This is a genomic window from Acinetobacter sp. ANC_7511, from assembly GCF_056779975.1.
This window is the reverse complement of record NZ_JBWYIY010000022.1, coordinates 1-46,970: the sequence shown is the minus strand read 5'-3', so window position 1 is coordinate 46,970 and position 46,970 is coordinate 1. Positions and strand designations below refer to the sequence as shown.

Sequence of the window (46,970 nt, the reverse complement as noted above, 5' to 3'; positions counted from 1 at the left end):
TCAATGCTAGAAGCTGGACTCGAAACACTTAACAACTCAGCAACCTGCTTCGCTCGTTTCCGTGTATCTCGTCGGTATGGGGTGCATTCTAGAGCATTTCGAAATCATTGCAAGTGCTTTTAACCTCATGTTTTATTGAGTGTTCTATTTTTATGCACCATTATGATTCATTAATAATCACATTTACACTTAACCCTATAATATTGAAGCAAAAATATTAATTTAATATTTCTGCTTCTTTTTTTAATCACTATTTCGCTTTTGAAGGTTTTATATTCACACTTAAAATTTTAATAGGATTTTTTGGCACATCTTGATGCATACCAAATCTACCAGTAGGCACTTTTGCAATTTTATCGACAACATCCATGCCTTTAGTTACCTGACCAAACACAGCATAACCAGGATTCATTGGCGCTTTATTTAGAAAATCATTATCCGCAATATTGATAAAAAATTGGCTTGTTGCTGAATCAGGCTGGTTTGTACGTGCCATGGCTAAAGTGCCACGGTTATTCTTTAAGCCATTATAAGACTCGTTCTTGATTGGAGGTCGATTCGCTTTTTCTTTCATCGATACATCTAATCCTCCACCTTGGATCATGAACCCTGGAATAACCCGATGGAAGATTGTGCCGTTATAAAAATTAGCTTTCGCATAAGTTTCAAAGTTCTTTACTGAAATCGGAGCTTTATCATTAAACAACTCGATTTCGATATCTCCTGCTGATGTTTTGATTTGCATATGCGTATTTGCTGCCAAAGACAAAGTACTCATTGCCGCAACAGAAGCACCTAACATCATTTTTTTTAACATACGCTATCCTCTTATTGATGTTTTATCTTATCTATTATTCACGAATCAATCGCCAGAAAAGATTCAATTTTTTGTTAAGCATCAAAGTATTTTTATTCGATTACTGTATATAAAGAAAAAATCCTGAGTTTCGTTTGAATCTCAGGATTTGAAAGTAAGCATCTATTAACTATTTTTATCCCAAAATCTTCTAAACTCTTTACTCATTTCAATCAACAATTTTTTAGAACGCCCTGAGACTAGCGTTAGATTAATAAATCCGTGTGTTTGGTCTTCAAAATCTTGATACAACACTTTAGTGCCATTTTGACGTAATTTGTGGGCGTAAATTTTGCCTTCATCATGCAATACATCATGTCCCGCTGTAACAACATAGGCTGGTGCCAATTTTTTTAGATTACCGTATGTTGGAGAGATTAGTGGATTATCCAAAGCAACTTTATGTCTTGTCGCGTAGTATTCTGTCACATAGTCAATATCGCTGTTGGTTAATACTAAACCATCTTTATACGCAAAGAATGATGGATGACGACTTTTGAAATCTACCGCAGGATATATTAAAAATTGAGCTTGAGGCGCATAACTGGCATTTAATGCACGTTGAGCAACGACAGCACTAATATTACCGCCAGCACTATCTCCTGCTATAGCAATACGGTTTTTTAAGATTTTAAAGTGACGGCGATTTTGATATACCCATGCCAATGCATCTTCACATGATTGAATCAATGATTGTGGAGAAACTTCTGGTGCTAAAGGATAATCAATACTGATTACTTGTGCTTTTGCATAATTCGCAATGATTCGGCACGCTTCATCATGTGTATTCACACTTCCGACAACAAACCCACCACCATGATAAAATACAATCATTGGTAGTTTTTTATTCGGAGCAGGATGATAATGTCTGGCAAATACAGTACCACTTTGTAAAGGAAGACGAATATCTTCTACATATTGAACATGAGATGATTTATGTGTGATGGATTGGATTTGATTTTCAAATTCTTTTCTTGATTTATCAATATCAGCGCCAATAAAGCCTGATTTTCCTTGTTTCAACTGTGCAGCCATCAAGCATTTTGTAAAGCTATCGAGTTGAGGATAGTCATAGGGATAGCCAAGTAACTTCACTAGAGATTCTTGAACGATCTTCGGGAGTCGATCTAATGCACGTCCTGCAGAACCCTGACCATTTTCAAGTAATTGTTGTATTTTTTGATTCACGATTCCGATCCTTTTAAAAATCTGTATTCTTCATAATTTCTACACGATCAGCCATTTCATGACTATTTTGTTAACTAAGTCTACTGATCAATATACAAACTTCAATTCCATTTACGCTAATCTGACTATAGCAGTCTTGTCATTGACTATTTAATCCAACATCAGGAATTTTTTGGTTGTCCTAATTCAACATATAAAGGTGAAAGCTATGGCAATAAAAGTAATGATAATGTCATTGGCCACAGCAGTTCTTGCAGTCGGTTGTGTGGCCTTCCCTGACGATGGCCCTTATTATAATGGTAATTATGACCATCGTTATGATCGTGATTATGATCGCAACTATGACCGTCAACGTTGGGAGAGAGAACGCGCACAACGTTTACATCAACAGCGCCTTGAACAAGAAAAGCGCAAACGTGAATATGAACGTCAACGCCAACAACGTGAATTAGCAGATCGACGTAATAAAGAACGTGCTGAGCATGATCGTCGTAAACAGATTGAACAACGTCAAAAGGAAATTCTAAAACAACGTCAAGCTGAACGTAATCGTTGGAATCAAGATAATCGTAAAAAAGCGATTGAAGAACAACGTAAGCGCTTAGAACAGGACCGCAAGAAGCGAGAACAGGAACGTCAACACGATCGCCGAGATCGTTAAGCTTTCTTGGACTCAAGACAATTGATTTAAAGTTACCTCACAAACCTAACATTCACATTTGAATGTTAGGTTTTTTTAAGTGCTGTGATTCTAAAAATAGACAGTAAAGGCATCCTGTTTACTCTCTATTCTCTGCTTTTTCATAAAATTTAATCCATTATAAGCAGTTTAAATGAATTAAATTTCATTGCATTTTACTCAACAACTTGAGGGGCTTCTGCACCTTCAGCTGGGACAGCTTGAATCGGTTCAGCAGACTCTACACTTGGGTCAGCTTGTACAGCCACACCATTTTGGGTATCCATTTCAGTAGTTGCCGCTTGCGCTATTGAAGCATCTGTTTGTGTGGTCGCTTGAGCAGTTTCAGCAGATTGGTTTGAAGTACAACCTACAGTAGCAAAACCAATAGCTGCAAATGCCAGGGAAATGAGACCTAATTTTTTCATTGTTTAATTCCTTACTTGAAACATTCAAAGTCAGAGTTAACTTTGAAGGCTTATCATTCCTGACTTTTTTATTTCATGCGTCAGTTCTTGGTTCAAGTTTCGATGACTTCAGGTTGAACTTATGAAAAAAGTGTAAAGAAAATGCAATTCAACTTTTATAGTTGAATATATCTCCTAAGCCATTTATTTAATTTATTTTTTAGTGAATATGTGGTGCGATATAAACCCTTTTTGAAGGTGACTGAATCACAGTGTGGCTACACGGTATATCGGTTGCTTAACATTGTTACTCAGATCTCGACAAGCAAAAAAAAACTCATCCAAGGAGGTTGGATGAGCTATTAAAAAGCAAAAACAAAATAAATAGAAACTACAGCGTTAGTATCTGGTTAAAGATAATACAGATTTGATTCTTTAAAAGGAAAGACTTGTTTTATCTGAATCTATATTTTTTATATATAAAATATACACTAAATCATATTTTTATAATCTTTCTCCAGTTCATCTCCTCGTCTTATTCTAGACTTTAGATTTCTCTAAATGAATCGAAAAATTTTCATTCCTTGTTCTAAAGATGAATTTAGTAGAAATAAACATCGTTTAAGCTTGAATTATTTATAGTCGCCCACATTACCTTTGTATTGATGAATTACACACGCATGGCAGTTCAGATTAACGCAGTTAACACTGATGCCAAAGGACTGTACATGTTTAAAAACCCATTTAAGCGGAGATCTTCCATGGCAAATGAGCAAAACGAACAAACTCAGGACGTTCAAACGGAACAAACTGAACAGCAAGTTGAAAATCAACAAGCTGAAGTTGAAGTTTCTGTAGAAGACCTTCAAGCGCAAATCGCAACGCTGACTGAAAACTTAAAATATGAAAAAGCAGTTGCTGCAAATGCGAAGTATGAAGCAGAAAAAACCAAAGAACGTTTAGAGCGTGAAGCGGATACTGCGAAAAAATTTGCTTTAGAGAAATTTGCAAAAGAATTATTGGATTCAGTTGACAACCTTGAACGTGCAATTGCTGCTGCAGGTGATGAAAAAACTCCTTTATCAGAAGGTGTAGAACTCACACTGAAGTCATTATTAGCAACATTAGAAAAATTTGGTGTTGTGGCAGTTGACACTGAAAATGGTTTTAATGCTGATTTGCATCAAGCAGTAGGTATTGCTCCAGATGCAAAAGCGGGTGAGATTGGTACGGTACTTCAAAAAGGTTACACCCTTTCTGGCCGTTTACTTCGTCCTGCAATGGTCATGGTAGGCCAATAAGTCAAGAAATACGGGAGTTTGTAAAAATTTTTTAAGTTTTTAACTTGAAAAATAATGAATGGCTCTCATATCGGATAACAAGTGAAAGATCACAACAAAATTTTCGAGGAACACATCAATGGCTAAAATTATTGGTATTGACTTAGGTACTACAAACTCATGTGTTGCAGTACTTGAAGGCGATAAAGTTAAAGTAATCGACAACGCTGAAGGCGCTCGTACAACTCCGTCTATTATTGCGTATAAAGATGGCGAGATCCTTGTTGGTCAATCAGCTAAACGTCAAGCGGTAACAAACCCGAAAAATACATTATTTGCGATCAAACGTTTGATCGGTCGTCGTTACGAAGATCAAGCAGTTCAAAAAGATATTGGTCTTGTACCTTACAAAATCATCAAAGCTGACAATGGCGATGCTTGGGTTGATGTAAACGACAAGAAACTAGCACCACAACAAATCTCTGCAGAAGTTCTTAAGAAAATGAAGAAAACTGCGGAAGATTACTTAGGTGAAACAGTTACTGAAGCGGTAGTTACTGTTCCTGCATACTTCAACGATGCTCAACGTCAAGCAACGAAAGATGCTGGTAAAATTGCTGGTTTAGATGTTAAACGTATCATCAACGAACCAACAGCTGCAGCGCTTGCGTTCGGTATGGACAAGAAAGAAGGCGACCGTAAAATCGCGGTTTACGACTTAGGTGGTGGTACTTTCGACGTATCAATCATTGAAATCGCTGACCTTGATGGCGACCAACAAATCGAAGTGTTGTCTACCAACGGTGATACATTCTTAGGTGGTGAAGACTTTGATAACGCGTTAATCGATTACTTGGTTGAAGAGTTTAAGAAAGAACAAAATGTGAATCTGAAAAATGATCCACTTGCGTTACAACGTTTGAAAGAAGCTGCTGAGAAAGCGAAGATTGAATTGTCTTCTTCGAATGCAACTGAAATTAACCTTCCATATATCACTGCTGATGCGACTGGTCCTAAACACTTAGTGATCAACGTAACACGTGCGAAATTAGAAGGTCTTGTTGCTGACTTAGTTGCTCGTACAATCGAGCCATGTAAGATTGCACTTAAAGATGCTGGTTTATCAACTTCTGATATCTCTGACGTGATCTTGGTTGGTGGTCAGTCTCGTATGCCGCTTGTACAACAAAAAGTACAAGAGTTCTTCGGTAAAGAGCCACGTAAAGACGTGAACCCTGACGAAGCTGTAGCAATGGGTGCTGCGATCCAAGGTGCTGTACTTTCAGGTGATAAAAACGACGTTCTATTACTTGACGTTACACCATTGACACTTGGTATTGAAACAATGGGTGGCGTGTTAACTCCAATCATCGAGAAAAACACAACAATCCCTGCGAAAAAATCACAAGTGTTCTCTACAGCTGCTGATAACCAGCCTGCAGTAGACATTTCGGTTTACCAAGGTGAACGTAAAATGGCTCAACAAAACAAATTGTTGGGTAACTTCCAATTGGGCGATATCCCACCTGCTCCACGTGGCGTGCCGCAAATTGAAGTATCGTTCGACATCAACGCTGATGGTATCTTGAAAGTATCTGCTAAAGATAAGAGCACTGGTAAAGAGCAATCAATTCAAATTAAAGCAAACTCAGGTTTGAGCGATGCTGAAATTGAAGCGATGATCAAAGATGCTGAAGCGAATGCTGAAGAAGATCGTAAGTTTGAAGAACTTGCTAAAGCACGTAACGAAGCTGATGCATTAGTTTCTTCTGCTCAAAAAGCAGTAAAAGACCTTGGTGAACAAGTGACTGCTGATGAAAAAACTGCGGTTGAAACTGCTGTTTCAGAACTTGAAGCTGCAACAAAAGAAAATGATGTTGACGCGATCAAAGCGAAAACTGAAGCACTTCAAAACATCATCATGCCGATCACTCAACGTGCTTATGAAGCTGCGCAGGGTGCTCAAGGTGGTGCGCAAGGTTTTGATCCAAATGCATTCCAAGGTGATGCTGCTGGTCAGCAACAAAAAGCGGACGACGGCGTTGTAGATGCTGAGTTCACTGAAGTGAAAGATGACAAAAAATAATTTGTCTCTTTAAATAAAAGACCGCGCGAAAGCGCGGTTTTTTTATTTAGTAGATAATGATTCTTGGATTTTCTGATCTGCTAGAAGGAAGTTAAAGATTGAAGTTAACCAAATGATTAGAATGAAACATCTTTCTTTGGTAAAGCGATCTAAAATATTTCCATGAAGTATTTCATTTCGATCATTATTAATTTTTAATTCACTATCTATCTTATAAGCATCTAATTCCTCGAAATATATATTTGTATTTTTAGCTATTATAATTTTATGATATATACCAGTGATAGATTTATTATTTTTTATTATCTCTTCTTCATTTCTTTGATTTGTATATCTAATTTCTTCTCCACAATATTTATAAGATGTACCATTCCTGAGAAGAACATTTTGATAAACTAAATAATCAGTCAATATCCCCTCAAGTTGTCCATACAAAAGAGCTAAGCAACCGGCATAAAAATCTAACTCATAAAGCTTAAATGCTTCTTGGATTATATTTTTTCTCAGTTTAAAATTTTCTCCTAAATTTATTTCATCAAATTTCGAGAAAAACATTTCATCAAAATAGTTAGTTTTTATGACATCAAACAGATGTAAATTATCAAGATTATCTTCATTTTCAAAAATTAATTGAATGAAACAAGCCAGAGAAAGTGTTTCATTTACATGTGATAAATTTGTATTGTCTTCAAGCGAACCTAATAAATTATCTAGATATGGCTCATATTGTTGGAATTTATAAATTCCCTCAATGAAGTTTTTTAATTTTTCTTGGTCAATGCTGTTTATTATATTTTGTAAAGCTTCAGCCATAGGAATTAAAGCTTTACCAATTTCATTTACAAATACATATGTTCCTTCGGCAAATTTTTGAAGCCCTTTATAGAATTCAGTATCTGTATTTAATTTTATTTTTTCTAGAGCCATTAATTCTTTTTCTTAACATAAACATAAGATTTCAATCATATACATTTAAATAAAAAAAGCCCAATCTAAATTGGGCTTTTTTATCACTCATTATTCATCAAACGAACTTTCCAACTCTTCAAGTTCCATCATCAGTTCAAGCATTTTTTCTTCTGCTTGTGCTAATTTTCCTTTTAGTTCCGTTTGTTCATTCATCAATTTTAAAAGATCATCTTTCCGAGACGCATCATAAAGTGATGCATCCCCTAAAGCATCCTCAATTTGAACTAAACGTGGTTGAATCTTTGCAATCTCAGCTTCCAATTTTTCGATATTTTTACGAATTGGGCGGCTCATTTCACGGCGACGCGCAGCTTCTTTACGCTGTGCTTCTTTATCTACTTTAGAAACTACAGGCTTATCTATCACTTGAGATTTTACTGGCTCAGGTGCTTGCTGCCCTTGCTTCATCAACTCTGCACGTGCTTGACGTAACCAGTCTGCATAAGCGACCAGATCACCTTCAAACTCACGACATTTACCGTTATGCACTAGGAGTAATTCATCACAGACACTTGCAATTAATTGGCGTTCATGTGAGACCAACACCACTGCCCCTTCAAAGTCTTGTAGTGCCATAGTTAATGCATGACGCATATCCAAGTCTAAATGATTGGTCGGTTCATCTAAAATTAAAACATTTGGACGCTGCCAGACAATCAAAGCCAATGCTAAACGTGCACGCTCACCCCCAGAGAAGCTTTCACACGGCGTATCCATACGCTCACCAGAGAAACCAAAACTCCCTAAGAAGGCGCGTAAAGTCGCTTCACTAATCTTTTTATCTGCAATACGAGATAACTGCAACATTGGACTCGCATTACCATCTAATGCATCCATTTGATGTTGGGCGAAATAACCAATATTAAGTAATTCGGATGCTTTGCGTTGACCTTGAATTAAAGGTAAATCACCCACCAATGATTTAATTAATGTGGACTTACCTGCACCATTCATTCCCAGTAAACCGATACGGCTGGTTGGCGTGATTTGTAGTTTCACATTGGTCACAATCAGTTTGTCGCCATAACCAATATCAGCACTATCCAGTTGTAACAACGGAGAACTCATTTTGGTGGGTTCACGGAAGCTAAAGGTAAAAGGCGTATCGACATGCGCAGCAGAAAGCTCTTGCATTCGTTCGAGCTGTTTAATACGGCTTTGTGCCTGTTTTGCTTTGGTTGCCTTAGCTTTAAAACGATCAATATATTTTTGCAGATGTGCACGTAGCTCAAGCTGTTTCTCATAGGCTTGTTGTTGCTGAGCTAAACGTTCACTTCGGGTACGTTCAAAGGTTGAATAGTTGCCGGTATAAAGCGTTAGTTCTTGGTTTTCAATATGCAAAATATGGTCGGTAATGGCATCCAAGAAATCACGGTCATGCGAAATCAGTACCAATGTGCCTTCATATGCTTTTAACCAATCTTCTAACCATAAAATAGCGTCTAAATCTAAATGGTTCGTCGGTTCATCAAGTAAGAGTAAATCTGAACGACTCATCAAAGTACGTGCAAGATTTAAACGCATACGCCATCCACCAGAGAAACTTTTTACACTAAGTTCTGACTGATGTTCAAAGAAGCCTAGCCCAGCCATCAGTTGTGATGCTTTAGACGGCGCTGAGTAGCCACTAATTTCATCAAAACGACCATATAGATTTGCCAAATCTTGATCAGATAATCCCTCAGGATGCTCAAGTTTGTGTTGGATATCCCAATACTCTTCATCACCGGATAGAACGAAATCAATCGCTTTCATATCCAGCGCTTTAATCTCTTGCGCCATATGCGCCACTGTCCAAACCGATGGTCGTGTTAATGAGCCACCATCTGATTCCATGCCTCCAAGTAATGCTGAAAACAACGTCGATTTTCCTGCACCATTGACACCTGTTAAACCAATCTTCCAACCAGGGTGAAGTTGCATAGACGCTTTTTCAAATAAAATGCGACCGCCGCGGCGAATGGTAAGTTGGTCTAACTGAATCATAGATATTCAAACAAATAAGTATTGGATGGCGCATTTTAATGGATTTCAACCAGAACAACCAAAAATTAATCCATCTTTCATCTTCATTTCATTCTTGACATAAAAAAGCCATCACTTAGGATGGCTTTTGAATCATTCAAAACTTTATGATTTAGTCAGTAAAAGTTACTTTAGCAATGGCCTTTTTACCTGCTTGAACAATCACTGTTTTATTTTCGTTAATTGAGAATGATGCATCCACCACCTCCCAATCGACTTTAACGGCTCCACGTGAAACAGCATCTTTGGCTTGCGCTGCATTTTTGGTTAAGCCCGCTGCACGAACAATAGAAGCAATAAACATTTCACCACCGAATTCACCACGTGAAATCGTCACTTCTGGCGTTCCTTCAGGAAGCTCACCTTCTGTGATGATATTCCCTGCACCTTTATGTGCATTCGCAGCAGCTTCGCTTCCATGGAAACGCTCCACTAACTCGAGCGCTAAGATACGTTTAATTTCTTGAGGGTTACGACCTTCAGCCATTTCTTTCAATAAGCCTTCGATCTCTTCCATTGACTTGAAGCTCAGCAGTTCGAAATATCGCTCAATTAAGCTGTCTGGCATTGAAAGTACTTTTTGGTACATCGCACCAGGTGCATCAAATACACCAATGTAGTTACCTAAAGATTTAGACATTTTGTTGACGCCATCTAAACCTTCAAGAATTGGTACAGTGATACACACTTGTGGCTCTTGATTATAACGACCTTGTAAAGTACGCCCCATCAACAAGTTAAAGGTCTGATCCGTACCACCTAACTCAACATCTGCCTCGAGCGCGATAGAGTCATAGCCTTGCACCAATGGATATAAAAACTCGTGAATCGCAATCGGCTGTTGGTTGTTATAGCGTTTAGTAAAGTCATCACGTTCAAGCATACGTGCAACTGTTTGCTGTGAAGCCAATTGAATCAGGTCAGCAGCAGTTTTTTGAGCAAACCATTCTGAGTTAAACACCACCTTAGTTTTATTTGGATCAAGAATTTTGAACACTTGTTCCTGATAGGTTTTCGCGTTTTCTAAGACTTGCTCACGTGACAATGGTGGACGAGTTGCACTTTTACCTGTTGGGTCACCAATCATCGCAGTGTAATCACCAATCAAGAAGAATACTTCATGACCTAAGTCTTGGAACACTTTAAGCTTGTTAATTAATACCGTATGACCTAAGTGTAAGTCTGGTGCTGTAGGATCAAAACCCGCCTTAATTTTCAAAGGACGATTCAATTTTAATTTCTTCAGAAGATCTTCTTCTGAAATAATTTCATGTGTGCCTCGTTGAATGAGGGCAAGTTGTTCTTCAGCAGGCAGGAAATTTGACATCACAAAACCCAAATACATCTGTTGTTCAATTTGTGCGATATACTAACACTTTTTCAGCACAATGCAGGCTTAAGAATAATCATGACCACAATCTACATTGGTGTAATGACTGGCACGAGTATGGACGGCGTCGATTTTGTAGCCGCTTCTTTTGATCCATTACAGATCCATGCAACGCTGACATTAGCCTTTGATCCAGATTTACGTGATGAACTGATGGCACTTACTTTGCCAGACGATAATGAAATTGACCGCATGGGTAAAGCTGATGTCGCTTTAGCACAGATGATCGGTCATGGAATCAATCAACTTATACAAGAAAATAATCTCGATAGAACTCAAATAAAAGCCATTGGATCTCATGGTCAAACGATTCGTCATCGTCCCGAACATGGATTTACCCTGCAAATTGGTGATCCCAACATTATTACTGAAATCACTCAAATTCCTGTGGTATCAGATTTTAGACGCCGTGATATGGCTGCTGGTGGTCAAGGTGCACCTCTAGTGCCAGCATTCCATCAAGCCTTATTTCAGCATCCGACGATACACCGTGTGATCTTAAATCTCGGTGGAATTGCCAATGTCAGTATGTTACCTGCGGGTGATCCTAAAGGCGTATATGGTTTTGATACTGGACCAGCCAATATTTTGATGGATGCTTGGTGTGAACGTTACACAGGGCAGCCTTATGATGAAAATGGCAATTGGGCTGCTTATGGTACGCCTATTCGTGCTTTGCTTGATCGTTTGCAATCACATGACTTTTTCTCGAAAGAGCCGCCAAAAAGTACTGGTCGTGAAGACTTTAATTTGGAATGGTTGGATGAACAAATTGCGGATTGGCGTAGCGATGTTGAATACGATGAGCTTGAAGATACGCCTGAAAATGTTCAAGCAACGCTGATGAAACTCACGACACGTGCCATTAAGAAAGCCATTTATCGTTCCCCTATGGACACAGGTGAAGTTTATGTCTGTGGGGGTGGTGCATACAACTCACAATTATTAGAACAATTACGTTGGCGTTTACGTAAACATGAGTGGAGTGTTCAAACCACAGCAGATTTGGGATTAGCACCGACTTGGGTGGAGGCGACCGCTTTTGCGTGGTTGGCTATGCGATTTGTAAACCAACTTGCTGGTAATTTACCTGAAGTGACAGGAGCTCAAGGAGATCGAGTTTTAGGAACGATCACTGCGGTTTAAATGAAGAATCGATGTATCCACTATCCTGAGTTGATACATCGATTTACTTAAACAGGTGCAAAATTCAATTTTGAAAGTGGCAAGTTTACAGCAAAAATTCGATGTCTACATTCAGTAAAGCCATTTTCCCTTAAACGCTGAAGATGCATATTTAGATAATCCTCTGCATCTGCTTGGCTTTCAAATAAGTAAATTCCACTGCTTCTTTGGACGCTTCATTTTCAGTCCAAATTTTCCAAATCAAGCCTTTCTCATTTGCTATTGAATCCGCGAGTGTTTTGAAACTTTCAAACATTTCATGACCCCACGGTCCATCATAGGGGAAATCAATTTGTAGAATAATTGCCATTCAACTTTTCCTTATATACGCGCATCTTTGATTAAGTCATCAATAGCTTGTGTTAATTTTTCCAATGCCACATGACCAGAGCCTATGATTTTGACATTGTCTCCATGACGTATCACAAAACTTGGGAACCCTTTTATGCCCCAACTTCTGTTAAGCTTGAACTCTTCATAGGTCGCTGTTTGGGTCTCAGGTAATTCAAACAACGTTGAGAATACGTCAAAATCTAGCTCAAATGTTTCACATATACTTCGATAATATTCAAGCTCGTTCGGATCTTCACCATCCACATAAAATTTATATTGGATTTCTGAAAAAAATGCCAAAAGTTTTTCATCATGATGATCATGGTCTTGCCAAAGTTGTCGAGCAACGTAAACAGCACGTGCTGAAGGCTCGGTATCATAGTTAAAATGTGCTCTTTCTAACAATTTTTCAGTGAAAGGTTGTTTAGTCAGTCTCTGAATATTTTTCCATTCGGTGCGTAAAAAATTCTTGAAAGTATCGGTCCAAGCATCACCTCCACCAGGTCTTAAACCACCGCTAATCACTTGAAAGCCAACACCATGCTGGATTGCATATTCACGCGCTTGTTTAATGACATTTGAACTTCCCCAACACCATGAGCACATTGGGTCACCCACATAAATCAGGCTGAGGTCAGATGCTACATTGACCACTGCATTTTGGCCTTTTTCCAATTCGGCTACTGAACAAGTACCGGTTTCTAAATCACAATTCATTGTCATTGCTATGTCCTCAATTTGCTAAATCAGATCATTTGCTACATCTGATCGATTGACTTAACTTAGCGGTTCTATAATGATGTGAATAGACAATAAAAATGAAAGGTGGTGTTCGATTTTATGAACAGCTTACCCTACTCAATCGATGACCTATATTGGTTCGTACTGATTGCAGATGCTGGAAGTTTATCCGCGGCAGCAAGACGTTATGATATTGCTAAATCCACGTTATCCAATCGACTTTCAAGACTTGAAAAATCCTTAAATATTAGATTATTAAATCGAAATACTAATTCAAGCTCAGTAACTGATGCTGGTAAGATTTTCTTAAAAGAAATCTCCCCCCTATTTCATCAAATTGAATCGCTGACGAACGATCTCACACAATTAGAAATACAACCCAAAGGTCGAATTCGAATAGCTGCTTCGGGAACTTTTGGAAAATTGGTGGTATTGCCTTTAATCTCTCAATTTTTAATTGAATACCCACACATTGATATTGAAATTGATTTGAATGACAGCAAAGTTGATTTAATTTCTGGAGGATATGACTTAGCCATCAGACTTGGTGATTTAGCAGACTCTACACTCCATGCTCAAAAGGTTGGACAAGTTCGAAGAATTTTATGTGCCAGTCCGACCTATCAAATGCATTGTGGCATTCCTGAACACCCAGAGCAACTGTGTGATCATCATTTTATCTCGCATAACCGCGAGCTGTCCAAAATCACACTTTTCAAAAACGGTACGATAAAAAAATTTAAAATTTATACCCATTTGATGGTGACACCATCCGAACATGCACTTGCTGCTGTAGAAGCACATTTAGGTATTGCCGCCGTTGCAGAAATCCAAGTGGCCCATCAATTAGTCAACTCAACGTTAATTCATATTTTACCTGAATGGTCTCTAATCCCTGAAGATGTCCACTTGGTTACTCCGAGCTTAAGCTATCGGACCTTAGCTTTGAGACTTTGCTTAACGTTCTTACAAAAACAAATCCCAATACAAATACACCGTTTAATCAACCCATAATATTGTCAGACAATGAACGACCTTCTTTCACCTAGAACTGACCCGTTCAGCCCTAGTTCTATCATCCAAATTTGATAAAGATATGTAAAGGAAAGAGGGTATTGATTATGGAAAAACAACAACGAATCACTGAGTTTCAAAAAGGTAATCTTATTTTTGATGTAATAGACAGCGGTCCAATCGATGGCAGTCCAATTGTGCTATTACATGGTTTTCCTGAAACATCAAAAATTTGGCAGCATAGTGCCGAAATACTAAACCAACATGGTTTTCGCACCTATGCGTTAAACCAACGTGGATATAGCTTAAGGGCTCAACCGAAAAAACGCGCAGATTATGCCATTCAACATTTAGCAGATGATGTAAATGTTCTACTCGACTTAATTGGAGAGCCTTCATATATCGTAGGACACGACTGGGGCGCAGTCGTTGCTTGGGAAGTTGCTCTACGTTATCCTAATAAAATTAAACATTTGACCGCGATCTCCGTCCCTCACAAAGCAGCATTTATGCGGGCTTTTTACAGCAGTACACAACTTTTTAAATCCTATTATATGGGACTATTTCAGCTTCCATGGATACCTGAGTTGCTCTTTAATAAAACACCTCAAATTGGCGAGGCTTTATTAAAAAATTCTGGGATGACAGTTGAACAATTAAATAACTTTAAACAAGAAATGATCATAGAAAAACGGCTCAGCCCATCACTCAACTGGTATCGAGGTTTACCTTTTAGCTCTAATAAAACGCTATTCAATAAAGTCAAAGTTCCCACTTTATTTATTTGGGGCAAAGATGACGTTGCAATTGATGCGAAAGGTGTTCAGTTCAATCAAAATTATGTTGAAGGTCCATATACGGAAATTCATTTAGAGGCGAATCATTGGATTCCAGTTCAAAATTATCATGAGCTGACTGATTTAATTCTGAAAGAACAGCAAAAATTATCATAAAAAAAGCCCGCTTAGCGGGCTTTTTTTGCTGCATATTAAATTGAGAATGAAGATCCACAACCACATGTCGTTGTCGCATTAGGATTTTGCACGATAAAGCGAGATCCTTCCAAACCTTCGACATAATCAACAACTGAACCAACGAGATATTGATAACTCAGTGAGTCAACAAGCATCTTCACATCACCATTCACAAATTCAGCATCGTCTTCATTTTGAGATTCAGCAAAATTGAATCCGTAAGAAAAACCAGAGCAACCACCACCTGTCACATATACACGTAACATCAAATCTTGATTTCCTTCGCTCTCACGAAGTTGACGAACTTTATTCGCAGCATTGTCAGTCAGCTCAAGTGCTTGGGCAGTCATGATGGATTCCTCAAAAAATTAAATAGGCTTTGAAATTAAAAGACCATATATCAAGTATAACATACTCAATATATGGTCATAACTCGAACTTTAAAGTTTATTCAGAGTAAATTTATCGGATTTAAATGTAACGTCCTATGAACTTATTTGTAGTTCTCATCCTGCAAGCTACATTCGAAGTTTGTCGGTTCATTCTTACAACGGAACTGCCAAAGTAGTTTCATCATTTGTTTGTTGTAAACACCTTGTTTAGTAAGTGCAATACGAGATTCACGCATTAATTTTTGATAACCAGGTTTATCTCCAGCTGGAACATTCATCCAATATTTAGCCGGAATATCCGCTTTCATTTTGCCTAAAATTTGATTCGCACGTGGTAATTGTGTTTTCACCCAATCACGCGATTTCTGTCCGAAACCTTCAGGGAATTTATCATGACGAATGATGATATTACCGGTCACTTGAAGAATTGGATAATTCACAATTGCACCTTTCGTTCCTAGCCCTTTATGAAGTTCTAAAGGACGGAATACCGCTGCTGGTGCACCAATAATATCAACTTGGCCATTATTGAATTTACTACCAAAATTAGTGACATCAGAACTCACTGCTTGCGCACCAATTTGCTGTACCATAATTTTTTGTGCCTGATCATAATCAAGTACGGCGATCTTTTTACCCGCAGCTTTAGCAACCGTATTAATACTACGATCACGCACCATTAAATAAGCATCGCCAACAGGAATCACACCTGCAACTTCATAGTTGCCATTTTTCATATGCTTTGCAAAGGTTGGACTTGCTAAACCTTGCATAACTTTGACAGCTAAATTGAGATTAGTAATCGCACCAATGGCATCTAAAGAGCCAGTGAAATTATTAAACTGACGACCACGCATCCCTGTGATACTTACACCGTCACATTTACCTGCTTTGAAATCTTCAGCAATTACGCCTTCATTTTGTCCGACTTTAAGCTCAATATCAGCTCCCCACTGCTTAGCAGCAAGTTGATAATCTTTCATTAACGCATAGACATCGCCGTTTTTCCCGACGAGATCAAACACGCAGACGACTTGCTTTGCTTGTGAAGCCGTTGCAGCAGTCATTAAACCTGCTGATAATAATAATGTTTTGGTTAAATTCATTTTATTGTTTCCTATTCCTTCTTTCTTATAGTCTCGAATATCCCATATCGAACACCTTAAACTTCAGTGTCAGTGTGTTGAACTAAAATGAGATTACACGATCCAATTGTGTAGATACTGATCCTGAGATGCTGTATGTATATGGTTTTTAGATACAGATCATTTAAATACTACTTATTGTGATTAAAGCATACTTTTTTCTTATAAATGTGCATTGGCGAAAATGACATAAAATGAATAAAAAAAATCCTAGACCAGGTCTAGGATTTTTTCTTTAGAAATCAGAATTATTCACCACCAAGTGAACATTCGAAGTTGGATTTATCGACAGAGCAACGTGCTTTCTTAAGAACAGACATCATCTCTTTGTCATAAATACCTTGTTTAGTGAGATCCATACGACCATCACGAAGTAGTTTTTGATATTTCAGCTTTTCTTCAGCTGAGAATTGCATTTTGTACTTAGCAGGAATTTCACCCTCTAAACGCTTGATCATTGCGTAGCTTTTCGGCAAGTTTTTAACAAACCAATCACGTGATTTTTGACCAAACCCTTCAGGGAATTTTTCAGGCTTCATCACAAAGTTTGCTGTAATGTGTACCACAGGGAAATCAAACATTGCCCCTGTACTACCTAAACCTTTATAAATTTCAAGAGGCTTATAGGCATATGCTGGTGCACCCACCATATCCACCTGACCATTATTGAACTTCGCAACAAAGTTTGAAACATCAGATCCGACTGCTTGAGCACCGACACGTTGCACCATAATTTTTTGTGCGGGGTCATAGCTTAATACTGCGAATTTCTTACCTGCAGCTTTTTCGATTGAATCAATTTTTTTATCACGCACGAAAATATATGCTGCCCCTAGTGGTGCAATACCAGCCACTTCATATTTTTTCCCACCGAGATTTGTGACCATCTTTGCAGCATTACGTTTGTCTAAAGCAAAAGTAATCGCACGTTGTGCAATTGCATTTGATGGTGCGCCACCTAAAGAGTCAATCGAACCCACAAACTTGTTATATTGACGAGCACGCATCGCTGTTAAGAAAACAGCATCACACTTACCTGCTTTAAAATCATTATCGGCTACAGCCTCATCTTGACGTGGAATCAGATTGATATCTGCACCCCAGCCCTTTGCTGCCAATGCCCATTCTTGAGCCATTTGAAACGATTCACCAGACTTACCGAGTAAATCAAATACACACACATCAACCTTTGCTTGAGCAGTTGAAACCATACCCATGGTTGAAGCCGCCAATAAAGCCAGAGTTGTTTTTTTCATTCTTAGTTCCTTTTAAGCATTTAAATGGATTCTTTTCCATGACAAAAATTTTAATCACTCTCTATTTAAAAAAATAGAGCTATTGCTCTATTTTTTATTATCTAATTATAAATTATTGAATTTTATAGTTTTAATTATTTATTAATTTCGTAAATGCTTATTTAATTATCTTTATATTTCATATAATAAATAAAATATGTGACTTCAAGCACATCATTTTATTGAAATTAATTCCAAAAAAATGACTTAAGATTTTAGATTGATACAAAAAAAGCACTCCTAAGAGTGCTTTTTTTAACTTATAGCATTAAGCATCAATATCTGCATTCAATGCATTCTCTTCAATAAATGCACGACGTGGTTCAACATCATCACCCATGAGGCAAGAGAACATGCGATCTGCTTCAATTGCATCATCAATCGTCACTTGAAGCATATTACGATTTTCAGGATCCATCGTGGTTTCCCAAAGCTGCTCTGCATTCATCTCGCCCAAGCCTTTATAGCGTTGGATCATCATGCCACGGCGTGAATCTGCCAATACTTGTTGCCATACTTGATGGAAGTTAGCAACATTGACTTTACGCTCACCTTTTTGCAAATAAGCCCCGTCTTCAAGTAACGTAAACCAACTCTTTGAGTTTTGAAGTAAACGTTTATATTCACCTGAACCCAACAAACCAGCATCTAATAAATAGTGATGAGGAAGGTTGTGTACATACACTGTTAAACGTGGCCAATAATGTGTTTCACGTGAACCATCTGCGAGTTCTTTTTCGAATGCTTCGAGCGTGAATTCAGGTCTTAAGCTTGGCTGTTGTGTTTCAATTGCTTGACGCAATTGCTCAGCCCAAGACGTCACATAAGCTTCATCTTGATTTTGATCTAATTTAAATGCATCTAAACCAAGTAAAGCATCTAACAAAGTTGCAGGATAACGAATCGTTAATCGCTGTAAGCTTTTTTGTGATGTCTGATAATCAGCAATGACTTTTGCAAGCGCTTCACCACGAATCGCAGGTGCGTCAGCACTGATATGTAATGCCAACTCATCAATTGCATTCGAAATTAAATATGTTTCAAGCGCATCATTATCTTTAATATACTGCTCTTGCTTACCTTTCTTTAATTTATAAAGTGGTGGCTGAGCAATATAAATATGACCACGTTCCACTAATTCCGGCATTTGACGGAAGAAGAACGTTAATAACAGCGTACGAATATGTGAACCATCCACGTCCGCATCGGTCATAATAATAATTTTGTGGTAACGTAATTTGTCTGGATTATATTCTTCACGACCGATACCACAACCTAATGCTGTAATCAGTGTTCCGACTTCAGCAGAAGAAATCATCTTGTCAAAACGAGCACGTTCCACGTTTAAGATTTTACCTTTGAGCGGTAAAATCGCTTGCATTTTACGGTTACGACCTTGTTTCGCTGAACCACCTGCTGAATCACCCTCGACAAGATATAGTTCAGATAAAGCTGGATCTTTTTCTTGGCAGTCCGCCAATTTACCTGGAAGACCTGCTATATCAAGCGCACTCTTACGGCGAGTCATTTCACGTGCTTTACGCGCCGCATCGCGTGCACGTGCGGCATCAATAATTTTACCCGCAATTGATTTAGCTGCAGCTGGATTTTCAAGAAGATACTCTGAAAAAGCTTTATTCATTGCTTGTTCAACAGCAGGTTTTACTTCACTCGATACCAATTTTTCTTTGGTTTGAGAAGAGAATTTTGGATCAGGAACCTTCACTGAAACAATTGCTGTTAAACCTTCACGTGCATCATCACCAGAAACTGCAACCTTCTCTTTTTTGAGTAAGTTTTCGTTTTCCATGTAGTTATTAAGGCCACGAGTTAAAGCAGCTCGGAAACCAGCTAAGTGAGTACCACCATCTTTTTGAGGAATGTTATTGGTAAAGCAACGTACGTTTTCTTGGTACGTATCATTCCATTGCAATGCAACTTCAACACCAATGCCATTATCAGCTTGCGTGGTAAAGTGAAAAATATCGTTAAGATGCGTTTTTCCTTCGTTAATGTATTTAACGAATTCTGATAAACCACCCTCATAATCAAATACATGTTCTAAACCAACACGTTCGTCACGTAGAACAATTCGGACGCCCGCATTTAGAAATGACAGTTCACGTAAACGACGAGCTAAAATATCGACATTGAAAATGGTCTGACTGAATGTTTCAGCACTTGGATAAAAACGTACACGAGTACCTGAACGATCTGTATCGCCCACCACCTTTAAAGGGTATTGAGGGTCACCATGGCGGTATTCTTGTTCATGAATTTTACCAGCACGATGAATTGTGAGTTCCAGTTTACTAGACAAAGCGTTTACAACTGAAACACCTACACCGTGTAAGCCACCAGAAACCTTATAGCTGTTGTCATCAAACTTACCACCCGCATGAAGAATCGTTAAGATGACTTCAGCAGCAGATACACCTTCTTCAGGGTGAATATCTGTGGGAATACCACGACCGTTATCTGCGACAGAAACAGATTCGTCTTCGTGAATGGTAACCAGAATTTCATCACAGTGACCAGCAAGGGCTTCATCAATCGAGTTGTCCACCACTTCAAACACCATATGGTGTAAACCAGTACCATCATCCGTATCACCAATATACATGCCTGGACGCTTACGTACTGCGTCTAAACCACGTAATACCTTGATGCTAGAGGAATCATAAGCCTTTTCAATGGTTTGTTCTGTTTGAGAAGCAGCTTGATCTTCTGAACTCATGGTTACTCCCTAGTGAAAAAAAGGTCTATCCAAAGATGGAGAAAACTTCAAAAAATTATTGCACAACAACTTGAACAGAACCGTTTTCAACATTGAATAATTGATAGGAAATAGACAAATCATGTAAATGCTTTTGTACAGATTCATGGTCTAAAGTGGTAATGAAAACTTGACTACCAAGTTGGCTCAATCGCTCAATTAAACGTTGTTGTGCGGTTATATCTAATTCTGCTGTCACATCATCTAATAATACCACAGTTTCCTTATTAGACGCATGCAACATTGCGATCTGTGACAATTTTAAAGCCATGATTAATAATTTTTTTTGCCCCCGTGACAGTACGGCATCTGCATCTCCTGTTGGGGTTTTTAACTTTAAATCTGCACGGTGTGGACCATATTCTGTATAGCGTCTTTCGCAGTCTTTTTGATGATACAAAATCAAGTCTTCAGCCAAGCCATGTTCCACATGAAAGCCTGCTGCATACTCCATATGGATCTCGATATCTGGTAATAGTGTTTTAAGATCTTGCTGAAAAAATATCTGCCACTGTTCAACAATGGACTGACGTTGTAAATGTAATATTTCACCGTACTCACTAAGCATTTTGTTCCATGCTTCTAAATCTTGCAGCGTCAGATTACGTTTTGATTTTAATAAGCTGTTTCGTTGTTTTAAAGCTCTAGAATAAAATTGCCATGCATAATAAAAATCTGGTTCCACGTGAAACATTAACCAATCTAGCAATTGTCGTCTTGGTTTAGCTCCGTGATCAATAATATCTGTACTCAGAGGGTCAATAAGCTGTAATGGTAAAATTTTGGCTAGCTGTCCTTGCGTGGCAATACTATCCCCATTCACTTTAATATTTTGCTCACCTGTAATGAGCTTTTGCATACCAATCTTTTCAGTAGCAGACTGTGCAAATACAATCGCATCCTGCATTTGATTTTGAATGTAATGTTTAGGAATATGTGTACGAAAAGATCGACCAGTGGCCAATAAGTGAATTGCTTCTAATATAGACGTTTTTCCTGAACCATTTTGTCCATAAAAAACATTAAACGGTTGCAACTCTTGGAGTGCAACCGCTTTTAAATTTCTCACACGCTGGATATTTAAACGCGTAATGAACATGACCAGATTAAACTAAATCAAAAACAACATTAAACACGCATCGGCATGACGACATAGGTTTGATCTTGATGTGCTGGATCTTGAACCAATACAGATTGGTTTGCCTCAGTCATCGTCATTAATACATCATCACCATCCAGCACATTCAATACATCCAAAATGTATTGTGCGTTGAATGACATTTCCATAGGTGCATTATTGTATTGAATCGCAAGATCTTCAACTGCCTCATCTTGCTCTGGATTATTGGCACGAAGTTGCAGTGAATCTGGATTGAAGTTTAAAAATACTCCACGTAATTTTTCATTACTCAGGATAGCAACTCGCTGTAATGATTGTTTGAAAATATCATGTGCAATCGTAACTGTTTTATCACCGCCACGAGGAATAACACGTCGATAATCAGGGAATTTACCATCAATTAATTTTGTAGTAATACGAACAGTAATATCACCCTGCTCTTTATCACGGCTTGGAATTGTCAAAGTAACATTCAGGAGCTCACGACCAATTAACAGCGAGAGTTGATTATCTTCGATACTCAATAGACGCTGTAATTCACCGACCGCTTTACGAGGCACAATTGCTTGCACTAACTGCGAAGCATTTGAACTGGCCAATGTTTCACAAAGAGCAAGACGATGTCCATCTGTCGTCACTGCACGAAGCTGATTTTCATCAATTTCAAGTAAAGTACCTGTAAGATAAAAACGGACATCCTGAACAGCCATCGCAAAAGAGGTTTTTTCAAATAAACGTTTTAGTTCACGTTCAGTGACCTGAACTTGAGTCCCTTGACTATTTTCAGTCGTTAATAAAGGGTAATCCTCAGCAGATAATGTTCCTAATACAAAGCGGCTATTACCAGATTTCAAAATACAACGCTGGTCTTCTGTGATTTGTAAATCAATCAGTGCTGCTGTCGGTAAAGATTTACAGATATCCATCAATTTACGTGCGGGTACTGTGGTTTGACCTGCTTGTAAACATGCTCCCTCTAAAAGCGTTGTACTCGCAACAAGTTCAACTTCAAGATCGGAACCTGTAATCGTCAGTGCATCTTGAGTAACCTGAACTTTGACGTTTGAAAGAATATTTAACGTATGGCGACGTTCTACAGCACCTACAACATGAGACAAAACATTGAGTAAGCTTTCTTTCGCGATCTTCAAACGCACGATGGATTTCCTCTAAAAACAGTATATCGACGACAGACTAAAACACTTTTAATCATGTACTATGCGGCAGAATATGCCGCATTGCAAGAATAGAATTTAAACAGATTTAGCTTTGTAATAAGCGCATTAAATTTTTGTAATCTTCATTAAAGATGGGATCTTCAGCACACAAACTCTGCACTTTTTCACAGGCATGCATGACTGTACTGTGATCACGACCACCAAATGCCATGCCAATTTCAGGAAAACTGTCGCCCGTTAATTCTCTCGCAAGCCCCATTGCTAATTGACGTGGTCGAGCATATATACGAGTTCGTTTAGGTCCAACCAACTCTTTCAATGGGATACGAAAATATTCACTGACTACACGCTGAATATTTTCGGTGCTAATAGTACGAGCACGAATCGCAAGAACATCTTTCAGTGATTCTCGCACCACATCTAAGTCGATTGGTGTCCCTTTAAAACGAGAAATCGCGACGACTTTATTTAATGCACCCTCAAGTTCACGTACGTTTGCCACAACTTGCTGTGCAATAAAGAGCGCACAGTTACGAGGCAAATCGATACCATTACTTTCAGCTTTTTTAAGTAAAATCTCAATTCGAGTTTCAATATCAGGCGGTTCTACCCCTACCGATAATCCCCATGAAAAGCGAGATACCAAACGAGGATCTAACTCGGTCAACTCTTTAGGATAGCGATCTGAGGTCAAAATAATTTGTTTAGATTCATCTAATAAGGCATTAAACGTGTAAAAAAACTCAACTAAGCTGGCTTCTTTACCTGCAAGTAAATGGATATCATCCACTAAAAGTAAGTCCAGTGAACGGCAATTTTTTTTAAATTCTTCGACTTTACCTTGTTGAAGTGAACTCACAAAGTCCTGAACAAAACTTTCAGCAGTCATGTACATCACACGAGCATTTGGTTTAGCTTGTAATAAAGCATTACCCACTGCTTGCATCAAGTGGGTCTTACCTAAACCAGTCGGACCGTATAAAAATAACGGGTTATGTTGAGGTTCGCCTAACTGAGTTAACACTTTACGGCAGGTTTCTGCCGCCATCTGATTTGAACGCCCTTCGACGAACAATGCAAAATTAAACAGCGGATTTAATAATCGTTTTTTTGATGTTTTTGTATTTTGCTGCTCATTGCTTTCTTTTTTTGCTCTGACTACAGGTGCTGCTGCTGAAGACTCAAGCGCTGCAGTTGTTGTCGCAGGTTGCTCTGAAGCAGATAAAATCGCGCCTGGTCGTGAGTCGACTAAAATTTCAACTTTACAAACACGTCCTTCAGACATTTGTTCTGCAAGAATGCTAATTAATTCTAAATGATGTTCTTGAATATAGCGTGTCCAGTAAGGATTAGGTGCATAAAGCTTTAAAACACCATCTACCTCTTCGGCAACCAATGGACGTATCCACATTGCAAAGACATTATCTGAGAGCTCTTGTCGCAAGCGATTTAAGCAGTCTGTCCACAGCATGTGAAACCCCTCATTCCATTTAAATTTAAAAACAACCCCATGAGATTGGGGAGGCAATCATACCCAAGTTATCCACATATGTCATGAGTAATTTTGAACTTTAAACACAAATAATCAAATTTAAAAGTCTAAATTTAAATTTAAAATAGGGTGTGGATAAGGTTTTCCACAAACTGTGGATAAATAAAAGTAATAACTTATCCACAATCTATAAAAAATATGAAAACATAGTTATCAACAACCTAAGTATATATATTTAAAAAAAAATAATGCCTTATCCATAGAAAATTACAACCCTAATAGTAATAAATTTAAATTTATAAATTTGAATTTATTTAATAAGATTCGGTTTTCTGTGGATAATCATTCCTTGTGTTTAAATTTAAATTCAAATTTAAAAATCAGTCATAATTAAAATTCATCTTGTGTATAAGTTTATGGATATTTCTGTGGTTAACTTAAATACTATAATAAAAACATATATTTATTTTGTGTATAAATAGATTATTTAACAAATTTGTATCTTTCTCAGACTCAAGCAACTTTCATCAAAAGTGTTACACAATACTGTTTAATATTGACAGAACAAACAATGCACAATACAATCGCGAACCTTTATAGAACACCAACTTTGGAGTTTCGATATGAAACGTACTTTCCAACCATCTGAATTAAAGCGTAAACGCGTTCATGGTTTCCGTGCTCGTATGGCGACTAAAGCTGGCCGTCAAGTATTAGCTCGTCGTCGTGCAAAAGGTCGTCACAGCTTAACTGTTTAATACCAGTTTAGTTTATCGACGATTTGGGTGTTATGACACTTTATAGTTTCAGTCCAGAGGTGAGAATCCGCTGTGCTGCAGATTACAAAGGTGTATTTGATGGTGCGCTTTTTAAAGTGCATCAACCCCATTTCTTATTTTTAGCTACACCGACTAAACAGCCTAAAAGCCGTTTAGGTATTGTTGTTGCTAAAAAGAAAGTGCGCCGTGCACATGAAAGAAATCGAATAAAACGTATTGCTCGCGAAAGTTTTCGCTTAAATCAGCAAGATATAGATTTATTGGATATTGTGGTCATGCCTAAGGTAGGTATTGAGTCGATTCCGAATGCTGAATTGCATAAGCAATTACAATTTGCATGGCAGAAGCTACAGCGTCTTGTAAAAAAACATCATAAAATATCAGTTCCCTCTCCTCAAAGTTAGAGGTGGCCAATGGTCCGTATATTGCATTGGTTGATTCGTTTCTATCAAATTGCGATTAGTCCGCTCCTTGGACCTCGTTGCCGTTATTTCCCAACTTGTTCTCAATACTCGTTAGAAGCTATTCATATACATGGCCCGATTAAAGGTGTCTGGTATGCAACGCGACGGATTTGTCGTTGCCATCCGTGGGGTGGAAGTGGATATGATCCTGTTCCCAAAAAAGCAATTCGTTTTATTTCATTTCAGCAAATAGATTCTCAAATGACTCACGTTACTGTACCCTTGCGTGAGCGTTTATTGAACCAAAAATCACTCTAACCAATTGGGGTAATCGATATGCAACAATGGGCCAGGTTTGCAATTCTCGGGGCCATGTTTGTCACCGCATATTTGCTTATTCTTGCTTGGCAAAAAGACTATGGTCAAACTGAAACAACTGCTGCGACAGCACCTGCTGCCGTCGTTGCCCAAGATGTTTCTGCTGATCTGCCAACGAGCCAAACGACAGCGGGTTTAACTGATATACCGCAAGCAAATATTGCAGCTGAACAACAAGACACAACTACACCTGCAACAGCAAATCAACAATTAGTTGCTGTTCAAACTGATTTATATCATCTTTGGATTAACCCTAAAGGTGGTGACATTGTCCGTGTTGAACTACTCAATCATGATAAAAGTAAAAATAGTGAACAACCGTTCGTTATGCTTGAAAATGATGAGAAACGTACTTATGTCGCTCAATCAGGTTTAATTGGTTTAAATGGACCTGACAGTAGCCGTAGTGGACGTCCAACATTTGAGTTTGAAAAGTCGACTTATACTTTAGCTGATGCTCAAGCAACCACCAATAAAGATGGTGAAGCTGAGAAAGTGTTAAAAGTACCAATGGTATTAAAAACGGCTGATGGTGTTGAAATCATCAAAACGTTCACTTTCCAAGAAGGTGCATATCCAGTTAACGTAAGTTATCAAGTGATTAACCGTAGTCAGCAAAACTGGCAAGGTCAAATGTTTGGTCAGATCAAACGTGACAACTCTGAAGATCCAGGTAAAACTGATCAAGGAATCTTTACGCTGGGCACTTATTTAGGTGGTGCTTGGGGTACACCTGATGAACACTATAACAAATTAAAATTTGATAATTTTAATGAAGAAAAGTTAAGTGTTGAGGCTCAAGGTGGTTGGGTTGCAATGGTTCAGCATTACTTTGTAAGTGCTTGGGTACCTGGTAACTTCGGTAACCAGCCGTATTCTGCAAAAATGGAGTCACGTAAATCTGCTGATGGTATGAATATCATTGGCTTTACTTCGCCTACCATTAATGTGCCAGCTGGCAAAACAATGACTGTTGATGCAACATTCTACTCAGGTCCAAAAATTCAATCTGAATTAAAAGACTTGGCAACTGGTTTAAATCAAACGGTTGATTATGGTTGGTTATGGCCAATTGCGAAATTGCTATTTTTAGGTTTGCAATTCTTCCATGGCATTGTTGGAAACTGGGGTTGGTCAATTATTCTATTGACAATTCTTGTGAAACTTATTCTTTGGCCTCTTTCATCTAAGAGCTATCGCTCTATGGCAAAAATGCGTGTGATTGCACCAGAAATGCAACGCATGAAAGAAGAGTTCGGCGAAGACCGTATGCGTTTCTCACAAGAAATGATGGCACTTTATAAGCGTGAACAAGTCAATCCATTATCTGGTTGTTTACCTTTACTTCTTCAAATGCCAATTTTCTTGGCTTTGTATTGGGTGCTCATGGAGTCTGTTGAGTTACGCCACGCTCCTTGGTTAGGTTGGATTCAAGATTTATCTGCAATGGACCCATGGTTTATCCTACCATTGTTGATGGGTGTAACGATGTATGTTCAACAAATGTTGAACCCACAGCCGACAGATCCAATGCAAGCAAAAGTCTTTAAGTTTATGCCGATTATTTTCACGGTATTCTTATTGTTCTTCCCTGCTGGACTTGTGCTTTACTGGATTGTCAACAACTTGATCACGATTCTTCAGCAAGGTCTGATCAATAAGAGTGTTGAGAAAGCTCGCTTAGCAAAAGAAGATACAGCATCTACGAACTAAGTTTTGTTAGTAGCTGAATCGATCCGCTTAAGGTGATATCCTTAGGCGGATTTTTTTTGCCTTGCTTTGAGATCATTTCAATGACGAACCTACAACATCAAACCACTATTGCTGCGATTGCAACACCGCCAGGTCGTGGAGGTGTAGGTGTAATTCGACTGTCTGGTCCTAAGGCATATGCCATAGCAGAGGCTTTAACTGGTAAGGCACTCGGTCCTGCTCGTTATGCTGCATTTCGTCAATTTCTTGATGCGAATGGGCAAGTCATGGATGAGGGTTTGGTGATTTGTTTTCCAAATCCGAATTCTTTTACGGGTGAAGATGTAGTTGAGTTACAAGGTCATGGTGGACCGGTGATTCAAAACACATTATTGGGTCGACTGTTAGAGTTAGGCGCAATTGCAGCAAAAGCGGGTGAGTTTTCAATGCGCGCTTTTGAAAATGGAAAAATGGATTTAGTCCAAGCAGAAGCAATCGCTGATTTAATTGATGCTACTTCACAAGCAGCAGCTCGTTCTGCAGTACGTTCATTGCAAGGCGCATTTTCTTCTAAAGTAAATACAGTATTAGAAAAACTCATTCACTTACGATTACATGTTGAGGCGGCGATTGATTTTCCTGAAGAGGAAATTGATTTTCTTGCAGATGGAAAAATTTTAGCGTTATTGGAAGATGTGCAGGCATCAGTGGGTGCAGTACAACAATCAGCACGCCAAGGTCAACTTCTGCGTGAAGGTTTACAAGTGGTGATTGCAGGGAAACCCAATGCAGGTAAATCGAGTTTATTGAATGCATTGGCTGGTGTTGAGCGCGCGATTGTAACGGACATTGCAGGTACAACGCGTGATGTACTACATGAGAAAATAAGCCTAAATGGTTTGCCAATTACCCTGACGGATACAGCAGGTCTGCGTGAAACGGGAGATATTGTTGAGAAGGAAGGTATTCGTCGAGCGATTAAAGAAATAGAAAATGCTGATCTCCTACTCTTGGTTTACGATTTGAGTCAAGGTGAAGATCCGATGCATTTGGCAGATACTTACTTTGCTAATTATATCGATCCTAAACGCTTAATTTTAATCGCTAACAAATGTGATTTAGTAGATAGTGAAGCTAAAGTTGCTGATCTCCAAGGCTTTAGACACATTACGGTCTCAGCCAAGCAAGAAATGGGTGTTCAATCGCTTGTAGATGCGATTACAGCACATGCAGGCTTTCAGCCTGAAGAAGATACCTTTATTGCAAGAACACGCCACCTAGACGCAATGAAGCGCACTCAATCTTATCTTGCGGAAGCTCGTGAACAACTTGTTGTTTACCATGCAGGAGAGCTTGTCGCAGAATCGTTACGTCTCGCACAGAATGCATTAGGTGAAATTACTGGTGATTTTAGTGCGGATGATTTACTCGGAAAAATCTTTGGCTCTTTCTGTATTGGGAAGTAAACGAGTTTTTATCTGTGGTTTAAAAAGCCCAGTAAGGGGCTTTTTGGTTAATTGGCTAAAGGTAACTTGCTTGGCTTAACCATCATCTGCTTTATGAATAAAACAATCAGTAAGATTGAAATTGCAATACAGAACCAAATCACTGCATTTGTAAGCCCAAAATGGTCAGCTAAATATCCTACTGCTAGGATGGGTAGAATCGTTCCGAGATAGCCGATAAAGAGATAAGTAGACATGACGGCGGCTCGATTGTGAGGTGTGGTCATGTGATGAATAAGTCCGAAAGCCCCAAGTAAAGCTAAGCCATGTCCAATCCCAAACAGACCATCGCTTAGGAAAAATAACCAGCTAATTTTAAACTCCATACAGAGGAATAAAGCGATCACGCTCATGAAGCAAGTCATGATACCGAGTAATAGGCTGGATTGCGGTTTGATTGATCTTGAAAAAAATTGTGTCGCAGCTGAAATCAGTAAAATGACAGTAATGGCAGAACCACTAATCAGTGGACCGTGCCAAGGCAAAATGTCTTTAACAAATGAAGGAGATAGTGAGGCGTATAAACTAAATCCTGCAAAAACAGCAAATGCAGTCAAGCTCAGTATAAAAAATTGAGTGCGATCATGTGATTGTGGTGTTAATAATTTGGGAGCAAAATTAAATTTTTGCACATCAAAAGGTATAGGTTTGAGTGTAAATAGACTAAAGAAGCAAAATATTGAACCTATCACAATGGGTACATAAGGTATTACCAAAGGATATGCAAAGAATTCAGCAAAAAATCCCCCAAATAAAGGACCTAACCCAAATCCAACAGCAGTAATGATTGAGCTTAATTGTGGTGCAATTTGTTTATGGGAAGTTGGAACAGTTTGAATAAGCCCAATAAGAGCAGATGTTGTCATCAATCCAGATGCGATACCAATGATAAATCTTCCCCATGAGAGAGACATGACATCGCTCGCAAAGATAGACATTAACAAGCCAATGGTGATAAAAATGAGCCCAAGTTGCATAGTTTTTACATAACCAATGGTATTACTGGTTCTGCCCAAAAACAGTAAGGTGGTCAGGCACCCTAGCATGTAGGAAACGAAAATAAAGGTGATATCGCTCGGGTTTAACCCCCATAATTCTTGGTAAATTGGATAAAGTGGGCTAGCAAGCGCTGTTCCAATGGTGCCGATACAGAGTGCGATACTTACGAGAATAAAATCTCGCCACGATTGGTTTTCATTCATTATTTGTCTTATAGAACAGCAGTGCTGATACGAAGATTCATTAGTCTATGTCGACTGTTAAGCATGAGTCAATTATCTTCAATCAGTTAAAATTCAACTGTCATATTTGGTTTCACGTGAAACAATTTATGAGGTTTAAAATTACATAAAAACTGATCTTTGTAGAAAGTAGAAGATTAGAATAAGCAATAATATCCATCAAACATATGCTCAACTTATGTATAAAAAAATTTTAATCAGTGCTTTACTTGCACTGTCTACAAGTTCTAGTTTTGCGAATATTGAATTGCTTCAGCAAAAAATTAAAACGCAGCACCCAAAATTGAATATTCAAAATTTACAAAAAACTGAGATGAAAGGTCTCTATAGCGGATCTTTAGACAATCAGATTATTTATATTGATGAAGAAGCTAAGCATTTATTCTTTGGATCAATGATTCGTATCGAAGATCAAAAAAATCTAACACGTGATTTGGTGCTGAAACATAATTCAGTCGACTTTAAACAACTTCCACTTCAAGATGCCATTAAGACTGTAAGGGGGAATGGTAAGCGTCAGCTCGCGATCTTTTCTGACCCAAATTGTCCATATTGTAAGACGCTTGAAAATAATTTAAGCCAGTTAAAAGATGTGACAATTTATACGTTTATGTATCCAATTAAATCTCAATCGATCCAGCCCTCTAAACAAGTTTGGTGCTCCGCAAACCGTGAGTTTGCATGGAATGCTCTTTTACAAAAGAATCAACAACCAACAGCCCAAGCTGATTGTTCAAACCCTATTGAACGAAATTTGGAACTTGGACGTCGTCTAGGTGTTCAAGGAACGCCAGCAATTATTTTTGAAAATGGATTTAAGGTAACAGGCGCTTATCCAGCTTCAGAAATTGAAAAAATTTGGAAAGAGCTGAACTTATAAAATCTAGTTCATAGAAATGAAAAAAAGCACCTTAACAAGGTGCTTTTTTGATTAAGATTTTTTGGTAACGAGGTTATAAATAAACAGAACGATAATTGCGCCTATGACTGAAGCAATAAAACCTGCCGATGAACCTTCGGGATAAATATTAAGAAGGCGTCCACCATATGTAGCAAGTAATGAACCAGCAATACCTAATAACGTCGTGACAATGAAACCTGCTTTATCGTCACCAGGATGAATTGCGCGAGCAATTAAACCTGCTATAAAACCGATAAGAATAGCTCCAATAAGTGAAAACATACTTGTTCTCCTTTTTATCATGAATTTTTATTGTGTCGCTCAAATATAGTTGATTATGTATTGATGTTTGAAAAGAAGAATCACGCTACATGTTGTTGTTATTTTGTTGTTTATAAAGAAAGTGGCATATGCCACTTTCTTGAAAAACATTACAGACCGATTTCACCAATGAATGGAATATGACGGTATTTTTGATCGTAATCTAGTCCATAACCTACGATAAATTTATCTTCAACTTCAAATCCTAGAAACTCTACTTCCAAGTCGATTTCTCTTCGAGAAGGCTTACTGATCAGCGTGCAAAGTTTGATAGAGTTTGGCTCACGAGTTTCAAGGATTTCTACCACTTTACTCAGCGTATTGCCTGAATCGATGATGTCCTCTACGACAAGAACATCTTTACCATGAATTTCACCATCAAGGTCTTTTAGAATTTTAACATCACGACTAGAAGTCGTTCCACTGCCGTAACTTGAAACTGTCATAAAGTCGAGTTCGTGTGGTTTTTCAATGGTGCGGCATAGGTCTGCCATGAAAATCACTGAACCGCGAAGTAAGCCTACAAGAACCAATTCTCGATCACTATTTGCATAGTGAGCATTAATTTGATTACCAAGTTCATTAACTTTCGCTTGAATTTCTTCAGCGGAAATCAACACTTTCATGTCAATGGTCATGGGTAGATACCTAAAACAACAATTCTAAAATTAAAAAAGGTGTTGACCTGCAACACCTGAAATATGCTTCGATTTTAAAACATATCCCAGAATGTTGCACCCTTTTTAAAAAAACGAAATGTAAACTAATGGTTTATTAATGCGCATCGCGTTTTAGTACGACAGCACAAACTAAGAATACAGCACCAATTAACACATATTTTTTAATTGGGTGTTGTGGTTGAGTCTGAGCATTAGGATGCTGATTGTTGATATGCTTTTTGTCCATAAATATAAGTCGCCTCAATATTTCGATCATCACCCATGGTAAACAATGCGAAAAGTGCATCTTCAATATTTTTAGCGCGTTGTTGTCTTAATGTTTGTAATGCAGTGGCATTCAAATTTAATACAACAAAATCCGCTTCTTTTCCAATATTAAAGTTACCAAGTTTATCCTCGAGCGCTAATGCTTTTGCTCCACCTAGGGTCGCATGATAAAGCGATTCAAATGCAGATAATTTGTCGCCTTGGAGTTGTTGAACTTTATAGGCTTCATTCAACGTCTGAAGCTGATTAAATGAAGTCCCCGCACCGATGTCTGTGCCAAGACCGACTTTAACTTGTTTATCCCAGGTTTTTTTCAATGGAAACAATCCACTTCCTAGAAAGAGGTTTGAAGTCGGGCAGAAGGCGATTGCAGAGTTTGTTTGATGCATACAATCCCATTCATGCTCTTCTAAATGAACACAGTGAGCGAAAACAGATTTATTGCCTGTTAATCCATAGTGGTGATACACATCTAAATAGCCATTTTGCTCAGGAAAAAGCTCTTTCACCCAAGCGATTTCATTGGTGTTTTCACTCAAATGAGTATGAATATATACATCAGGATATTCAGTTTTTAACTGCCCTGCTCTTTTTAATTGTTCTGGTGTAGAGGTAGGCGCAAAGCGAGGCGTAATGGCATAAAGGTTTCGACCTTTACCATGCCATTTCTCAATCAATTCTTTGCTATCTGTATAAGCATTTTCAGCGGTGTCTGTCAGTGCTTCAGGTGCATGACGATCCATCAATACTTTGCCTGCAATCAAACGCATCTGGTATTGTTCTGCCGCTTCAAATAGTGCATCAACAGATTCTTTATGAACTGTACAAAAAACCAATGCAGTCGTTGTGCCATTTTTCACCAGCTCATTGACAAAAAAGTGTGCAATTTGGTCTGCATAAGCTTTGTCTTGAAATTGGATTTCTGTAGGAAAGGTATAAGTGTTCAGCCATTCGAGTAATTGTTCGCCATACGCACCTACCATTTCAGTTTGAGGAAAGTGAATATGCGTATCGATAAAACCAGGAACAATCAGTTGATCTGGGTAATGCTCAACTTGGATAGAGGATTCAAGCTGACGGAGCTGTTGTTGCCCATCTTCCCAACGACCAAACCATTGAATTTTACCCGCTTGAGTAATCAATAAACCATCTTCTACGTAACGCACTTGGTCGTGAATTTCACGCGCTTGGGCAACCGTATTCTGAATATCTAGGAAGCGACCGCGAATCGCCGTCGATGCAACTACAGAAGACATTTAAAACCTACACTTTTAATTTTTTCGATTGATTGTAACTGATCTATCTTAATTAAACTGTATATCGTTTGCTGAGCCCCCACTCTGCGAGAATACGACGATAAGTAGTCGAAGATCGATCAGCCTCAAAATGCGCTTCCATCATTAAATCAAGTGGTAATTCTTCAGGTTTTTGCGATTCTACGATATCTTGGTCTTCGGCAAAAATTTGGGCATTAAAATCATAGACTGCTTGTAAATCTCCAGTCTGATCAAAATTACGCGTCAAAGGAACAAATAATCTGGTTTGATTGACCGATACAGGACAACACGCATTCAAGATTTTTAAAATCCCATTGTCTGGAAAATCTACAGTTAATATCGCTGAAAATGGTGGGTAAATATCAAAAGTTCTTTTCCACTCAAAACCTTCTGGCTCTAGGTGTTTCAAAGCATGCGGGTAATTACTGACACCACTAATATAAATTGTTTTTAAACCATAGTCTGTTCTCTCAGTATGGTATTTCGGTACAACTGGGTTGTTTCGATCTGCAAAAGCTTCGTGATGCACCCATGCAAAGTGAGCTACATCAATGAATCCTTCGAGTTGACGACCTGCTGAGCCTGCAATATCAACATATGGAGGTAAAATAGACTGATGATCAGGATGATCCCAAGTGTCAAGTTGGGGAATATTATTGTGTTGAAAATCACGTCCATGCAAGCTAGTCCAGACCAGTCCATATCTCAAAATTACTGGAAATTGAGTTAAACTAAAACGGTCAGATATCTTAGTTAAATCAGGTTGAGCAGGAATTTTTGTACACTTCCCTGCAAGGTCGAATCTTAGACCGTGATATCGGCAAATAATTTCTTCACCCTCTACCCATCCTTTACTTAGAGGTACACCACGATGAGGGCAGATATCACGCACTAATCGAATTTCCCCATTGTCAGTTTGGTAAATCGCCATTTTTACATCAAGTAAAGTGACCTGATGTGGTGTGGTTGAAACATCTTGAATACGAGCCACTGGATACCAATATTGCGCGAGAATTTCCCAATCTTGTAAGTCGAAACTACATTGGCAAGGTGCACTGAGTGGATTTAATGCGGGAATCATATTCATCGTCATTTCCTAAAAAAAGAGCTCCGAAGAGCTGCGCTAAATTTACTGAGCTTTTTTCTTTGGAGATGATGCAAGATCTTTGCCAACCGTCTCTTAACATTTAAAATTGGAGAGCTGAGTGGAAATATTAAATTCTAATCAAAATATATAAAGTGAATTTACCCATGGACTTATATGAGAAGTTAAGCCATTTAATACGGTCTAATGCAGATATCTATGAACTTTTACAGTGTTTACGGCAGATTGATAGTGCGGCCTATTTTAGTGCGGGCTTGATTCGAAATTGGATCTGGTCTTATTTACATAATCAAAATTATTCCATTTTTGAAACTGAAATCGATGTCATTTATTTTGATCCTTCAGAAAAAATGGATGAGAGACGAAATTATTTAAAGGGTGCACTTCAACATAGATATCCTAATATTCATTGGGACATTACAAATCAAGCTCTGGTACATCATTGGTACAGAACTGATGAAGGTGCTCAAATTGATCCATATACTTCAGTACATCATGCTATGAGTTTTTGGCCAGAAACGGCAACCGCAATCGCTATCAAATTAATGGAGAATAATCATATTGAAATCCTCGCCCCTTTGGGGCTTGAAGATTTATTTACTTTAAAATTAAGGTGGAATAATCGTTTGGTTTCACGTGGAGTCTTTGAACATAGGGTTAAGTCAAAATGTTTTTTGGAACGATGGCCTAAGTTAAGCATTGTGAATTAGATGGCTCATCTAATGATATAAATAAAGCCTTCAGATGAAGGCTTTATTGAATCCAACAAAGTTTGACCTTATAAGGTCGTTTGATGATGTTTTTTACTATAACGAATTGAAAGCCATGCTGTAATTGAAAGGGCAATCACGATAAAACTTAATGAGATCCAAATTGGCATATGGAATACGTCAAGCATAAGCATTTTGAAACCGATAAAAATTAAAATAGCCCCAAGTCCATAAGGCAAATAATGCATTTTTGAAGCGGCTCCAGACAGTAAGAAAAACATAGCCCGTAGACCGAGGATAGCCATCAAGTTAGCTGTAAGGACGATAAAAGGATCAGTGGTGACCGCAAAAATCGCTGGAATAGAATCGACTGCAAAAATAACATCAGATGCCTCGACTAAAATTAGCACTAAAAATAATGGGGTTGCCCATAGAACGCCATTTTGCCTTACGAAAAACTTATTTCCTTCCAACTGTGGAGTAATTCGCATGTGTTTGCGTAGCCATTTCAGAATGGCCATATCTTCAATATTTGGATCATCCTCTTGTCCTTTAAGGAATTTAAATCCAGTGTATACAAGGAAAGCACCGAAGATATAGAGGATCCACGAAAATTCCTGAACGAACCACGCACCGATAAAAATAAAAATTGTTCTGAGAATAATAGCGCCCAAAACACCATAAAGGAGTAATTGACGTTGAAGTGCAGGAGGTATAGCGAATGCAGCAAAAATCATTAGCCACACAAAGACGTTATCAATTGCGAGTGACTTTTCCAGTAAATAGCCGGCAAAATATTCCATAACTTTCGTATTGGCTACGTTTATACCAGCGGTATTTTCTAGATATAGCCATAGTCCACCACCAAAAAGTGTTGCGACAGTGACCCATGCAATACTCCAATAAGCAGCAGTTTTAACTTTAACTTCTTGACCTTCTTTTTGTTTAAAACCTAGAAAGTCAATTAAGAGCATAATCGTGACGATGCCAAAAAAAATGACATAAAGCCAAATATTGCCTATGGTTTCCATAGTGATCTCCAATACTGGCAATTGATTTTGGCATAAAAAAACCTCGACCAGTTGCCAGATAATAATTCTGAAACAACATGATCAAGGTCTTGCCTACACCATTTTGATTAAGCATTTTTTAGATAATCGAAATGATGCTCAGATACCGACTTCTTTCAAAGTGTAATGACGATATTCTGACACAGTATTTAAGTACTGTTGGAGGAGGCTACTCCCCTTGTTCAAATTTGATAATAAATTACGTTGAAATCGTTTCATTTGATTTCGAGTGCACAAAGGATGACACACTTATAAGTTGTGTGCAAATTATTTAAATGGGTTATTAAATTTGTCTTTAAAAATTGAAATTAATAAGATTATTGCAATGATGATCAATACTACAATTGATATTAAATAGATATCCATTTCATTTACTCATTAATTTTTTAACAATAATAATACATTTATATGTTAAAAAAATAACATTTAATGATTATGACTGACAATATATATTTTTGTTTTTTATAATATTTCTTTTTTTAAAATAAATTAAAGTTTTGAATTTGTAATTGATAGACAAGTTTGTCCCATTTTTTCATAGTGTTATGTAAATATGTCGTTCTAATCTATATTTAATAACGAATGATAGGATAATGATAATGTTAGAAATTAAACATCAAGAAAATGGATCAAAAGGTGAGTTTTTTATTGGTGAAGATGGCCATCATTTAGCTGAAATGACTTATTCATGGGCAGGTGAAGATAAATTTATTATTGATCATACTTGGGTTGATGATTCATTAAGAGGGCAAAACGTGGGACGTCAACTTGTTGACCGTGCGGTGGAATTAGCACGTCAAAAGAATGTTAAAATCTTACCGCTTTGTCCATTTGCTAAATCTGTTTTCAACAAAGATGAAGCAATCCACGATGTTCTGTTTAAATAAAATCATACAGTGAGCAGTCATATGCAGTTTGAACATATCGATAGTGTGAAAGGCGGTGAGTTTTATCTCACGGACGCAGATCAATCAAGAATTGCAGAAATCAGCTATCGTTACCAAACTCCACAGATCATTATAGCGGATCATACTTGGGTCGATGATCGTTTACGTGGACAAGGAACTGCAAAGTTATTGTTAGATCGACTTGTAGAATTTGCTCGTACAGAAAAATTAAAAATTGTTCCAACTTGCTCTTATGTGGTTGTCATGTTTAAGCGTTTTCATAATGAATATCATGACGTTATCGCTTATAAATAAAAAAGCCCGCAGAGCGGGCTTTTTTATTTATTCTTTTGCTTTGAGTGCTTGAATGAGTTTTTGATGCAAACCACCAAATCCACCGTTTGACATGATCACAACGGCATCCCCCTCGCCTGCTTCATTCACGACATTTCGGATGATCTCTTCTAAAGTACGCGCTACCACAGCTTTATTCGGAGCAGCTTCAACAACAGGTTGTAGATCCCAATCTAAACCCTCAGGTTGATACCAAATCACTTCATCTGCCAATCGAGCAGAATATGCTAAACCATCTTTGTGGCTTCCCATTCGCATCGTATTTGAGCGCGGCTCAATAATCGCCCATAGTTTACGTTCGCCTAATCGTTTACGAGCACCATCCAGTGTTGTGTCAATTGCTGTTGGGTGATGAGCAAAATCATCGAAAACTTCAATACCTCGAATGGTATCGAGGAGCTCCATACGGCGTTTTACACCACCAAAATTCGATAATGCTTCGCATGCAGTTTCAATGGAAACACCTACATGCTCTGCAGCTGCAATGGTTGCTAAAGCATTTGCAACGGAGTGTTGACCTGTCATCGACCATTGGACTGTACCTTTTACTTCGCCGTCTTTTAAGACTTGGAAATGAGTACCATCTGCAGAAAGTTGGTTTGCAGAGATAGTTGCTTGATCATGAGATTCGAGGGATGTGCGGACGATCGGTGTCCAACAGCCTTGTGCCAAAACTTCATCAATATTCGTTTCAGTGATTGGTGCGATGATACGGCCTTCACTTGGAATAGTACGAACCAAATGATGAAATTGTTTTTGAATGGCAGCGAGATCATCAAAGATATCTGCATGATCAAATTCAAGATTATTCAGAATAGCTGTCTTTGGATGGTAATGAACAAATTTAGATCGTTTATCAAAGAAGGCAGAGTCGTATTCATCTGCTTCTACACAGAAATATTGACCTCCGCCTAGACGAGCACTTTCTTTAAATCCAAGTGGTACACCACCAATTAAAAAACCCGGTTCCAAGCCCGCTTGATCTAATACCCAAGCTAACATCGTGGTAGTAGTTGTTTTTCCGTGTGTACCAGCAACCCCTAATACATGTTTACCTTGTAGCACATGGTCGGCAAGGAACTGTGGTCCAGAGATATAGGGTAAACCCTGATTTAGCATGTATTCAACGGCGTCAATTCCACGTTTCATGGCATTACCAACGATCACTAAATCTGGGTGTGGTTGCAAATGACTACGGTCATAACCTTGCATTAAGGTAATACCCGCATTTTCAAGTTGTGTCGACATAGGTGGATACACATTTTGGTCCGAGCCTGTCACTGTGTGCCCTAGGTCTCGAGCTAACAGTGCTAACGATCCCATAAAGGTGCCACAGATTCCCAAAATATGCAGATGCATGATGATTTACTCCACTACTCTTTTCGACACAAACATCTTTTTGGTGCTGTTGTCATGTGTTATTTGATTTGATGTCAACGATAACAAGGGTCTTGGTGAAAAGATAGTGATTATTAGAAGGCATTCCGTAAAATTTTGCAGAAATAAATTTTTAAACTTATGAGCTAAAATATATGAATATTTTTAATCTAGTATGATGAAACGAAATGATTTAATCGTAGAATAACGCGGACGATTTAACTTGAGATTTAAATGATTTATTTACCTTTATTGCTTCTGATTTTAGCAAATTGCTTTATGACTTTGGCGTGGTATGGTCATTTAAAATTTTTGCCGCATGATGCCCCTTTATGGCAAGCCATTCTATTTAGTTGGATCATTGCATTATTCGAATACAGCTTAATGATTCCTGCAACCAAGATGCTGGCTCAAAATGGCTGGGCTGTGGGACAAATGAAAATCACTCAGGAAGTCGTTACGCTATTGGTATTTGTTCCTTTCATGATTTTCATGTTTAAACAGCCTTTCAAATTAGATTATGTATGGGCTGCACTTTGCTTATGTGGTTGTGTCTATTTTGTATTTAGAACACCATGATTCAAAAGGATGAAGATTAACTAAAGTTATTTTCATATTCCCGAACTAATCTTTGACGATCAGGTTCAAAATCAAAATGTTTTAAGCAGCGTGCCAAGATTTCATGTGCCATTTCATGAGCAGCTTCCCGTAGTTCCGGTTCAGATACATTTTTTTCAATCATGGATAAGCATTTAATTATTCTTTGATTTAATTCGATATTACTTATACAGTCCCGTGCCATCGGTGCAAAGCTACTGCTAATAAACTCACGAATATCAAACATATCGACACTGATATTCGAGAAATTAAAAGTTTTCTGTTCTGGATCTGGCTGACTATCAATAATAATCCGCGTTAAGGCATTGATCGCACTAATTGCTGAACCCACATCATTAATTGCAGCTGACATCGCTTTTTGTCCAACCTCGCTCATGACCAATAAACCAAATCTTGGGTCTTGTAAAAAGCTTCGGTTCGTTTCGATAATCACGAATTCATGAATTTGATGTTCTAAATTTTTTAATTCTTCGTCATCTATTGGATTTTCCGTAAAGACTTCAATCAGAACCAGTGATGGGTCTACGAATTTCCCAGGAAGAAAAGCAAGATGAATATGTGCATTGTGAGTTTGAGCAAGAAGATTTAAGGACTCAATATCAAAATGAGTAAAATAACCTGTCTGTTTTGGGTGTATTTTGAGTTGGCTTTCGCCAAATGGTTTTTGTCCTGAAGCGCCAAAGTTGGGGTGTGTACGGAATGTACTTAAAGCTTGAGATGCTGCTGTTTCAATTTTAGAAATAGCATTGGTTAGTGTGCCAAGCTGAGACAATGTTTGTACCCAGCGAATTAATGTCACAATCAAATAAATAAGAACCAAAATGGTACTTACGAATAAGACAAATCGACCCGAAACTCCATAATATTGTAAACCTAAAGCGATTTTTGCGATGACGGCATAGATAAATGCGGAAATAAAACTGGTAATTGCGAGACGAGTATTATCATCATTCATCATCAGCTTATAAGCACGTGGCGTACCACTCGATGAAGCTGAAGCAAATGCGGCGACCATAATCGAAAGTGAAAATGTAGTGACCGCCAGCATACTCGAAGCAATGATATCCAGTAGGCTACTTAGTGTTTCAATACTGATATTTGGAACCGCGTGTGATGGAATAAAATAACGACTTGCAGTTGCAAATAAAGAGAAAAAAATCGCTAATAAAGCTCCAAGTGCTGGTGTAAACCATAAATTTTCTGCAGGGTTATTCCACCATAATTTCAGTTTAAACCACATGCTATATTCTCCTTTTTATTTTTTAATTTGAATGGCTTAGTTCAGTTTAATCCAAATTCAATTTCAATTTATCTTAAATGAGCCAGATGTTTAAGGTGGATGAGGCAGAACAATGACCAATCATAAAATTCATTTTTATGTCTATTAACAAGTATATATTTTTAATCCTTATTTTATCAGCTTAACTTTAGACCTATTCATTTTCAGTCTATAATAGTGAGTTCTTATTAAAGCTTGGCTCTCGTCGAGATTTATCTCTCTTACTTTAATCTCTGGAAACATTGCAATGAATGCGGCCGCTTCACAAGACACTCCTCTCGTTGGAATTATCATGGGCTCTCAGTCAGACTGGGCGACACTCGAACACACTGCCAATATGTTGAATCAGCTTGGTGTACCCTTTGAAGCGGAAGTTGTTTCAGCACACCGTACGCCAGATCGTTTGTTTGAATATGCTGAGCAAGCTCGTGATCGTGGTATCCAAGTGATTATTGCGGGTGCTGGTGGTGCAGCGCATTTACCGGGTATGTGCGCAGCGAAGACTGATCTTCCTGTTCTAGGTGTGCCGGTTAAATCTTCGATCTTGAATGGTGTTGATTCATTGCTTTCCATTGTACAAATGCCAGCAGGTATTGCTGTCGGTACATTGGCAATTGGTCCTGCAGGTGCGACCAATGCTGCGATTATGGCGGCACAAATTTTAGGTTTAACTCGCCCAGATATTGCAAAGAATGTAGCCGATTTTCGTTTAGCGCAAACTGAGAAAGTTGCGAGTAAAAATATTCCTGGTCAAGCTTAATTCGAGAGAAATCTTATGGATAAAACCATCGGTATTTTTGGTGGCGGTCAATTGGGTCGAATGATGGCGCAGGCGGCACTTCCATTAAATATTCAATGTACTTTTTTTGAAGCAAGTACAGACTGCCCTTCTGCTGCTTTGGGTCCAGTGATCTCAACTCAAGCTAAAAATGGCTTACAGGATTTCATTAATAGTGCAGAAGTCTTTTCTTTAGAATTTGAAAATACGCCATTGTCAGATGTAGATGTATTAACTGAAACCAAGCAACTGCATCCCCCGCGTCAGGCTTTAGCGATTGCTCAGCATCGCTTGTCTGAAAAAGCGTTATTTGATGAGTTAGATATTCCAGTAGCACCTTACAAAGCGGTGACATCACTAGAAAGTTTACAAAACGCGGTCGCTGAACTTGGTCTTCCAATCGTACTAAAAACTTCACGTGGTGGTTATGATGGTAAAGGTCAGTTTGTCTTACGCACTGCGGATCAAATTGATCAAGCATGGGCGGAACTTGGTCCTGCGGGTGAATTGATTGCTGAAAGTTTTGTGACTTTCTCGCGTGAAGTGTCAATCATTGCAGTACGTGGTCAGAATGGTGATGTGAAAACATGGCCATTGGCTGAGAACCACCATCACAATGGTATCTTATCGCACTCGATTGTCCCTGCACCGAACAGTGTAGATCTACAACCTGTAGCACAAGATTACATCACTCGCTTGCTTAACCATTTGAACTATGTCGGTGTGCTGACGCTTGAGCTATTTGTGACGGACAAAGGCTTATATGCTAATGAGATGGCGCCACGTGTACATAACTCAGGTCATTGGTCGATTGAAGGTGCTGTGTGCTCTCAGTTTGAAAACCATATCCGTGCTGTTGCAGGCTTACCTTTGGGTTCAACTGAGATGATTCGTCCAACGGTATTGGTGAACATTATTGGTCAGCATCCAAAGACTGAAGATGTGTTGGCTTTAGAGGGTGCACATTTGCACCTTTATAACAAGTCAGAACGTGAAGGTCGTAAAATTGGTCATATTACCTTAATGCCAATCGATAGCTCAGAATTGACTACACTCTGTCGCCAATTGTCGAAAATTTTACCAAACCCATTAGCATTAAGTGAAGATATGACCATCTAGACTTTAAGTTGCTGATAAAAAAAGCGATCACACGAGTGGTCGCTTTTTTATTTATCTTGTTTAAGGCATGATTGCGCCTCTTTAAAAATCACTTGCCATTGGTCGGATGAAATTTTAAAAAAATTGCATAATAATTATACTATTAGTTCTGATTAGAATACATATCTTGAACTGTGTATAAGTTTGATTATGGCTTATGTGAGCCATCTTAACTTTGAATTCAAAGTGGGTTTAAATTCAAAATAATAGGCTTGCAGGATATTTTGAATTCAAAGTTACTATTGAGGTTTGAATTCAAAAATGTATTTAAAGATTTATATCTAAATTCTTATCTGTTGAGTAAATTAAATTATTTTAATATTTATAATTTTCAATGATTTAGGTTAATTTGTAGTATTGGATGACTGTGGATAAGTTTTTGAATTTAAATGTTGTGTGGCGGTTTAAATTTAAATTCAATAACAAATGAATTTAAAACTAGGTTGTGGATAAGTTTTTAAATTTAAATTTTCAAAATAAATTTAAAAAGTAGAAAGTATGAATTTAAATTTACGATTCGATGCTTTAATTTTTAGAGTGAGCTGTTAAGGTAAAGACATAATTCCAACATTTTAGAATTACAGGGTCTTATGCAACGGCTTGCACTCACGATAGGTTCATTTTTTTTAGCGATGTCTCAAACTCATGCTGAGTTGATTATTAATGGTCAGTCTGTGACAGCCTCGCCATCCATGACGGCAACTGTGTCATCCGCTCCTAATTTTCAGCAATGCATCTCGAATTTAAAATCACAAGCGATTACTAAAGGGGTTAGCTCGGCGACGTATGATCGTTACACGCAGAATTTAACTCCTGACTATTCTGTGATTGAACGTTTAAATTATCAGCCTGAATTTTCGACGCCAATTTGGGATTATTTGTCAGGTTTAGTTGATGATGAACGTGTTCAATTGGGGCAACAGAAACTTCAACAGCATCGAGAAACACTTGACCGTGTAAGTGTGGCTTATGGCATTCCAGCTGAAATGGTGGTTGCAGTTTGGGGAGTTGAGAGTAATTATGGTGATATTTCTGGACGCTATCCATTGCTTCAAGCTTTGGGAACTTTAAGCTGTGAGGGGCGCCGTCAATCGTATTTTAGAGGTGAATTTTTTACCACCATGAAACTTTTACAGCGTGGTGATGTTCGGGAAGAACAATTGAGAGGATCGTGGGCAGGGGCTTTTGGTCATACTCAGTTTATGCCTTCAACCTATGATGAGCTTGCTGTAGATTTTGATGGTGATGGACGACGTGATCTAGTCTCGAGTATTCCAGATGCTTTGGCTTCAACAGCAAATTTTTTGAAGAAAAGAGGATGGCAAACTGGTCAACCTTGGGGATTTGAAGTGCAGATTCCTGCAGGAATGTCAGTTGTAGGTGAGGGGCGACGTAATAAGAAAGCATTGTCTTATTGGGTCAATCAAGGATTGAATAGAGTGGATGGCTCCCCTTTAATTCAGGGTAATCTTTCTGCATCTTCTCAAGCTGGGTTGCTTGCGCCTGCTGGCAGTGCTGGGCCGGTCTTTCTAGTATTTAAAAATTTTGATGCTATATATAGTTATAACGCAGCAGAAAGTTATGCGTTGGCAATCGCACATTTATCAGATCGATTGCAAGGAAAAGCTAAAATTGCAAAAGCTTGGCCGACTGATGATCCTGGTACATCAAGAGCAGAACGCCGAGAAATTCAACGCTATTTAATCCGGCGCGGTTACGATATTGGTGCGATTGATGGTTTAATTGGGGATAAAACTCGACAGGCAATTCGTCAAGAGCAAACCCGATTGGGCTTAAATCCTACAGGTCGAGCGGGACAGCAGATATTGAGTGCATTTAGAAATGAGCAGGCTCGGCTGATGATGCAATAAATAGGTTCTCGGATTAAAAAAGGTCAACATAGGTTGACCTTTTTTGTGATGATGTTTCTAAATAATAGAGCGATCGATTTTCACAGCATCGAGTAAGTCAAAAATGACTAAGGTTACATCTTGACTTAATTCTCGATCGTTAAAAATTTCATAAGCTGTAATGGTGACATCTGTATCGCTTGGAAGCTGGCGTTGTTCCTCTTCAATTAAATCTTGAATAGGTAATAATGTTTGCTTAATTTGAATATGTAAGACGTCTTCGAATTTAATGTTCTCATCATCGAGTTCGATGAGTTGTTTATTGAAATATGGCAGTAAAATTGAGTAGAGATAAGGTTGAAGCTCGACAATATCAAATATTTCAATATCACGAGTTTCCTCGATCGTGCTGATATGATCATTTACCTCAAGAATAATATGATAATAACTCACGTCTCTCTCCTCTGATTAATTTTAAAATACCTTAACACGAATTCAAAACTATTCAATTAAATCCGTAATTTAATTATGGGATTGAGCTGTGGCGCTGATTTTATCGACTTTTTAGCAGTTCGAGGTCGGCAGTAGTCAATTTAAAATTGGAGAAATTCTGATTTTCTAGAATTGGATACATTAAGGCATTGGGGTCATTAGTATGCTGAAGACCTAATGCATGGCCAAATTCGTGAGCTAATGTGATTCGAAGCTCATCTATAGATTGAAATTCATAAATATTGATTTCACGACCATTAAACTCGCCTTTGTGGAACATTTTGGCTTGAAAAACTTGGTTAAACTCATTAATAGCTTTACGTTGTTGGTGTTGGGATTGGTTGAATTTTTCAACTTTATCGTTGAGTTCTGTTCGTAAGATGTTAAATCGTTCAATATTGCTTTCAATCCCAAGCTTCTGCTGTGTGAGCCGTGTCTTAGAGTTATTGATCTGCTGAAGTTGTGAATCTGTAATAGATGTGTTTAAGCCATTAATGTGGTGGACGAAATTATTATGTTGATCTAGATCATTACTATAGTTGTGTTGCTGCTGTTCAATTTGCTGTTTTAAAAATTCAAGTTGTTGTGATTCTTGCTCTAGCTGTAATCTCATTTGGTCGGCTAATGATTTGCTATTTTCAAATTGCTTTAGCGTATGCTTTCTATAATTGGATTCATTTTGACGTTCATCAAAAATGAGATTAATTGTAAGACGAGCATTGGGGTCGTAAACGAAATACTTTTGTTGAGTTTGATTTTCCCAGATATTCGCTGCCTCTTGAGTTATTTGGCGTAATGCCTCTGTATCAAGTTGAAATCTTGGGTCAATAAACCCAATACGATATCTTAGGCGTTGATCAATGGGGTGTTGAAGCCGATCTAAAGTTGAATTGTGATTTAATTGAGGATGAATAAAACGTTGTACAGCAAAATATGCAACGCATAAAAAGGAAAAGATCAGAATAATGGAGCGCATCATGCGAGCAATTCAACTTAATTTTTATTCAATGTAGCCTAAAAAAACATTTTGGAAAATAAAACATCAAAATATATGAGCTCCAGTGTGTATAAAAATGAAAATTATTCGTAAAATTTAAATGAATGATGAAAATAAATATGAATAATGATTAAAAAACGAGTGAAAATTCATGTTTTTCATCTTTTTAGTCGAAAAAAGCAACACCCGTTGAAAATAAGTGAAATAAGGGGTTGCAAGGGAAGAAAAAATCTATAGAATGCACCCCATACCGACGAGATACACGGAAACGAGCGAAGCAGGTTGCTGAGTTGTTAAGTGTTTCGAGTCCAGCTTCTAGCATTGA

The 46,970-nt window shown here is 38.1% G+C and carries 43 protein-coding genes and 2 pseudogenes; 19 read left to right on the top strand and 26 right to left on the bottom strand.

What is annotated here, in order from left to right; all coding sequences use genetic code 11:
* Positions 1-250: 250 nt before the first annotated feature.
* Positions 251-817 carry a peptidylprolyl isomerase gene (locus tag AC1M9L_RS13510; RefSeq protein WP_481589581.1) on the bottom strand — a complete coding sequence of 189 codons (567 nt, stop codon included), beginning with the start codon at positions 815-817 and terminating at the stop codon, positions 251-253.
* A 165-nt stretch (positions 818-982) separates the two neighbouring features.
* A complete protein-coding gene (locus AC1M9L_RS13505) occupies positions 983-2,053 on the bottom strand; it encodes an alpha/beta hydrolase (protein WP_481592406.1) in 1,071 nt (356 codons plus the stop codon).
* Between the two features lie 199 nt (positions 2,054-2,252).
* Between AC1M9L_RS13505 and AC1M9L_RS13500 the strand changes: the two genes are divergently transcribed.
* Complete coding sequence (locus tag AC1M9L_RS13500; RefSeq protein ID WP_092768671.1) at positions 2,253-2,705, top strand: cell envelope integrity TolA family protein; 453 nt, start codon at positions 2,253-2,255, stop codon at positions 2,703-2,705.
* A gap of 194 nt (positions 2,706-2,899) precedes the next feature.
* On the opposite strand, the gene AC1M9L_RS13495 is transcribed toward AC1M9L_RS13500, so the two are convergent.
* A complete protein-coding gene (locus AC1M9L_RS13495; RefSeq protein ID WP_035269475.1) occupies positions 2,900-3,151 on the bottom strand; it encodes a hypothetical protein in 252 nt (83 codons plus the stop codon).
* A 707-nt stretch (positions 3,152-3,858) separates the two neighbouring features.
* Between AC1M9L_RS13495 and grpE the strand changes: the two genes are divergently transcribed.
* Both grpE and dnaK read left to right on the top strand, forming a co-directional pair.
* On the top strand, positions 3,859-4,431 hold the full coding sequence (grpE, locus tag AC1M9L_RS13490; RefSeq protein ID WP_257219952.1) for a nucleotide exchange factor GrpE: 573 nt from the start codon (positions 3,859-3,861) through the stop codon (positions 4,429-4,431).
* Between the two features lie 118 nt (positions 4,432-4,549).
* Positions 4,550-6,496 carry a molecular chaperone DnaK gene (dnaK, locus tag AC1M9L_RS13485; RefSeq protein ID WP_481592405.1) on the top strand — a complete coding sequence of 649 codons (1,947 nt, stop codon included), beginning with the start codon at positions 4,550-4,552 and terminating at the stop codon, positions 6,494-6,496.
* Positions 6,497-6,538: 42 nt separating this feature from the next.
* Here dnaK and AC1M9L_RS13480 read toward each other — a convergent pair whose 3' ends face one another.
* The 3 genes from AC1M9L_RS13480 to tyrS all read right to left on the bottom strand — a co-directional run bounded on the left by AC1M9L_RS13480 (position 6,539) and on the right by tyrS (position 10,835).
* A complete protein-coding gene (locus AC1M9L_RS13480) occupies positions 6,539-7,423 on the bottom strand; it encodes a hypothetical protein (RefSeq protein WP_481592404.1) in 885 nt (294 codons plus the stop codon).
* A gap of 90 nt (positions 7,424-7,513) precedes the next feature.
* On the bottom strand, positions 7,514-9,451 hold the full coding sequence (locus AC1M9L_RS13475) for an ATP-binding cassette domain-containing protein (protein WP_481592403.1): 1,938 nt from the start codon (positions 9,449-9,451) through the stop codon (positions 7,514-7,516).
* Positions 9,452-9,602: 151 nt separating this feature from the next.
* On the bottom strand, positions 9,603-10,835 hold the full coding sequence (tyrS, locus tag AC1M9L_RS13470; RefSeq protein ID WP_171076798.1) for a tyrosine--tRNA ligase: 1,233 nt from the start codon (positions 10,833-10,835) through the stop codon (positions 9,603-9,605).
* 63 nt (positions 10,836-10,898) lie between these two features.
* On the opposite strand from tyrS, the gene AC1M9L_RS13465 reads away from it, so the two are divergent.
* Positions 10,899-12,026: an anhydro-N-acetylmuramic acid kinase gene (locus tag AC1M9L_RS13465; protein WP_035269457.1), complete on the top strand. Its 1,128-nt coding sequence runs from the start codon at positions 10,899-10,901 to the stop codon at positions 12,024-12,026.
* Between the two features lie 47 nt (positions 12,027-12,073).
* Here the strand turns inward: AC1M9L_RS13465 and AC1M9L_RS13460 are convergent.
* Positions 12,074-12,321 (bottom strand): annotated as a pseudogene (locus AC1M9L_RS13460) (YdhR family protein).
* 65 nt (positions 12,322-12,386) lie between these two features.
* On the bottom strand, positions 12,387-13,121 hold the full coding sequence (locus AC1M9L_RS13455; protein WP_481592402.1) for a DsbA family protein: 735 nt from the start codon (positions 13,119-13,121) through the stop codon (positions 12,387-12,389).
* A 117-nt stretch (positions 13,122-13,238) separates the two neighbouring features.
* Between AC1M9L_RS13455 and AC1M9L_RS13450 the strand changes: the two genes are divergently transcribed.
* The gene (locus AC1M9L_RS13450; RefSeq protein WP_481592401.1) at positions 13,239-14,153 is read left to right on the top strand and encodes a LysR family transcriptional regulator; all 915 of its coding nucleotides are present in this window, start codon (positions 13,239-13,241) and stop codon (positions 14,151-14,153) included.
* A 107-nt stretch (positions 14,154-14,260) separates the two neighbouring features.
* A complete protein-coding gene (locus AC1M9L_RS13445; RefSeq protein WP_481592400.1) occupies positions 14,261-15,106 on the top strand; it encodes an alpha/beta fold hydrolase in 846 nt (281 codons plus the stop codon).
* A gap of 35 nt (positions 15,107-15,141) precedes the next feature.
* On the opposite strand, the gene erpA is transcribed toward AC1M9L_RS13445, so the two are convergent.
* From erpA to dnaA, 7 genes are all read right to left on the bottom strand, one after another.
* Positions 15,142-15,477: an iron-sulfur cluster insertion protein ErpA gene (erpA, locus tag AC1M9L_RS13440; protein ID WP_035268624.1), complete on the bottom strand. Its 336-nt coding sequence runs from the start codon at positions 15,475-15,477 to the stop codon at positions 15,142-15,144.
* Positions 15,478-15,620: 143 nt separating this feature from the next.
* Positions 15,621-16,625: a putative solute-binding protein gene (locus tag AC1M9L_RS13435; RefSeq protein ID WP_035268621.1), complete on the bottom strand. Its 1,005-nt coding sequence runs from the start codon at positions 16,623-16,625 to the stop codon at positions 15,621-15,623.
* A 287-nt stretch (positions 16,626-16,912) separates the two neighbouring features.
* Positions 16,913-17,920 (bottom strand): putative solute-binding protein, encoded by a 1,008-nt coding sequence (locus AC1M9L_RS13430; protein WP_481589590.1) that lies wholly within the window; start codon positions 17,918-17,920, stop codon positions 16,913-16,915.
* A gap of 307 nt (positions 17,921-18,227) precedes the next feature.
* A complete protein-coding gene (gene gyrB, locus AC1M9L_RS13425) occupies positions 18,228-20,696 on the bottom strand; it encodes a DNA topoisomerase (ATP-hydrolyzing) subunit B (protein ID WP_035268615.1) in 2,469 nt (822 codons plus the stop codon).
* Positions 20,697-20,751: 55 nt separating this feature from the next.
* Complete coding sequence (gene recF, locus AC1M9L_RS13420) at positions 20,752-21,834, bottom strand: DNA replication/repair protein RecF (RefSeq protein ID WP_481589591.1); 1,083 nt, start codon at positions 21,832-21,834, stop codon at positions 20,752-20,754.
* Between the two features lie 29 nt (positions 21,835-21,863).
* On the bottom strand, positions 21,864-23,012 hold the full coding sequence (gene dnaN, locus AC1M9L_RS13415) for a DNA polymerase III subunit beta (RefSeq protein WP_180028822.1): 1,149 nt from the start codon (positions 23,010-23,012) through the stop codon (positions 21,864-21,866).
* Between the two features lie 106 nt (positions 23,013-23,118).
* Entirely contained in the window at positions 23,119-24,504 is a 1,386-nt protein-coding gene (gene dnaA / locus AC1M9L_RS13410) for a chromosomal replication initiator protein DnaA (protein WP_035268607.1), read from the bottom strand.
* A 644-nt stretch (positions 24,505-25,148) separates the two neighbouring features.
* Here dnaA and rpmH point away from each other — a divergent pair.
* From rpmH to mnmE, 5 genes and pseudogenes are all read left to right on the top strand, one after another.
* Entirely contained in the window at positions 25,149-25,283 is a 135-nt protein-coding gene (gene rpmH / locus AC1M9L_RS13405) for a 50S ribosomal protein L34 (RefSeq protein ID WP_000831329.1), read from the top strand.
* Between the two features lie 32 nt (positions 25,284-25,315).
* Positions 25,316-25,708 carry a ribonuclease P protein component gene (gene rnpA / locus AC1M9L_RS13400; RefSeq protein WP_035268604.1) on the top strand — a complete coding sequence of 131 codons (393 nt, stop codon included), beginning with the start codon at positions 25,316-25,318 and terminating at the stop codon, positions 25,706-25,708.
* Between the two features lie 9 nt (positions 25,709-25,717).
* Positions 25,718-26,039 (top strand): annotated as a pseudogene (yidD, locus tag AC1M9L_RS13395) (membrane protein insertion efficiency factor YidD).
* A gap of 5 nt (positions 26,040-26,044) precedes the next feature.
* Entirely contained in the window at positions 26,045-27,799 is a 1,755-nt protein-coding gene (gene yidC, locus AC1M9L_RS13390) for a membrane protein insertase YidC (protein WP_035268599.1), read from the top strand.
* A gap of 80 nt (positions 27,800-27,879) precedes the next feature.
* Complete coding sequence (mnmE, locus tag AC1M9L_RS13385; protein WP_092768715.1) at positions 27,880-29,244, top strand: tRNA uridine-5-carboxymethylaminomethyl(34) synthesis GTPase MnmE; 1,365 nt, start codon at positions 27,880-27,882, stop codon at positions 29,242-29,244.
* A gap of 47 nt (positions 29,245-29,291) precedes the next feature.
* Here mnmE and AC1M9L_RS13380 read toward each other — a convergent pair whose 3' ends face one another.
* On the bottom strand, positions 29,292-30,485 hold the full coding sequence (locus tag AC1M9L_RS13380) for an MFS transporter (RefSeq protein WP_092768718.1): 1,194 nt from the start codon (positions 30,483-30,485) through the stop codon (positions 29,292-29,294).
* Positions 30,486-30,702: 217 nt separating this feature from the next.
* Here AC1M9L_RS13380 and AC1M9L_RS13375 point away from each other — a divergent pair, with 217 nt between their 5' ends.
* Positions 30,703-31,404 carry a DsbC family protein gene (locus AC1M9L_RS13375; RefSeq protein ID WP_481592399.1) on the top strand — a complete coding sequence of 234 codons (702 nt, stop codon included), beginning with the start codon at positions 30,703-30,705 and terminating at the stop codon, positions 31,402-31,404.
* A 51-nt stretch (positions 31,405-31,455) separates the two neighbouring features.
* Here the strand turns inward: AC1M9L_RS13375 and AC1M9L_RS13370 are convergent, their stop codons facing one another.
* From AC1M9L_RS13370 to AC1M9L_RS13350, 5 genes are all read right to left on the bottom strand, one after another.
* Positions 31,456-31,707, bottom strand: coding sequence for a GlsB/YeaQ/YmgE family stress response membrane protein (locus AC1M9L_RS13370; RefSeq protein ID WP_035268591.1), 252 nt, complete (start codon positions 31,705-31,707; stop codon positions 31,456-31,458).
* A gap of 149 nt (positions 31,708-31,856) precedes the next feature.
* A complete protein-coding gene (gene hpt, locus AC1M9L_RS13365; protein ID WP_481592398.1) occupies positions 31,857-32,384 on the bottom strand; it encodes a hypoxanthine phosphoribosyltransferase in 528 nt (175 codons plus the stop codon).
* Between the two features lie 136 nt (positions 32,385-32,520).
* Complete coding sequence (locus tag AC1M9L_RS13360; protein WP_257219949.1) at positions 32,521-32,652, bottom strand: hypothetical protein; 132 nt, start codon at positions 32,650-32,652, stop codon at positions 32,521-32,523.
* A complete protein-coding gene (gene guaD, locus AC1M9L_RS13355; protein WP_481592397.1) occupies positions 32,618-33,949 on the bottom strand; it encodes a guanine deaminase in 1,332 nt (443 codons plus the stop codon). The genes AC1M9L_RS13360 and guaD overlap by 35 nt, the downstream gene beginning before the upstream one ends.
* A 52-nt stretch (positions 33,950-34,001) precedes the next feature.
* The gene (locus AC1M9L_RS13350; RefSeq protein WP_481592396.1) at positions 34,002-35,057 is read right to left on the bottom strand and encodes a Rieske 2Fe-2S domain-containing protein; all 1,056 of its coding nucleotides are present in this window, start codon (positions 35,055-35,057) and stop codon (positions 34,002-34,004) included.
* A 164-nt stretch (positions 35,058-35,221) separates the two neighbouring features.
* Here AC1M9L_RS13350 and AC1M9L_RS13345 point away from each other — a divergent pair, with 164 nt between their 5' ends.
* Positions 35,222-35,785 carry a nucleotidyltransferase family protein gene (locus AC1M9L_RS13345; RefSeq protein ID WP_180028803.1) on the top strand — a complete coding sequence of 188 codons (564 nt, stop codon included), beginning with the start codon at positions 35,222-35,224 and terminating at the stop codon, positions 35,783-35,785.
* Positions 35,786-35,853: 68 nt separating this feature from the next.
* On the opposite strand, the gene AC1M9L_RS13340 is transcribed toward AC1M9L_RS13345, so the two are convergent.
* Positions 35,854-36,816, bottom strand: coding sequence for a TerC family protein (locus AC1M9L_RS13340; RefSeq protein WP_481588063.1), 963 nt, complete (start codon positions 36,814-36,816; stop codon positions 35,854-35,856).
* A gap of 638 nt (positions 36,817-37,454) precedes the next feature.
* Between AC1M9L_RS13340 and AC1M9L_RS13335 the strand changes: the two genes are divergently transcribed.
* Both AC1M9L_RS13335 and AC1M9L_RS13330 read left to right on the top strand, forming a co-directional pair.
* Positions 37,455-37,742, top strand: coding sequence for a GNAT family N-acetyltransferase (locus tag AC1M9L_RS13335; protein WP_035268578.1), 288 nt, complete (start codon positions 37,455-37,457; stop codon positions 37,740-37,742).
* Positions 37,743-37,763: 21 nt separating this feature from the next.
* Positions 37,764-38,057 carry a GNAT family N-acetyltransferase gene (locus tag AC1M9L_RS13330; RefSeq protein ID WP_481592395.1) on the top strand — a complete coding sequence of 98 codons (294 nt, stop codon included), beginning with the start codon at positions 37,764-37,766 and terminating at the stop codon, positions 38,055-38,057.
* Positions 38,058-38,084: 27 nt separating this feature from the next.
* On the opposite strand, the gene mpl is transcribed toward AC1M9L_RS13330, so the two are convergent.
* Positions 38,085-39,455: a UDP-N-acetylmuramate:L-alanyl-gamma-D-glutamyl-meso-diaminopimelate ligase gene (mpl, locus tag AC1M9L_RS13325; RefSeq protein WP_481592394.1), complete on the bottom strand. Its 1,371-nt coding sequence runs from the start codon at positions 39,453-39,455 to the stop codon at positions 38,085-38,087.
* A 252-nt stretch (positions 39,456-39,707) separates the two neighbouring features.
* Between mpl and AC1M9L_RS13320 the strand changes: the two genes are divergently transcribed.
* A complete protein-coding gene (locus AC1M9L_RS13320; protein ID WP_035270328.1) occupies positions 39,708-40,052 on the top strand; it encodes a DMT family protein in 345 nt (114 codons plus the stop codon).
* A gap of 16 nt (positions 40,053-40,068) precedes the next feature.
* On the opposite strand, the gene AC1M9L_RS13315 is transcribed toward AC1M9L_RS13320, so the two are convergent.
* Entirely contained in the window at positions 40,069-41,331 is a 1,263-nt protein-coding gene (locus AC1M9L_RS13315; RefSeq protein WP_481592393.1) for a DUF2254 domain-containing protein, read from the bottom strand.
* 286 nt (positions 41,332-41,617) lie between these two features.
* Between AC1M9L_RS13315 and purE the strand changes: the two genes are divergently transcribed.
* The 3 genes from purE (at position 41,618) to AC1M9L_RS13300 (ending at position 45,177) form a co-directional block, all read left to right on the top strand.
* Entirely contained in the window at positions 41,618-42,130 is a 513-nt protein-coding gene (gene purE, locus AC1M9L_RS13310) for a 5-(carboxyamino)imidazole ribonucleotide mutase (protein WP_035270333.1), read from the top strand.
* Between the two features lie 15 nt (positions 42,131-42,145).
* Positions 42,146-43,267 (top strand): 5-(carboxyamino)imidazole ribonucleotide synthase, encoded by a 1,122-nt coding sequence (locus AC1M9L_RS13305; RefSeq protein WP_481588067.1) that lies wholly within the window; start codon positions 42,146-42,148, stop codon positions 43,265-43,267.
* 629 nt (positions 43,268-43,896) lie between these two features.
* The gene (locus tag AC1M9L_RS13300) at positions 43,897-45,177 is read left to right on the top strand and encodes a lytic murein transglycosylase (RefSeq protein WP_481592392.1); all 1,281 of its coding nucleotides are present in this window, start codon (positions 43,897-43,899) and stop codon (positions 45,175-45,177) included.
* 57 nt (positions 45,178-45,234) lie between these two features.
* Here AC1M9L_RS13300 and AC1M9L_RS13295 read toward each other — a convergent pair whose 3' ends face one another.
* Positions 45,235-45,609, bottom strand: coding sequence for a hypothetical protein (locus AC1M9L_RS13295; protein WP_035270344.1), 375 nt, complete (start codon positions 45,607-45,609; stop codon positions 45,235-45,237).
* Between the two features lie 100 nt (positions 45,610-45,709).
* Positions 45,710-46,627: a matrixin family metalloprotease gene (locus AC1M9L_RS13290; protein WP_481592391.1), complete on the bottom strand. Its 918-nt coding sequence runs from the start codon at positions 46,625-46,627 to the stop codon at positions 45,710-45,712.
* Positions 46,628-46,970 lie beyond the last annotated feature (343 nt).

Bases quoted from the DNA above. Each gene is read 5' to 3' on its own strand.
- AC1M9L_RS13510 (WP_481589581.1), bottom strand. From the start codon at position 817: ATGTTAAAAAAAATGATGTTAGGTGCTTCTGTTGCGGCAATGAGTACT.
- AC1M9L_RS13500 (WP_092768671.1), top strand. From the start codon at position 2,253: ATGGCAATAAAAGTAATGATAATGTCATTGGCCACAGCAGTTCTTGCA.
- AC1M9L_RS13495 (WP_035269475.1), bottom strand. From the start codon at position 3,151: ATGAAAAAATTAGGTCTCATTTCCCTGGCATTTGCAGCTATTGGTTTT.
- grpE (WP_257219952.1), top strand. From the start codon at position 3,859: ATGTTTAAAAACCCATTTAAGCGGAGATCTTCCATGGCAAATGAGCAA.
- dnaK (WP_481592405.1), top strand. From the start codon at position 4,550: ATGGCTAAAATTATTGGTATTGACTTAGGTACTACAAACTCATGTGTT.
- AC1M9L_RS13480 (WP_481592404.1), bottom strand. From the start codon at position 7,423: ATGGCTCTAGAAAAAATAAAATTAAATACAGATACTGAATTCTATAAA.
- AC1M9L_RS13475 (WP_481592403.1), bottom strand. From the start codon at position 9,451: ATGATTCAGTTAGACCAACTTACCATTCGCCGCGGCGGTCGCATTTTA.
- tyrS (WP_171076798.1), bottom strand. From the start codon at position 10,835: ATGTATTTGGGTTTTGTGATGTCAAATTTCCTGCCTGCTGAAGAACAA.
- AC1M9L_RS13465 (WP_035269457.1), top strand. From the start codon at position 10,899: ATGACCACAATCTACATTGGTGTAATGACTGGCACGAGTATGGACGGC.
- AC1M9L_RS13455 (WP_481592402.1), bottom strand. From the start codon at position 13,121: ATGACAATGAATTGTGATTTAGAAACCGGTACTTGTTCAGTAGCCGAA.
- AC1M9L_RS13450 (WP_481592401.1), top strand. From the start codon at position 13,239: ATGAACAGCTTACCCTACTCAATCGATGACCTATATTGGTTCGTACTG.
- AC1M9L_RS13445 (WP_481592400.1), top strand. From the start codon at position 14,261: ATGGAAAAACAACAACGAATCACTGAGTTTCAAAAAGGTAATCTTATT.
- erpA (WP_035268624.1), bottom strand. From the start codon at position 15,477: ATGACTGCCCAAGCACTTGAGCTGACTGACAATGCTGCGAATAAAGTT.
- AC1M9L_RS13435 (WP_035268621.1), bottom strand. From the start codon at position 16,625: ATGAATTTAACCAAAACATTATTATTATCAGCAGGTTTAATGACTGCT.
- AC1M9L_RS13430 (WP_481589590.1), bottom strand. From the start codon at position 17,920: ATGAAAAAAACAACTCTGGCTTTATTGGCGGCTTCAACCATGGGTATG.
- gyrB (WP_035268615.1), bottom strand. From the start codon at position 20,696: ATGAGTTCAGAAGATCAAGCTGCTTCTCAAACAGAACAAACCATTGAA.
- recF (WP_481589591.1), bottom strand. From the start codon at position 21,834: ATGTTCATTACGCGTTTAAATATCCAGCGTGTGAGAAATTTAAAAGCG.
- dnaA (WP_035268607.1), bottom strand. From the start codon at position 24,504: ATGCTGTGGACAGACTGCTTAAATCGCTTGCGACAAGAGCTCTCAGAT.
- rpmH (WP_000831329.1), top strand. From the start codon at position 25,149: ATGAAACGTACTTTCCAACCATCTGAATTAAAGCGTAAACGCGTTCAT.
- rnpA (WP_035268604.1), top strand. From the start codon at position 25,316: ATGACACTTTATAGTTTCAGTCCAGAGGTGAGAATCCGCTGTGCTGCA.
- yidC (WP_035268599.1), top strand. From the start codon at position 26,045: ATGCAACAATGGGCCAGGTTTGCAATTCTCGGGGCCATGTTTGTCACC.
- mnmE (WP_092768715.1), top strand. From the start codon at position 27,880: ATGACGAACCTACAACATCAAACCACTATTGCTGCGATTGCAACACCG.
- AC1M9L_RS13380 (WP_092768718.1), bottom strand. From the start codon at position 30,485: ATGAATGAAAACCAATCGTGGCGAGATTTTATTCTCGTAAGTATCGCA.
- AC1M9L_RS13375 (WP_481592399.1), top strand. From the start codon at position 30,703: ATGTATAAAAAAATTTTAATCAGTGCTTTACTTGCACTGTCTACAAGT.
- AC1M9L_RS13370 (WP_035268591.1), bottom strand. From the start codon at position 31,707: ATGTTTTCACTTATTGGAGCTATTCTTATCGGTTTTATAGCAGGTTTA.
- hpt (WP_481592398.1), bottom strand. From the start codon at position 32,384: ATGACCATTGACATGAAAGTGTTGATTTCCGCTGAAGAAATTCAAGCG.
- AC1M9L_RS13360 (WP_257219949.1), bottom strand. From the start codon at position 32,652: ATGGACAAAAAGCATATCAACAATCAGCATCCTAATGCTCAGACTCAA.
- guaD (WP_481592397.1), bottom strand. From the start codon at position 33,949: ATGTCTTCTGTAGTTGCATCGACGGCGATTCGCGGTCGCTTCCTAGAT.
- AC1M9L_RS13350 (WP_481592396.1), bottom strand. From the start codon at position 35,057: ATGAATATGATTCCCGCATTAAATCCACTCAGTGCACCTTGCCAATGT.
- AC1M9L_RS13345 (WP_180028803.1), top strand. From the start codon at position 35,222: ATGGACTTATATGAGAAGTTAAGCCATTTAATACGGTCTAATGCAGAT.
- AC1M9L_RS13340 (WP_481588063.1), bottom strand. From the start codon at position 36,816: ATGGAAACCATAGGCAATATTTGGCTTTATGTCATTTTTTTTGGCATC.
- AC1M9L_RS13335 (WP_035268578.1), top strand. From the start codon at position 37,455: ATGTTAGAAATTAAACATCAAGAAAATGGATCAAAAGGTGAGTTTTTT.
- AC1M9L_RS13330 (WP_481592395.1), top strand. From the start codon at position 37,764: ATGCAGTTTGAACATATCGATAGTGTGAAAGGCGGTGAGTTTTATCTC.
- mpl (WP_481592394.1), bottom strand. From the start codon at position 39,455: ATGCATCTGCATATTTTGGGAATCTGTGGCACCTTTATGGGATCGTTA.
- AC1M9L_RS13320 (WP_035270328.1), top strand. From the start codon at position 39,708: ATGATTTATTTACCTTTATTGCTTCTGATTTTAGCAAATTGCTTTATG.
- AC1M9L_RS13315 (WP_481592393.1), bottom strand. From the start codon at position 41,331: ATGTGGTTTAAACTGAAATTATGGTGGAATAACCCTGCAGAAAATTTA.
- purE (WP_035270333.1), top strand. From the start codon at position 41,618: ATGAATGCGGCCGCTTCACAAGACACTCCTCTCGTTGGAATTATCATG.
- AC1M9L_RS13305 (WP_481588067.1), top strand. From the start codon at position 42,146: ATGGATAAAACCATCGGTATTTTTGGTGGCGGTCAATTGGGTCGAATG.
- AC1M9L_RS13300 (WP_481592392.1), top strand. From the start codon at position 43,897: ATGCAACGGCTTGCACTCACGATAGGTTCATTTTTTTTAGCGATGTCT.
- AC1M9L_RS13290 (WP_481592391.1), bottom strand. From the start codon at position 46,627: ATGATGCGCTCCATTATTCTGATCTTTTCCTTTTTATGCGTTGCATAT.